This is a genomic window from Desulfitobacterium sp., assembly GCF_034927245.1.
GTDB lineage: Bacteria > Bacillota > Desulfitobacteriia > Desulfitobacteriales > Desulfitobacteriaceae > Desulfitobacterium_A.
Genome location: NZ_JAYFQK010000040.1, coordinates 1 through 57,671 on the forward strand (window position 1 = coordinate 1; position 57,671 = coordinate 57,671).

A 57,671-nucleotide genomic window follows, 5' to 3' on the forward strand; every position below is an offset into this window, starting at 1 on the left:
ACCTGCTTATTTTTTACGGAATTAAGTGTTGGAGCGTGGGGCAACATAACCTTTCATGGCATGTTTCTTGGGGGAAAATATATTTTTGCGTTCTCCTCAGCTCTTGTCCCACTTGACTTCTAGAACATCGCAATTACCTCTCCTAAAATATCACTAAAATTTCCTTTATAATAGTGCCAGTGTTCCCCTCCTTAGTTATTATGATGCGTGTCGGGTACCATCCTGAGATTTGGAAAGAATGGGAGTGATTCTAGGAGTAATTCATGATATAATAACACAATATGCAAAATAAAGGGTTAAAGGGACGATTTTAAAGAAATGATTAGCACAAGTGGATTAACATTAAGATTTGGAAAACGCGCTTTATTCGAGGATGTCAATGTAAAGTTTATCCCGGGAAACTGTTACGGTTTAATTGGAGCCAACGGTGCCGGAAAGTCTACATTCTTAAAGATTCTCGCCGGGGAAATTGACCCCTCGAAGGGGGAGGTTATTATCACTCCGGGTGAACGCCTTGCGGTTCTAAAACAAGACCATTTCGAGTTTGAAAAATGTAAAGTTATAGATACTGTTATAATGGGACATTCGCGTCTCTATCAAATCAGGGAGGAAAAGGATGCCCTTTATGCTAAACCTGATTTTTCCGAGGAAGACGGGATAAAAGCGGCGGAGCTTGAAGGTGATTTCGCAGATTTAAATGGTTGGCAAGCCGAGGCGGAGGCAGCAGAACTCTTAATGGGACTGGGAATACCTAAAGAACTTCACGAGAAGTTAATGGAGGAAATTGATCCTAGCCTCAAAGTTCGCGTTCTTCTCGCTCAGGCTCTTTTTGGTAATCCTAACATTTTACTGCTTGATGAACCTACCAATCACTTGGATTTACAATCGATTAAATGGTTGGAGAATTTCCTTCTGGAATTTGAAAGTACAGTTATCGTTGTGTCCCATGATCGTCACTTTTTAAATAAAGTCTGTACTCATATAGCCGATCTTGATTTTGGCAAAATCCAAATGTATGTGGGTAATTATGATTTTTGGTATGAATCCAGCCAACTTGCTTTAAAAATGATGAAGGATGCTAATAAGAAAAAAGAAGATAAAATTGCTGAATTGCAGAAGTTTATTCAGAGGTTTAGCTCCAATGCCTCAAAAGCGAAACAAGCGACCTCCCGAAAAAAACTGATTGAGAAATTAACGCTCGAGGATATAAAACCGTCTTCACGTAAATATCCATATGTCGGTTTCACCCCTGAACGTGAAGCAGGAAATCATCTTTTAACTGTAGAGAATTTAACAGCGACGGTTTCCGGTGAGAAAGTTTTCGAGAACCTATCTTTTAATATAAATAAAGGGGACAAAATTGCTTTGGTAGGGCCTAATAGTTTAGCGAAAACAACCTTATTTCGGATTCTGATGGGAGAATTGGAGCCGGATGAAGGCACATTTGCCTGGGGAGTAACGACGTCCCAAGCCTATCTGCCCAGTGATAATTCGGAGTATTTCGAGACAGATGATAATCTTGTGGATTGGCTTAGACAGTATTCTAAGGATCAAGACGAATCTTTTGTTCGCGGCTTTCTCGGCCGGATGCTCTTTTCAGGTGATGAAACTCAAAAACCGGCTAACGTATTATCCGGCGGCGAAAAAGTACGCTGTATGCTTTCTCACATGATGCTTAGCGGTGCCAATGTTCTTCTTCTTGATGAGCCGACCAATCACCTCGATCTTGAGTCCATCACCGCTTTGAATAATGGCCTAATTAATTTTAACGGTACGATGCTGTTCACTTCTCAAGACCATCAGTTTGTTGAAACTATCGCCAATCGGATCATGGAAATTACACCGAAAGGCCTAGTGGATCGTCAAATGTCCTATGATGATTATTTAGAAAATGAAAGTCTGCAAGAGCAAGTGAAAACAATGTACCAGTAAAAGATCGAATATTTATCCGAACGAGAAGAATTATATTATGATGCAGGTTACCCAAAAGTGATCTGCATTTTTTAATATAAAATTGTAAACGGGGGGAATTATCATCGTTTATTATATTAAAATATATTCGGATTACACCTGACCCTTTTGTTATATTGGCAACGGGATTGTCAAAGAATTAAAAAAAGAGTGCGACATTCGTGATGAATGGATAAGTTACGAGCTCCATCCTGAAATTCCTAAACCCGGCATCTCTCGCGTTCAATTATTTCCCGGAATAAAGGAGCAGGAGATGCAGGACAAGCAAGCGCAATTGAATAGGATGGGCGCTCCATATGGTCTTTGTTTTAAAGAAATGTCTTGGATTGCTAACACAAATTTAGCATTGCAAGCGAGTGAATATGCACGTGATTATGGGAAATTTCACGAATACCATGAACAACTTCTTTATGCGAATTATACATTAGGTAAAAAAATAGGGGAGCTCAATGTTCTTCTCGATATTGCGCAGGATATTGGGTTAGATTCAGAGGGGCTTAAAACGGCTCTTCAAGAGAACCGCTATCAAGTTCGCCTAATTGAGGCTGGACAAAAGGCTGAAAAAGATCAGATTATGGTTACCCCTACCTTTATAATCAATGATCGCTACAGGATCGTAGGAGCTCAATCGCTTAACAAATTTCGAAAAACTTTCCGGGAAATTAGTTTAGGACACGCGAGTAACCCATTTACACTCCTTTAAAGGGCCCTAATCACGGTTAGCAGGGGCAGCGAAGTTTTTGGAGCGGCTTAACCATGCGGTTAAACCGAGTAGTACCATGCTGATTCCTCCAATGCAAACACCAAGCCATCCCCGGGTAGTCCATAGATATACTCCCATAGTTGAGCCGAGTGCTCCACCCGCGAAATATGTAACCATATATACCGTATTTAAGCGGTTTTTAGCATTGGGGAGAAGGGAATAGATTTGAGTCTGATTGGCGATCTGAGCACTTTGAATCCCTAAGTCCAAAAGAATAACTCCCAGGATTAAACTCCAAAGGTGTTGTCCCAGCAGTCCTAAAATTACAAAGGAAAGGAGCGCGAGTCCTGCCCCGGTACCGGCAACAGATCGAGGACTTTTATTGTCGGAGATCCGACCTGCGAGGGGAGCAATAGAAGCCCCAAAAATTCCGACGAGCCCGAATAAACCGGCAATTTCACTTCCATAAAAGTAGGGAGGTTGTTTAAGGTAAAAGACTAAAGTTGTCCAGAACAAGCTGAAAGCACCAAAAAGCGTTCCCCCCATAAAGGACGTTTTTCTTAAAATAGGTTGTTCGATTATCAACGTTCCCAATGAACGCATCAATTGGGGGTAAGTGAACTGAGGATTTTGAGGTTCGCAAATAGGAAGAAAAGTCCTTAGCAGAAGCATTAAAATAAACATTATACCAGCCGCAATGAGATACATCATTCTCCAACCCAAAAAGTGTCCGATGATTCCACTCACTAAACGAGCCAGCAGAATTCCAAAGAACAGACCGCTCATGACAAGTCCGACCACGTGTCCCTGCTTCTCAGGTTTCGCTAATTGAGCAGCAAACGGAACAATCAACTGCGGAACAACCGTAGTCAGCCCCAGTGCAAAACAGGCAATTTCCAGGAATATTAGATTTGGAGCAAAGGACACTGACAATAAAGCAAGAATCACTGCCGCAAGCAAATGGGTGATCAATTTTCGGCGTTCTCGCAAATCACCGAGAGGAATAAAGAAAAACATGCCGATCGCATAGCCGGCCTGGGTAAGCATAGAGACATTTCCGATCCTGCTGGGTGATGCTTGAAAGGTTTGGGCCATATCGACAAGCAAAGGCTGATTATAGTATAGGTTGGCTACAGAAGCTCCCGCTCCGATGGCCATGATCAAGATCAAGCTTTTTGACAGTTCGAAAGAAGTATGATTTTCCTTATCCAAGGAATCCTGATAAAGAGGTTGATTCATTATTTTAGCTCCTATTTAATTAGTACTTTATATTTTAACTTTGTGTCCTTGAAAGTACAATATTACTTTACTCCAACTAAAATATAAACGTTTTATTAAATTATTTTTATTGTTATTTACATAGGTATTTAATAAACATATGATAGGATTAAATACCTTGCGAAAGAGAGGGGTGAGGATGATGGGACTGGGATTCGCATCAACCCTATTTATTGTAGGAATTATTTTTCTGTTCTTAGAAATCTTTATACCGGGTGGAATTTTAGGCGCTTTAGGGATAGTGATGTTGGCGATTGGAATTTTTCTTACTGCGGATTCTGTTTTGTATGCTGTTTTATATATTGCGGGGATGTTGCTTGTCATAGGTGTTTTAGTGATTATCAGTTTTCGCTTCCCGAGAACGCGCAAGTTTTGGCGGCGATTTTCCTTAAGTACCCGTCAAACCAAGGAAGAAGGTTATGTTGCTCCTGAACCCAATTATGAGCATTTCCTAGGAAAGAAAGGAGTGGCGTTAAGTCAGCTTCGTCCGGCCGGTGTAGCGGATATCGAAGGCGAACGCCTTGATGTTGTTACTGAAGGAAGTTTTATCGCGCAAGGCACATGGATTAAGGTCGTTGACGTTGAAGGAACGCGTATTGTTGTACGAGAGGGATAAGTAATTATTAAATAAAGCGGAGGTGAAGCCCGACAAACGGGCGCAGCATATGACAGGTACTATTATGTCACTGATTTTATTAGCTATAGTTCTCATAATTATTGGGATAATATTTACATTTATTCCAATCGGACTCTGGATTTCCGCTTTAGCGGCAGGCGTAAATGTGGGGATTATTACCCTGGTGGGAATGAGGCTGAGAAGAGTTATTCCTTCGCGTATAGTCAATCCGTTGATTAAAGCTCATAAAGCGGGGATCAACATCACGACGGCAAAGCTGGAAGCACATTATTTAGCAGGCGGAAATGTGGATAAAGTCGTAAATGCTTTAATCGCCGCCGAACGGGCTGCTATACCTTTACAGTTTGAAAGAGCCGCAGCGATCGACCTTGCAGGCCGGGATGTTTTACAAGCGGTTCAAATGTCGGTAAATCCTAAAGTGATTGAAACACCGATCGTTTCGGCTGTGGCCCAAAACGGGATTGAACTTAGAGTGAAAGCCCGAGTTACTGTACGTGCCAATATCGATCGTCTTGTCGGGGGTGCCGGCGAGGAGACGGTTATTGCGCGTGTCGGTGAAGGAATTGTTACAAGCATTGGTTCGTCTGACTCCCATAAAGCTGTTCTTGAAAATCCTGATATGGTTTCTCGTACGGTACTGGGAAAAGGTCTAGACTCCGGAACGGCCTTTGAAATACTCTCTATTGATATTGCTGATGTCGATGTGGGTAAAAACATTGGTGCCCAGCTGCAGACCGATCAAGCTGAAGCAGATAAACGAATTGCTCAAGCTAAAGCGGAAGAACGTCGTGCTATGGCCGTTGCCCGTGAACAAGAAATGAAGGCCACTGTTCAAGAAATGAGGGCAAAAGTCGTTGAGGCGGAAGCCGAAGTTCCTCTTGCCTTGGCTACGGCTCTAAAAGAAGGGAAAATGGGGGTTATGGACTATTATAATATGAAGAATATCATGGCTGATACATCGATGAGAGATACGATCGCGCGCACAGGTAAGACCGAGCCCGGTGATCCCAGCCCGAAAAAATAATAGGGGGGACACACCTATGGAAATTACTACACCTTGGTTGGCTATTGCCATAGCTATTATTTTAACCCTCTCTGCGGCAAGTGAGAAAGCAAAAGGCAAGCCGGGTTCGACTGGTTCAAAATCACGTTATCCATCATCTCCCTGGGCAAAGGGTTTTGAACCCCAGGGTTCAGAACTTTTCAAATGGCTTGCGAAGAAAATACCGGGAATTGAACCCTTTTTGACGAATAACGAAAATAATCATACGTATCCCTATGCTACTGATAAAACAATGTCTTACGAAGATACAGACGGAGTTGAAGCTACAGACGGAGTTGAAGGTACGGCTGGCATTGAAGGTACGGCTGGGGTTGAAGGTACAGCCGGTATTGAAGGAACTTCAGGAGATGAGAAAGCAATTGGTGTCGAAGAGATTGGAGGAACAATAGAATCACCGCTAAGCGCCGCAAAAAAACATTCCTCTGAAAGCAAATTAACAGCCGATATTCCGAATAATGAAGATTTGATTCGGGCCATAGTTTGGGCGGAAATACTTGATAAACCGAAGGCTTTAAAAGGCAGAAGATAAAGCGGAAAGATAAATTAAGGAAAGAAGATATTTTCCGTTCGTAAAAAGGAAGGAGCAAGAATACGCCTCAGAAGAGGATCTCTTGCTCTTTCTACTCTAACAACTATCCGGTTTTCTTTAATCTTAGCTAAACGAGTTCATTTTCCGAGTTCCCGGATTTAAGTTTAAATCCATTATTTGTCTTAAGAATTCGCTCGGATTTCAGCAGGTTGCCGATTGCCCGTTTGAATTCAGACTTACTCATCTTAAACATCTTCTCAATTGCTGCCGGATCAGCCTTTTCACTTAAAGGGAGGATTCCTTCGTTCTCCTGCATCGCTTTAAGCAGCAGCTGAGCATCAATACTCAGTTGCTGATATGCAAGTCTGCGTGTGGAGAGGTCTAGCTTTCCGTCTTCACGAACCCTGATAACTCTCCCCTGAATCCGATCTCCGATATGCAGTTCTTTATAATTCTCCGTGCTCGGAATGAGTCCTCTATATCGGTTATCGACTGCTACGAAGGCTCCTAGTTCAGGATGAATCTGATAAATTGTTCCTACGATCTCGTCATTTTTATGATAGGGAGCATGTGAGCTTAAATAATCGGAGATATCCGTCGTACAGCAGAGTCTGCCACTTTTATCAATGTAGACATAGATTAGATAGCTTTTCCCAACTTCAACAGGAAATTTTTGTTCGCTGAACGGTAAAAATAACCCCCGTTCCAGCCCAAAATCTAAAAAAGCTCCAAACTTAGTTTTGGCGGTCATCGTTAAATAAGCGAGCTCTCCAACCTGAGCAAGTGGAGTTCTTGTCGTAGCGATCAAACGGTTTTCTGAATCCCGGTAGATGAAAACATCAAGAAAGTCGCCGACCTTTGCTTCCACCGGACGCTGCTTTTCCGGCAATAATACATTATCTTTACGATCCCCGGTGCCCGCATCAAGATAAGCCCCGATGGAAACGAAATTTGAGATCTGTAGTCGATTAAACTTGCCAATCTGTATGATACGAATTCCCTCCCCGCTGTTACCGCAAAATTAGACTCTATTAAATAACCTTAATTATAGCACAAGGTTGATACTTCGGCTATTTTCACTTTTATTATGTACGCTTCACTCTTCTTTTAGAGTTTATACTTTGTTTAGATTCTGTTTAGAGAAAGTCAATCCCTTTGTTTTAGAATAGAGTTAAGGAAGCTTCCGAAAGTAAATAAAGGAGTTGAAGGGTAAAAAATGAAAATGAAAAAGAAAACCACAATGATCTTGAGTTTTGCTCTTGGCGGTATGATTTTTGCTACGACGGCTTTAGCTGATATTGCAAGCAAGGACGGATATGATCAATTCAAGGATACAATTAAATATACTGCCGAGCAGTGCAGTGAGACACTTGACACTTATACAGTAGATTCCTCGTTTGTTCTTAAGGATAACGGTAAAATACTTTCTTCCGAAAATCAGATTGCGAAGATTGATATCCGTCGCAATGCTCAGGAGAATACATCAACCCGGGAGGATATTGTAAATGGGAAATCGATGTATCTGACTTATTCGGATCCTACGATAATGATCAGGCAAAACTCTTCGGATCCCATTTTCTATGTGACTGAATATACAAAACCACGTAAAAATGATACAGTCAAAAATCCTTTTAAAGAAGATCGGGTAGAAGATGCTGAAAAAGTAATTGATGCTTTCGTGGGGAGCTTGAGAGATCAAGTCATTGTTAAAGAAAATACGGATGGAACGAAAAACTTCACAGGGACTATAAGTGAGGTCCAGATTCCAACCGTTGTTAATGCCATTGCCTCGTATGCATTGAAACAAGAAACTGCAAATAATTCGAGTCAAGTAATGATGCCTTTGGCTAAGGATATTTATATCAAAGAAGTTCATGGTATAGCCAATGTTAATACCGACGGACTTCTGGAAGATATCTTAGGTACGGCAACTATCGTGGGCTTGGATAAAGAAGGCAATAGTCATGAGATAACGCTTGAAGCCCTCATCAAGTTCTCAGATATTAACTCTACTGTCGTGACGAAACCGGATCTCACGGGTCAAAAAGTGAAAAAGCAAGTCATAACTGCAGATTCAGATGGTTTTCAATCGATTTCTAATCCTGAGAAGTTTATCGGTAGATTCAATAATGATATTATCATTGAGGATAAGGGTAAATACGTGAAAATTGGGGAACGAATTATTGAGATCACAGAAATTGACTCGAACCATGTTGCAGGGAAATATTACGAGAAATATAAGCCTGGTTTTGAAGACAAAGCTGTTCAAAAAGAAGAGTTTGATTTCGATGCTCCGTTTAACAACAAAGAAAATGGCGATCCCCATGGCGCAGAGGCAGAGATTACAAATAACGCAGGCGGCAAAACACAAATTCATCTTCATTTAGATGAGCAGCTGGGCAAGATTCATTTCAGTTTTGACAGAGGTTCCGGAAATTACTTTGATTCGTCGTTCAGCCCAGTTTTAGAATAATTATTGTTTCGCTCTAAGGTAGGGCAGTTTGCCCTACCTTTATCCTTGTTGGTTAGAACGTAATCGTCTCTATATTTAGGGTAGATTGGGGGTTACTTAATGAATAAAGAAAAAGTCATAGAAATTCAGAATCTAACAAAACGATACCCCAATGGTCGGGGAATCGAGGATATCAATCTTGACATCTATAAGGGCGATATTTTTGGCTTTCTCGGTCCTAATGGGGCGGGAAAAACGACCGCAATGAAAATCATGACCGGTCTTGTACGCCCCGATCAAGGAGATGTGAAGATTTTTGGAGCAAGTATCACCGAAGATTATGAGAAAGCCATGGCCTCTGTAGGTTGCATTATTGAGATAGCAGAGTCTTATCCCTATCTTACAGCCTATGAAAATCTCAGACAGGCCGCCCGCTACTCGCCACAGGTTGATCGCAAAAGGATTGAGGAAGTTTTAGAACTTACAGGGATACATAAATTCATAAATGAGAAGCCTCAGAAATTCTCCCTGGGTATGAAACAACGGTTAGGACTGGCCGGTGCAATTTTAAATCACCCTAAAATTGTTATCCTTGACGAACCTCTCAATGGACTCGATGTCGAAGGTATGATTGATATCCGCAATCTTATTAAGAGCATGGCTGAAAATGAGGGAACGACCTTTTTTATTTCCAGCCATCTCATCCATGATGTCGAGCTTACGTGTGACCGGATTGGGGTTATCTATAACGGAAGGATGCTTAATGTCGAGAGTACAGAGAATATCTTAAAGGATTACGCAACTCTGGAAAATTATTTTGTGAGTGAGGTCGAAAGAAATGGCCGTGTTCCGAATTACGCTGATTAATGAACTTGAAAAGCTTTATAGAAAGAAAAAAGTCTTTGTGGCTGTTATCCTATCCCTGGCTGTAGTTGTCATCGGCCAACTGGGTGTGCTAGGGGTTAGAACAGGCTTTGGCATTCGCGGTACAGGCAATGCGGAATTCTCTATCCTTGTCCTATCCGTTGTCGTCAATTCAATTCTGCCGCTTTTTATTGCCTTAGTCACAATCGACAGCTTCTCCGGTGAGTTTTCCCACAATACCATGAAAATTACCTTAACCCGGCCGGTGAGCCGCTTTAAAATTTTTTTGGCCAAGATTACGGCGATAACTTTATTCATCCTGACGATTCTTTTCTTACTCCTTATACTTTCTTTAATCACGGGTTTTATATTTAATGTTAACTCAGCCAGTGCTAAAGATATTTTTAAAATTATTTTGGCTTATGGGGTTAGTGTTCTGCCGCAATTCATCCTGGCTTTGGGAATTGTTCTCTTTGCCAATCTTTTTAAAAGTGGGGTTTCCGTCTTTTTTATCTCGGTGCTTGCCTATTTAGGATTCCAAGTTCTGGGTCTCTTTTTTACACAGTATGCGAATCTGCTGATAACGACTCAATTGAGTTGGTATACGCTTTGGCTTAGCGAAACCTTCCCTGTTCTGAAGATTCTCCGTCTTTTCTTACTGATGGTGGGATATGGTATAATGTTATTCACTGCGGGATTTTATTTCTTTGATAAGAAGGAATTTTAGGGTGAAATTATGAACCTAAAACGTCGTTTAATTACAGCCAATGCCGCCACAGTAATTATCCCCTTGATTGTTACTGTGGTGTTTGTAATGGCTTATTTGTTTGTTTCTCAACAGTTCTCCAATCGTCTCCCTTCCCTTGAGCAGTATCAAAAGAATTCCCAGATCAAAATTGAAATGCTTAATATTGAGCAAAGCATTTTAAAACAAACTCCTGAGACACTAGAGTCATCGGAATTTCAAAAGAATCTTCTAAAACGTTTAGACGCGTTCGACGGAGAAGTGATCATACTCAAGGATGAGCAGATTCTATTTACATCTCATAATATGAGTAAAATTGATATTGCCAAAAGCTTAGAGGCTGGAAATTCAAAGTGGGAAAAGTCCAATGTTAAAATTGGAGATGTCTTTTATCATGTCCAAGCCGTTCAGGTTCCTATGACCGGCGGTTCGACAGGAGATGTTTTGCTGCTTGCGCCCATAGATAACGCTTCAACTATTGATCTAACGTATTTACTTTCGTTGATCGCTTTCGTTTTTGTCTTGTCCTTTCTGCTTACTAATTTACTGGTATCATATCAAATATCTCGCAGAATCATGTCTCCCATTAATCATTTGCGAAAAGCGGCAAATGAGATCAGTATGGGTAATCTTAATGTTCCCATTGCCGAAGAAGGCGATTTGGAAATTCGGGAGCTCTGCCGTGATCTCGAATTGATGCGGGTGAAACTCAAAGATTCTATTCATACCCAGATTAAATATGAGGATAATCGAAAAACGCTGATTTCAAGCATATCCCACGATTTAAAGACCCCGGTTACTTCTATCAAAGGTTATGTCGAAGGAATTATGGATGGCGTAGCCAATACCCCCGAAAAACAAGAGCGCTATTTAAAAACGATTTATACGAAGGCTCAACTCATTGATAGAATGATTGATGATCTGCTGCTTAATGCAAAACTTGATCTTAACCAGCTCCCTTTTGATTTTGAACGAACAGATATTAAGGAATACCTTTTAGATTTTGTTCGCGAGAATGAGCCTGAATGTGCTAAAAACGGCATTCGGATCACAATGCATTCAGAGCTTCATCAGACCTATCCTATTCAATTAGACCGTGTCCGCTTTCGGAGAGTGCTGACGAACATATTGGATAATGCCAGAAAATATATGAAAACAGGCCGGCCCGAGCAAGAAGGGCTTATTCAGATTTTGCTTCGTGAAACCCATTCCAGTATAATTATTGAGCTTCAGGATAACGGGTCAGGGATTCAGAAAAAGGATGTACCCTATATTTTTGATCGTTTTTACCGCTCGGATTCTTCACGCAGTGAAATTAAGGGGAGCGGCTTAGGACTTGCTATCGCCAAACAAATCGTTGAAGGACATGGTGGAAGAATATGGGCTTTGAGTCATCCTCAGGAAGGGACCAGCATTTTAATTTCCCTCAGTAAATGATTAAAAGAGGTGGTTAGGCGTGAAAAGGATTTTGATCATAGAAGATGATCTTTGTATTGCCGAGCTTCAGAAAGATTATCTTGAAGTGGCAGGCTTTGAGGTGGTTATTTGCACCGACGGTAAGGAAGGATTGAACATATTAAAAGAAGAACACGCCTTTTGCCTTTTAATTTTAGACATTATGCTTCCCGGGCTTGATGGGTTAGAGATCCTTCGCCAAATTAAAGAGGATAAGGATATTCCGGTTCTTCTTGTTTCAGCCAAGAAGGAGGAAATAGATAAGATAAAAGGGTTAAGTAATGGTGCCGACGATTATATCACTAAACCGTTTAGCCCCGGAGAACTTGTTGCCCGGGTCAATGCCCATCTGGATAACTATGATCGGTTAAAAGAACGCTTCAGCAAAGGAGTAAACAAGCAAAATATATTATCGATCCGCGGTCTGAAAATCGAGAAAGAAGCGCGACGTGTTTTCGTTCAAGAAGAAGAAGTAAGTCTGGCTCAGAAGGAATTCGATATATTGCTTTATCTAGCTCAAAACCCCAATCACGTATTCAGCCGTGATAATCTCTTTGAACGAATATGGGGCCTAGAATCTTTTGGCGAATCTTCTACAGTTACGGTACACATTGCCCGAATCCGTGAGAAAATAGAAAGTGATCCTTCGAATCCGCAATATATCGAGACCGTATGGGGTGCGGGATATCGCTTTAGAGTATAAATGTGTTATAATAAATTTTAACCCATTTGCTTGGAACGATTCAAAGGAGTCTTTTTATGTTGCGTCTGGCAATGACAGATCGAGAAATGCGAAACATAGCAAGCTATCCGATGGCCTATCAACTTGGCGTTGCTTATTATCAAGCAGGCAAGGTAGGCCCTCTTGAATATAATCCGGCGGACAGAAGAGTGAGGGCTTTTGTTTCGGGGACTTCCCGTTATCTCACTCAGCTTCAGCTTACTCCGGAGGGCAGCCTTAGCAGTTATCAATGCAGCTGTCCTGCTTATAGTACCTATCCCGGTGCCTGCAAACACATAATTGCTGTCTTAAAAAGTACCCAAGAAAATCTGCCCCTGATTTTTGAGAAGAAGGCGAATAGCTCCTCAGCGCGGGAATTCCTAGAGTTTTTTGAAAATCATACTCCGGAGTCTTTTAAAGAAGTGCTTAATCTTGAGGTTGAACTTGAGCTTTACCTCGTTCCGGGGCATCGCATAGCCGCACAGTTCTCTTTAAAAATTGGACTGCAGCGGCTTTACGTGGTTAAAGACATCGGACTATTTTTGAGTTCCCTTCGGAGTAAAAAGACATTGGAATTCGGCAAGCAATTTACGCTGGAACCTCATCGTCAAACCTTTACTGCCGAAGATCATCCGCTAATCGAGTTTTTACTGGAAATGTATGACCAAAATTTAGCCTGGACTGATATGTTAAATATGTATTCCGGCGCTCCTTTTAGTGGGAAAAAATACATTCCTTTAAAAGGTGTTTATTTTAGAAAGTTTCTGGATGCACTAGGGGATAAATCCTTTAACATGTTCCTGGAATCCGCCCCGCTTACAAAAACACAAATTATTCGGCAGGAACTTCCCCTAGAACTTTCTTTAAATTCAGAGGCGGAAAATCTTGCTTTGACGTTGAAAGCGAATGAACTACCCCTTCAATTGCTTCCGGATGCCAGTTACTTCCTATTCCAACAAAAGATATATCAAGTAACACCCGCACAGCAGGAAATTCTTCCGGCTATGATTAAGGCACTCCGTAAAGAATATTCTTCAACTCTGATTCTTCCTTCTAACCGCAAAGAATTTTTCATCTCTGAGGCCCTACCTTCGTTGGAAAAAGTGGGAAAGGTTAAAATTGCGCCTCAACTCGCAGAGAAGTTTAGTCGTGAGACGCTCGTAACTCAGGTCTATTTTGAACGCGGAGCAAATGATGGATTAGCTGCCCGCGTTGAGTTCCGTTATGGGGAAAACTCTATCAATCCTTTTGCACCCACCGGAGAGAGTCATACGCTCAACAATTCTCAAGAGGTGATTCTCATCCGTGCTGTTGAAGAGGAACGCAAGGTATTAGTCTTGCTCGAACTTGCGGAATTCAGCGTTAATCAAGGGAAAATTCATCTCGAGGATGAGGAAAAAATCTTCACATTTATTACTGATTATCTTCCCCAACTTCAGGGTATCGCCGAGATTTATTATGCCGATGATTTTAAAATGACAATTCGTAATTCCGTTTCCCTTTCAGGCGGAGTTCGTTTAGATGAGAAAATGGATCTGCTTGAGATATCCTTCCATTACAATAATATTGATGAAGGCGAATTAGCCGACATCTTTCAAGCGTTACACCTCAAGAAAAAATACTATCGTCTTAAGGATGGTTCTTTTATTAATTTGCATCAGCCGGAATTAGAAACCGTTGCCCGCCTTGCTGAATATTTGGATCTTACGGCAGAAGATTTAGAGCAGAATGTTCTTCAACTTCCGAAATATAGAGCTCTCTATATTGATAATTATCTACGCCAGGCTAATCTGCCGGGAATTCAACGTAACAAGGCTTTTAAACAACTGGTTCAGAATATTCTTGAACCCGGTGATGGAGAGTATGAAATTCCGCAACACCTTAAAAGCGTGCTTAGAGAGTATCAAAAAACAGGGTTTCAATGGCTAAAAACCCTAGCTTCGTATGGCCTTGGTGGAATCTTAGCTGATGATATGGGACTGGGAAAAACTCTGCAAGTTTTGACTTTTATCCTTTCTGAAAAATCAGCCGCTGCACACCCCGCGCTTGTGGTTGCCCCAACTTCTTTAATTTATAACTGGCAGGAAGAAGCCCGAAAGTTTGCGCCTGAATTGAACGTCCTGGTTGTTGACGGTCCTCCCCATACAAGACAGGAGCTGCTTGCAGACCTGAAGGATTGGGATATGGTCGTAACCTCATATCCGCTCCTAAGACGGGATTCGGATATATATGCTCAAATTGAGTTTTCATATTGTTTTTTAGATGAAGCGCAGCATATTAAGAACCCGCAAACGATTAATGCAAAATCTGTTCAACAGCTCCAGGCTAAAGGGTATTTTGCTTTGACCGGGACTCCAATTGAAAATTCTCTTACCGAGCTTTGGTCTATTTTTCAATTCATCATGCCGGGATATCTTTTGAAACATCAAGATTTTCGCAAAAAATATGAGATTCCGATCATCAAAGGGGATGATCCCGAACCCCTTATCGAGCTCAGCCGGCATGTCACTCCCTTTATCCTTCGCCGTCTGAAAAAGGATGTTCTCTTAGAGCTTCCGGAAAAGATTGAAACTCGGATGAATGCTCAGATGACGGAAGAACAAACAAAGATTTACCTTGCCTTTCTTCAAGAAGCCAAGAAGAATATTGCGAAAGAAATTGCTTCTGTCGGTTTTGAAAGAAGTCATATTAAGATTCTTGCTGCGCTTACCCGGCTCCGGCAGATCTGCTGCCATCCCGCGATGTTCGTTGAGGATTACCACGGGGGAAGCGGCAAAATGCAATTGTTCGAAGAAGTTATTGAAAATGCGCTGGACAGCGGACATCGCATTTTGGTCTTTTCTCAATTTACGACCATGCTGGATATCATTCAGGAATATTTAACCTCAAAGAAAATTGAACATTTTTATTTGAATGGTTCGACCAAAGCAGCGGATCGGATGCGGATGGTTCAGTTATTTAATAACGGGGCAGGTCAGATCTTCCTTATTTCCTTAAAGGCAGGCGGTACCGGTCTCAACCTGACAGGTGCGGATATGGTGATTCATTATGATCCCTGGTGGAATCCGGCTGTCGAGGATCAGGCAACAGACCGGGCTCATCGAATCGGCCAAAAGAATGTTGTACAGGTCATTAAACTTGTCACCCAAGGAACAATTGAAGAGAAGGTTTTGGTCATGCAGGAGAAGAAAAAAGAACTTATTCAGTCCATTATACAGCCGGGAGAAACATTGCTTTCAAAGTTTACGGAGAAAGAGCTAATAGAACTTTTTGCTATAGAAAATATTGATGTTGAGGGGTAAGGATGAAAAAGAGAGATTTTATTCTGTTTTTAACGGCTAGCGCTCTTCTCGGAATCAGCCAAAGTATTGATAATTCTTTCATTAATAATTTCTTTAGCGATACCTTTCATTTGAGCGTTAGTCAAAGGACTTTACTTGAAATCCCCCGCGAGTTTCCGGGGTTTGCTGTTGTTTTTGTTTCCACGATTCTTCTGTTTTTAGGTGATATTCGGCTGGCAGTTTTAGCAAATGTCTTAGCCGCTTGTGGTATGTTTGGTTTAGGGTTCTTTTCTTCAGGTATGAATACGATGGTGATTTGGCTTCTTCTCTACAGCCTAGGGATGCATCTTTACCTCCCCTTATCAAATAGTATTGCTATGAGTCTTGCGGATGCAGGAAATATGGGCAAAAGACTCGGGCAAATTAACGCTGCCAACACGGCGGCCTTTCTGCTGGCTAATCTCTGCTTTGCTTTGATTTTTAAAGTTGTCAAAGTGAATTATCGCGTTGTCTTTTTTATTGCGGCTATTGCCTTTTTAGCAGCTTCCCTGCTGATGCTGAAGATGACTCATCGTTCCTCCCGGCGGCAGCATAAGGGCTTTAAACTCCTTGTACGCAAAGAATATACTCTTTTTTATGTACTGAATATCTTATATGGTGCCCGCAAGCAGATTTTTATTACTTTTGCCCCGTGGGTACTCATCAGAGTCTTTAACCAAGGTGTGAGCACATTTGCCTTGCTTGGTTTTATTATTGCCGGTATAGGAATCTTCTTTAAGCCGTTTGTCGGCTATCTTATTGATAAGCGTGGCGAACGGTTCGTGCTTGCGGGAGAAGCGTTCTTCCTCATTTTTATTTGTTTGGGTTATGCTTTTTCCAAGCGCTTTTTCGAAAGCGTTGGGCATGGTGAACTCGCGATCTACATGATCTGTGCCTGCTATATAATCGATCAAATGCTTATGGCAGCCGGTATGGCAAGAGCAACCTACATCAATAAAATTGCTCTAAAACCTGAAGATGTATCACCGACGCTGTCCATGGGTACAACCGTGGATCATGTACTTTCGATGATCGTTCCGTGGATAGGCGGTATTGTCTGGATGCGTTTTGGCTATGAATATGTATTCCTCGGAGGAGCTCTGATTGCCATGATTAATCTCTTGGCAACGAATAGAGTCCGCATTGAAAAATGTACGGCGGTAACCCAAGAAATTGTTTAGTAAACGGGATTTTCTAAACAAAAATGCCAAAGGAGTTTTTGGTTATGATGGAAAAGGCCTTAAAAATTTTACAGCAATATTTTGGCTACTCCCAATTTCGAACAGGGCAAAAGGAAGTCATCGCTAGTCTGCTTTCAGGGAAGGATACTGTAGCAATTATGCCGACCGGAGCAGGAAAGTCATTGGCTTATCAAATTCCGGCTCTTTTATTGGAAGGGGTAACCCTTGTCATTTCACCGTTGATATCTTTAATGAAGGATCAGGTTGATGCGCTCCAGGAATATGGAGTACCTGCCACATTTATCAACAGCTCGCTTTCTCCGCGTGAAACATTTTCGCGGATTGAACAAACAAAGCACAAACAATATAAGCTTCTCTACATTGCTCCTGAACGTTTGGAGTCGGAAAGTTTTCTCACTTTACTGGATAGGTTAGAGATTGCGTTTATTGCCATTGATGAAGCTCATTGTGTATCTCAATGGGGTCACGATTTTCGTCCCAGCTATAGGCAGATTAGTCAGTTTATTTTAAGTCTTCATGTTCGTCCGTTAGTCGGCGCATTTACGGCAACGGCAACTGAGGAGGTTAAAGAAGATATTATACATCTGTTAAAACTTCAAAGTCCTCAGGTTTTCGTAACAGGTTTCGACCGACCTAATCTAACCTTTTCCACTCTCCGGGGAGAAAATCGCAAAGCCTATCTTTTAGATTATGTAAAGGCCCATGCTGATGAATCCGGAATTATTTATGCGGCAACCCGTAAACAAGTCGATACGTTACACACCTTTTTGCGTAGTAAAAAGCTTCCCGTCGGGAAATACCATGCGGGGATGAGTGATAGTGACCGCCAAAAAAACCAGGAGAATTTTCTTTATGATAAAACCCCTATAATCGTTGCGACGAACGCTTTTGGTATGGGGATCGATAAATCAAATGTGCGCTATGTTATCCATTATAATATGCCTAAAAGTATGGAAGCCTATTATCAAGAAGCGGGCAGATCCGGACGTGACGGAGAGCCTGCCGAGTGTATTCTCCTCTTCTCGCCGCAGGATGTTGTGCTGCAACGGCATATGATTGAGCAAACAATCTTTCAGCCTGAACGAAAGGAAAATGAGTACAAGAAGCTTCAGGAGATGGTCGATTATTGCCATACGACGCGATGCTTACGAAAAACCATCCTTGAATATTTTGGAGAAGTTAATGTCCCTGAAGAATGCGGCAAATGCGGCAATTGCTTAGATGAACGCGAAACAATAGACATCACTATTGATGCGCAGAAGATTTTTTCCTGTATTGCCCGAATGCACGAACGTTTTGGGATGAACCTTATTGCTGAAGTCCTTAAAGGTTCGCGTAATAAAAAGGTTATTGAACTCCAGTTTGACAAACTCTCAACTCATGGGATCATGGAAGATAAGTCTATTCAGGAAATTAAAGATCGTATGAACTATTTAATGACTGAAAGCTATTTACGTTTATCTACGGGAGAGTACCCTATAGTCAAACTTGAACCGAAAAGTATCCCTGTTCTCAAAGGACAAGAGAAGGTTTACCAAAAACTGCCCCGCAAGGTTGAGAAATCAGGCAGTGATTCGCAAAGTCTGTTCGAACGACTGCGCCTTCTTCGCCGTAATGCAGCATCTCGGGAAAACCTTCCTCCTTATATGATCTTTTCCGACAGCACGCTGCGTGAAATGGCCGAAACCCGCCCGATAAATCAGGCCGGATTTATCCGCATCAGCGGAGTGGGGGAAAAAAAGCTTGAAAAATATGGAGCAGCTTTTATCGAAGAGATTAAAGCTTATTTGATAGAGGAAAAGGCAGATGTTCAACCTTCTGAGCCTGCTGCTTCTCCCGCAAAAATACCCAGCTATAAGCAAACTCTAGAACTCTTTAGACAAGGTAAAACACCGGAGGAAATTGCCGCTTTGCGAAAAATATCACTTTCCACGGTACAGGATCATCTGATTCGCTGCCAGGAGGAAGACTATACCGTTCCCTGGGAAACACTAATCCCTTCCGGACAGGAGAAGCTTATTCTTGAAGCTATTCAAAAGGTCGGTCGGGAAAGATTGCGGCCTATCAAAGATGCTTTACCCGAAGAAGTCGGCTGGATAGCGATTAAAGCTGTACTAGCTAAGTACAAATGCTAAAAAGTATTAATGCTTTATGAACATTCGTTTTGTTCTGTATATGCATTAAAAAATATTATGATTCCTTAAAAAGGATAATATGGAATTTGAAGAGAATCATCTTAATTAAGAATTTATTATAAGGAGGGAAGCATTCTGATTCTTGATTGAATTAAGTTTAGGACATTTTCGATAGAGTTCATTATATTTTTAGATGGTAAGACCTCAGGTAATTGATAATTTTATCTTTTTCACTGGCTTCTGTATAAACCAGAGGTTGGGCACCTTCATCGATCACTCCCGCCCATTTCATAAAAAGAGCTTGTTGATAGGCTTGGTTTAAGACAGGGTCAGTATAGCTCAGATAAATAACAAGATATTGTGGGCGAACAACATCGGTAAACGAAATTTCTTGAACATTAAGCTGAATCAATAAACGGGTTGCAGTTTCACGCGGAATATCATTAATTAGAGCATATTCATCGATGTGAATAGGTTTTAAGGTTAAGCTTTGATCGAAGACATACGTATTACTCACTAAGTTCGAAGCCGCATGTTTGCCTACATTTGTGAATTCAAACTCGAATGTTACTCCCTTTTGGAGTTCTATCTGAGGCGACTCTTTTAAACTGAAATAGGGGCGATCCGCTTGGCGTTGAGTCCGCCAGTTAGTAATTGTAATATATGCCGTAATAAGAGAAACGATTGCGAATATTACAGTAGAATAGGTAACGATTGTTGTTGACCAATCGCGTTCTTTTTTTGAAGGCATGATTATCCCTCGTTTTCAAGCGTTTCTAATATATTTATGAATATTTAAGGCTTAAAATTCCGTTCGTAAGACGTTTCACCTTAAGGAGGGGAAATTGATGTCATTTAATATTAGTGTAAATAACCAAGATAGGCGGGAAGTTTTGGTTAATTTAGAAGGAAAGCTATTTGTTGAGGATGCTGCCTTACTCAGAAAAGAACTAAATGACTTGATTGATGACGGACACAGCCAATTCACAATTGATATGCAGAAGGCTAATTATATTGATAGCTCAGGACTAGGCGTGTTGGTTGCAATCCATAAAAAGGCCGTTAATCTAGGTGGCGGGGTTGTAATCAAAGGATTACACGGTGCCATTAAAAATCTCTTTCAAATGACACGTCTGAATAAAGTGTTTGAAATCATATAAAAATAAAAATAAACTCCGCTGCTTAAGGATATCTCCTTGAGCGGCGGAGCTTATTTTTTTCAATCCATTATGAAGACATTAAATTACAAAATTACCTTGCTTAAAAATAGAAACGATTTGATCAAATTTATTTATACCCGAAATTTCTAAGTCAGCAGTTCCAATCATAAAATCCTCATGGAGTAAGGAGTCATTTACTCCCGCAGCCTCGAGTTCTTCAATGTTTAAAGAACCCGAATTTTTAAGGCAAACCGGGTATGCTTTGCCAATGGCTAAATGACAAGACGCATTTTCATCGAAGAGGGTATTATAAAATAATATTTTAGAGTTTGAGATAGGGGAATCGTAAGGCACAAGGGCTACCTCTCCCAAATAATGTGAGCCATCATCGGTTTCAATGATGCTTTTCAAGCTTTCATACCCTTTTTCTGCACTGAATTCAATGATACGACCTTCCTTAAAGGTTAAAGAAAAATTATCAATAAGGTGTCCATTATAATTTAAGGGCCTTGAACTAACGACTTTGCCGTTTACTCCCGTTTTTTTCGGTAAAGTAAAGATTTCTTCGGTTGGTATGTTTGCAATGAATTCGGTTTTGTCCGGTGTAAATTCAGAGCCGCCTAGCCAAAGATGGGCTTCGGGCAGTTCAATTGTTAAATCGGTTCCTAGGGAATTACGGTAATGCAGTGATTTAAAGCCTTGAGCATTTAAATAATTCATCCGTTGTTTTAGGTTAAATTTGTGATTTTTCCATGCTTCAATCGGGTCAGCTTGATCGACACGCACAGTTTTAAAAATCGCTTCCCAGAGTTTTTCTACTGCTTTTGCTTCTTCTAACTCAGGGAATACTTTTTTGGCCCAGGAAGCTGTTGGAACTGAAATGACACACCAGACATTCTGATTGCTCATCAAACTCTCGCGATATTCTTTTAAAGCAGTGCTGCTTGCCGTTTGAGCTTTCATCATACGTACAGGGTCAACATCTTTCATTAGTTCCGGGTCATTTGCCGCAATACTCAAGAAAGCTGCGCCCTGACGCAGATAGCTCATATACATTTCCTTTTGCCAATCCGGAAATTCATCAAATACGTCTTCGGGAGCATATGTAAAACGAATTTTGGAGAAAAGTTCATCCTTCCAGACAATTACAACATCTTTTGCTCCTAAACGATAAGCTGTCTCTGCAATTACGTGGGTAACCGGTGCGCATTCAACAGGTGAGTTAATCAATAATATCTGATTTTTTCTAAGATTGAGCCCGGTTCTTAGAATTAAATCCGCATATTTTTCAAGCATGTTGATATTCAATCAAAAAACCCCTTTCCTCAAGGACAAGCGATATATTCCGATGTAAAGTATACCATCGTTTATAAATAAACACCAATTTCATCCTTGCATTACTATAACTAAATAGTATTGGTATTAATTTCTTAATTAGCAGGAGATTCCATATTGAAAGTCGAATTTAAATTCTAAATTATATCTATATTTCGGAATTTAATATATAATTTAGACATCGGTTCGTCAAACAATGGAGCGTGATTATTATGGACGGATTTACGTCAATTACCTTGTCATCGTACGATTGGAAAAAATGCATTACGACTGATGTTTTGCGATTTTCTTATAATACTTCTCTAAGTGATACTGTTGAGATATTTCTTTCTCACCATCTTCTTCAAGCTCCCGTAGTTGATGAAGAGGGTACTTTGATCGGTATTATCGATAGCCAAAATGTTCTTAAAGGGTTAAATTCGTTAGAAGATTATGGTCTCGCTAGGACTACTCTGATAAGAGAATTTATTCAAAAGCCGGAAGTGGTTATCAATATCGATGATGATTTTGACCTGCATGTGAAAGATATTATAGAGAGGCAAATTTCCGCCTATGTCATTGATCAAGATGGAAAACTTAAGGGCGAGATAAGCAATACGCACGTCGTACAAACCCTGAATGTATTATATGAAGACCTTGAATATTTTGTAAGTAAAGTCATTAATTTGCCCTATAATGGAATAATAGCCATAAACTCGCAGGGGACGACTATTTTCTATAATCATTCTGCAGAACAAATTCTCGGTTTACCTGCGCGGGATATGATTGGTCAATCCATTACAAAGCTATTACCCGAATCTCTTACGTATAAAGCCCTAAAAACGGGCGAAGCACAGCATGGTGTTCCTCTAACGTATGGAGATATTAGCGTTCATGCTGATTTTATCCCTGTCTACGCCGCAGATAAGGTTTTGGGTGCGGTTGCCATTTTTAAGGACGTTACTGAACTTGAAGCAGTTACGGATCGCTTAAGCACAAATCAAAAACTCATGGCGACATTGGAAGCAATTGTAGAAAATACCTATGAAGGAATTATTGTTATCAATGATCAGGAAAGGATAGAGATTATCAACCGGTTCTTCTTAGACGAAATGGGGATGGAAGCAAAAGATATAGTCGGTAAGAAGATTAACGAGATTAGCCCAGAAAGTCAGTTGCCTAATACTCTTAAAACGGGCGAAGTTCAATTTGGGGAACATATGCAAATCGGTGAAAAAGACTTTATCATAATGCGGGCACCTGTTGAACGTGATGGCAAAATTATCGGGGCACTCGGTAAAACCCTCTTCAAAAACATGGAACTGGCTAAACTCTTTGCCAAAAAAGTTATGCGGCTTGAGGGAGATGTGGCTTTTTATAAACACGAATTGTGTCGCTTTCATTCACCTCAATATGCTTTTAGTGATATTATTGGGGACAGCCCGAGTATGCAAGCGGCTAAGACATTGGCTAAACGGGCAGCACGTACAAACTCAACCATCCTATTATTAGGAGAAAGCGGGACGGGAAAAGAAGTTTTTGCGCATGCTATTCATGAAACCAGTCATCGTAAGAAAGGACCTTTGATTCAAATCAATTGTGCGGCTGTACCGGAAAATTTATTGGAATCAGAATTGTTTGGTTATGCCGAAGGGGCATTTACCGGGGCACGCAAGGGTGGAAAACCCGGGAAATTTGAGCTTGCGGATAAAGGAACCATCTTTCTTGATGAAATAGGAGACATGCCACTGTCAATGCAAGCTAAACTACTAAGGGTTTTACAGGAACGAGAAGTTGAACGTGTTGGCGGAACACAACCTATAAAAATCGATGTAAGAGTCATCGCGGCAACGAACCGTGATCTTTACCAAATGGTTATTGACCATAAATTCCGTCTGGATCTGTACTATCGACTTAATGTCATAAATATTGAACTTCCGCCGTTGCGTGAAAGAGAGGAAGACTTTGAGCATCTTGCAAATTCAATATTGAAGAAACTAAATCATCGCCTTGGCTCCTTCATTGATGGGATTACGCCTGAAGCCTTTGACTATTTACGGTCTTATGACTGGCCCGGAAATATTCGTGAATTAGAGAATATTTTAGAGCGAGCGATCATCACTTGTGATGAATCATGGATTCAGGTATGGCATCTTTCCTTACCTCTCCACGGTAACGGAGATAGACAATCGGGAAGTGGCGGTTTAGATGGTAAATCTGAAGCGTTGAATTCTCAGAATAATCATTTCATGACGTTAGAAGAAGGTTTAAATGAAGCAGAGTGTAAAATGATTCAATTAGCACTTCAGAGGTCCCATGGAAACAAGATGCAAGCAGCGCGTTTTCTCGGAATTCATCGCTCGGCACTTTATAAAAAGATGTCGAAACACCAATTAACCCACATGTGATCCTAAATTACTAAATTTACATGTCTATAAATAGAGACAGTGTTTATTTATAGAGACAGTATCCTCTGGATACAACCAGACACAATGTTTATGAAGGGTTTTAAAATTATAAACCAAACAACTGTCTCTTATTATGGACACACTTCTTTCTGCCTTATACCAAATTTTTTACGATTTTGACATTAAACAATAAATTTTTTATTTTTATAGAATAATTTTAAAGCGATTTAGTTATTAAATCAATTTAACTAAATCCCGCATGAATGCTTACTTGTGAAATTCTTGCTAAATAACAAAGAAAATTTACGGTATAAATGATGCCTGCTAATTGTAATTATATGCCAGATAAGACATGGATACTTGCTAAAGTGGAAAAGTGTGGCACAACAATTGCAATAATTATCGGACAATTAAAACTCTTCATAATACTGTACAACATATTTATAAGGGGGATGGGAAGGAAATATACTTTTTCAATTAAGGAATAGGGTTTCGTAAGACATAAAAAGCGAATCCTTATCGGTCATATTTCAGATTATTGAAGGAGGAGTAACCATTGAAGACAATTATGGTAATAGGAGCCGGTCAAATGGGTTCCGGAATCGCTCAAGTTGCTGCACAAGCTGGGTTCGATGTTATTCTAAACGATATTAAAGAAGAATTTGTAAACAAAGGACTTCAAGGAATTGAGAAAAACTTATCCCGCAGTGTAGACAAGGGACGGCTAAATGCTGAAGATAAAGCTGCAATTTTAGGCCGCTTTCGTAAAAGTACTTCTTATCAAGATGCTGCAGAGGCTGATCTTGTTATAGAGGCAGCGGTCGAAAAAATGTCTATTAAAGCAGAAATTTTTAAAACACTCGACTCTATCTGTCCTGAACATACTATTCTTGCAACGAATACTTCATCTTTGCCTATCACTGAAGTTGCCGCTGTAACGAAGCGTCCTGATAAAGTAATCGGAATGCACTTCTTTAATCCCGTTCCCGTCATGAAGCTTGTTGAAGTTATCCGTGGCTTAGCTACAAGTGATGAAGTTTATGCGACTATCGAAGATCTAAGCCGTAAAATGGGAAAATCACCGGTCGAGGTTAATGATGCCCCCGGTTTTGTTGCAAACCGAATCTTAATCCCGATGATAAATGAAGCCGTTTGGATTTTGAATGAAGGTATTGCCAAACCCGAAGACATTGATGAAGTGATGAAGCTTGGCGCGAATCATCCAATGGGGCCTTTAGCATTAGCTGATTTGATTGGTTTAGATACTGTTCTTGCGATCTGTAATGTTTTACATGAAGGGCTTGGAGATAAATACCGTCCTTGTCCGTTACTTCGCAAATATGTTAATGCAGGTTGGTTGGGTCGAAAGACAGGACGCGGATTCTATACTTATTAATTTGCGCTCAAAGAAAATTTATTCATTTAATCCTAGGTATCCTAAAAATTATATATATAAAAAAATATTTGGAGGAATGGACAGATGAATTTCAATTTAACGGAAGACCATATTATGATGCGCAAAATGGTACGCGACTTTGCTGAAAACGAATGCGCGCCCGGTGCAGAAGAACGGGATGAAAAGGAAGAATTTCCAAGAGAGATTTGGAACAAACTTGCTGAGCTTGGTTTAGCAGGAATTACATTCCCGGAAGAATACGGCGGTGTTGGTGCCGACTATATTTCTTATGCGATCGCAGTTGAAGAACTTTCACGTGTTGATGCTTCGGTTGGAGTTACCGTTTCCGCTCACTCAAGCTTAGGCTCTAACCCGATCAATATGTTTGGTACACACGAGCAAAAACAAAAATTCTTGACCCCTCTTGCTCAGGGCGAAAAAATGGGTGCTTTCGGTTTAACCGAAGCTATGGCCGGTTCCGATGCTTCAGGTACTCGTACGACTGCAGTACGCGATGGCAACGAATACATTTTGAATGGTTCAAAAATCTTTATTACGAATGGTCATGAAGCAGATATCTACGTCGTTTTTGCACAAATGGATAAGAGTAAAGGAAATCACGGAATCGCCGCTTTCATTGTGGAAAAAGGTACTCCGGGTTTCAGCTTTGGCAAGAAAGAAAAGAAAATGGGTATTCGTTCTTCTGCTACTTATGAACTCGTTTTTGAAGATTGCCGCATTCCCGCTGAGAACCTCCTGGGTGAAGAAGGTCAAGGTTTTAAAATTGCTATGCAAACCTTAGATTATGGCCGGATTGGAATTGCGTCCCAAGCTTTGGGAATTGCGCAAGGTGCTTACGAGGCAGCAGTGAAATATACCAAAGAAAGAGTTCAGTTTGGTAAACCCATTTCCAATTTACAAAATACCCAATTTAAATTAGCGGATATGGCTACTCAAATCGAAGCTGCACGTTTACTTGTATACCAAGCTGCTTTTATTGCTTCGGAACATAAGATTTCTGTTTCGAAATCTGCAGCTATGGCTAAATTGTTTGCTTCGGAAACTGCTATGGCGGTTACGACTCAAGCTGTACAACTCCACGGCGGATACGGTTATACCCGCGATTATCCTGTTGAGCGCATGATGAGAGATGCTAAGATCACCGAGATCTACGAAGGTACAAGTGAAATTCAGCGTGTAGTTATTGCCAGCAAGATTCTTAAAGAATTCTAAGAACTTGAAGCGGCCTCAATAAACGTCTTAAGGCGTAATATATTACATTTTCGTTGGGAGGTAAGCCTATGAATATTGTGGTAATGATGAAACAAACATTTGATACAGAAGCTAAAATTGTTGTAAATGCGGAAGGGAAAATTGATTCTAACGGAGTTACTTTAGTTATCAATCCTTTAGATGAATATGCAATCGAAGAGGCCCTTCGCCTGAAAGAAAAATTCGGCGGGGATGTTACAATTGTTACTTTAGGTGGAGATCGGGCCCAAGAAGCTATACGTACTGCTTTAGCTATGGGTGCAGATAAAGCGATTCTTGTTAATGATCCTGAACTTGGCGAGATCGACGAGTGGGTTGCAGCTGAAGTTCTGGCGCAAGCTCTGAAAACCATTCCTTGTGACATTGTTTTGGCTGGTGTGATGGATACAGATAACGGTTCAGCTCAGGTTGCCGTTCGACTTGCGGAGAAATTAGAGCTCCCTTCGATCAGCAGTGTTACAAAACTTGAAATTAACGGTGATAAAGCGGAAGCAGTCCGTGTCATTGATGGAGGAACAGCGTCTCTCGAAGTTCAGCTGCCGGCGGTCTTTTCTGTCGTACAGGGAATTAATGAACCGCGTTATCCATCCGTTGCCGGTATTATGAAAGCTAAGAAGAAACCGCTTTCGACGATTAAATTGGCTGATTTAGGATTGAACATTTCTGATTTGGCACCGCAAAACAGGGTGACAAAATTTACTTTGCCCGTCCCGCGTAAAGGAGGGAAAAAACTTCCCGGCGAAGCAGCAGAAGCTGCCCATGAATTAGCGCGCTTACTGCGTGAGGAAGCAAAAGTCCTCTAATAAAGAGATGAACAAAGTAAAAGGAGCGAGTGATGTTTATGCCAAAAGGAATATGGATTTTTATAGAACATTCGAATGGAAAGATTCGTAAAGTTTCACTTGAGGTCTTGAGTCAAGGCCGCAAAATTGCGGATCAAACCGGTGAATCCCTTGTCGCGGTTATTGCGGGAGAAGGCATCGGCGGCTTTGCTAAGGAAGTTGCAGAGTATGGCGCTGATCAAGTGTATCTTCTTGATTCTCCTCAATTGGCTCAGTATACAACAGGTGCTTATACCTCGGCTTTGAACAAACTTATTCGCGAACAAGAACCACTAGCCTTTTTGATGGGGCACACCGGTCTGGGTAAAGACCTAGCACCACGTTTAGCACAACGATTAGGTGTCGGTCTTGCCTCAGATATCTTAGATATTGAAGTCGATCCTGAAAAATTCCTCGTTTTTAAACGCCCTGTGTATACGGGAAGTGCATTCAGTACTGTTGAGACAACAAGCCGTCCTGTTCTGGCAACCGTTCGTGCTAAATCATTCCTGGTGGCTGATCCGGATCCTTCGCGTCAAGCAGAAGTTATTGAGGCCCCTGTTAACATTGATCCGGCTGATCTGAAGGTGATTTTGAAAGAAGTTGCTATTGCAGCTTCTAGCCGCCCTGCTCTTACTGAAGCGGATATTGTTGTTTCAGGCGGCCGCGGAATGAAAGGACCGGAGAACTTTGCCATACTTGAAGAATTGGCAGATGTTGTTGGTGGAGCAGTAGGAGCCTCCAGAGCAGCATGCGATTCAGGCTGGATTGCCAACGGCTTCCAAGTAGGACAGACAGGAAGCATTGTTGCTCCCACAATCTATATTGCCTGCGGAATTAGCGGTGCGATTCAACACTTAGCGGGCATGAATGCTTCTAAAGTTATCATTGCAATCAACAAAGACCCCGAGGCTAACATTTTCAATGTAGCTGACTATGGAATCGTAGGGGATCTTTTTGAAGTGGTACCTCTCCTTACTCAGGAATTTAAGCAATTGGTTAATAGCTAATACCCAAAGTTTATAAATTAAAATGTCAGCTCGCACGGGGAATACGGCGACTCACCAAAAGTTTGATCTTGCCTTAGATTAAAGGGGAGTTTATCCTGTTGTTCTCCGCGCGAGACTCCATTTCAGTCTCTTTTTATATAGAACTTTAGGAGTTTTAAGAGTGGGTTAGGATATATATTTTTAGAGGAGGAGAAGGGCATATGCCTACACGTGAGCTTTATTGGAACATTGATGGACATTGGTTAATTTATCCCTTGTTCCTGATTGCTTTTGGGTTCATTGTCTACGGTTATTGGAAACGCATACGTCTCTGGAAGCTGGGACAGCCTGAGAATCGTTGGCGTGATGTTTGGGCAGGGATTAAAGATATCTTTGTTTACGGTATTTTTCATTATCGAATACTCAAAGATAAATACCCCGGTATTATGCATTTTCTTATTTTATGGGGTTTTATTTTTTTAGGATTTGCTACAACGATTGTAGCCTTGCAGGCTGATTTCGGTCTTAATTTTTTCCATGGCGTTCTTTATGTGTTTATAAAATTAACCGCAAATGCTTTTGGCTTATTGGCCGTTGTAGGTTTGATTATGGCGCTGTGGCGGCGTTATGTTGAAAAACCGGATCGCTTAGATAATAAAAAGGGAGCCGGTGACGGATTCGTTCTCGTGCTCATTTTGGCTATCCTTATTACAGGTTTTATTACCGAAGCTGTTCGTATCGTGGCTAATAATGATCCATGGGCTGCTTATGGTTTTGTGGGATATTGGATTTCCCCCTTGTTTAGTGGGATGAGTGCTGAAAGTCTCAGTGCTTTCCATCGTTTCCTCTGGTGGTTCCATCTTTTACTTGCCTTTACTTTCTTGGGCGCTATACCCTATACAAAACTTACCCATATTTTATTGGCACCTGCGAACCAATTTTTGAGAAAACGCGGACCTATCGGGGTTCCGGAAAAAATCGATTTTGAAGATGAAAGCCTCGAGACTTTTGGAAAAAGCAAACTGCGTGAATTTTCTTGGAAAACGCTCTTTAATTCAGATGCCTGCATTCGCTGCGGAAGATGTCAAGATAATTGTCCCGCCTACTTAAGCGGTAAACATTTAAACCCGAAGCAGGTTATCCAAGATATGCGTGACTATATGGAAGAAGTGGGCGAAGCGTATGGTAATTACGCTAAAGCTCATCCTGCTGTAGCCGTAGCGGGTGCGGAAGGTTCAGAGGAAGCTGCGGCTGCCGTCGAAGCTCCTTCCGAAGAGGAACTTGGGCTTCGTAATTTGATCGGCGATGTTATTCCGGAAGAAGATCTATGGGCATGTACGACTTGCCGTTCTTGTGAACAACAATGTCCGATTTTCGTTGAGCATGTCGATAAGACAATTGATATGCGCCGTAATTTAGTCCTAATGGAAAGCCGCTTCCCAGCGGAGGCTCAACTCGCTTTTAAAAATATGGAAAACAACGGCAACCCTTGGGGTATTGGTTGGACGAAACGAGCCGAGCATTTGACAAGCCTGGGAGTGCCGACATTGGAGGAAAATCCTGAACCTGAAATTCTTTATTGGCCGGGTTGCTCCGGAGCATATGATATGCGGAACCAAAAAGTTTCTTCGGCATTTGTAAAACTCTTGCAGAAAGCCAATGTTAACTTTTCGATTATCGGCAATGAGGAAAAGTGTTGCGGTGATTCGGCTCGCCGCCTAGGAAATGAGTATTTGTTCTTCTCCCTAGCCACGGAAAATATTGAGGTTATGAATAGTCATGGTATTAAGAAAATTGTTACTCAATGTCCGCACTGCTTTAATGTTTTGAAACAAGATTATCCCGAATTCGGCGGTAATTACGAAGTTATTCACCATACTCAATACTTATATGAGCTACTGAAGTCCGGACGACTGAAGTTAAATAAAGCGGAGAATAATCCAACGATTACCTACCATGATTCTTGTTACCTCGGTCGCTACCATCAAATCTATGAGGAACCCCGCGAACTGCTTAAAGCCGCAGGATTCACAACTTTGGAAATGTCTCGTAATCACGAGAAGAGCTTCTGTTGCGGTGCCGGCGGTGGTCGGATGTGGCTTGAGGAGAAAGAAGGAAAACGGATTAATGAGATGCGGACAGATGAAGCGCTGGCAACCCATGCTGATTTTGTAGGAACTGCATGTCCGTTCTGTTTAACGATGATTAATGACGGAATTGCTGCTCGTGAAGCAGAAGAGAAAGTTAAGGCCCAAGACATTGCGGAAATTCTTGCTTCAAGAATATAGGTAGTTAAGGACTTTGACATCAATGATTATAGAGAAGAGGAGTAAATATGAGAGAAGTTGTTATTGTAAGTGCAGTTAGAACACCTGTTGGCGCATTCGAAGGTAAGGTCGGACAACTGACAGGTACGGAGCTTGGAAGTATTGTTATCAAGGAAGCAATTAACAGAGCAAATATTAAACCGGAACAAGTTGATGAAGTAATTATGGGTAATGTCCTAAGTGCGGCAATGGGCCAAAATCCCGCACGCCAAGCTTCAATCAATGCCGGGTTGCCAATCGAGGTCCCCGCATGGACAGTGAGCAAAGTTTGCGGGTCCGGTTTAAAAGCTGTTGTTTGTGCAGCACAAGCAATTATTGCAGAAGATGCCGATATTATCGTTGCCGGCGGGATGGAAAGCATGACCGGTGCGGCTTTTGCATTACCGAAGGCTCGTAAAGGTTATCGTATGGGAAATGATGTTTTAGTAGATACCATGATCAACGACGGATTAACAGATGCCTTCCATCATATTCATATGGGTATGACCGCTGAAAATATCGCCGAGAAATTTGGAATTTCGCGTGAACAACAAGATGAACTGGCCGCCCGCAGTCAAAACCGTGCCGAGGCTGCAATCAAATCCGGCCGATTTGCGGACGAGATTGTCCCTGTGACCATACCTCAAAGAAAAGGAGAGCCTCTTGTTGTCAGTCAGGATGAATTTCCGAGATTCGGAACAACCCCGGAAACACTTGCAAAACTGAAACCGGCATTTAAGAAGGATGGAACAGTTACAGCCGGTAATGCCTCCGGAATTAATGATGGTGCAGCCGCTTTTGTTGTAATGTCGAAAGAGAAAGCTGAAGAATTGGGATTACCGATTATGGCTAAGATTACTTCCTGGGCTTCAGCTGGGGTTGATCCGTTAATCATGGGTACAGGTCCGATTCCGGCATCCCGCAAAGCATTGAAAAAAGCCGGTCTCAAGATTGAAGATATAGATCTTGTTGAAGCAAACGAAGCATTTGCAGCTCAAGCTCAAGAAGTCACGAATGAACTTCATCTTGATATCGAAAAGACGAATGTAAATGGTGGAGCAATCGCTCTTGGTCACCCCATCGGTGCCTCCGGTGCTCGTATTCTTGTGACACTGCTCTATGAGATGAGCAAGCGTGATGCCCAACGCGGACTGGCGACACTTTGTATTGGCGGCGGACAGGGAATCGCTATGATTGTTGAGAAATAGGCGATAACAGAAATAGGGGAGGCAAGGTTATGGATTTTGAAAATCTAATCCTCGAATATCATGACCATATTGCTTTATTAAAAATCAATCGTCCGAAAGCGTTGAATGCTTTAAATGGTGAAACGTTAAAAGAACTGTCACAGGCATTTGCCCTAATTGCCGACGATACGAATATACGTGTGGTTCTTTTGACAGGCAGCGGAGAAAAAGCTTTCGTTGCAGGCGCAGATATCGCTCAAATGAGCAGCATGAATTCCCAACAAGCGAGACGTTTTAGTCAGTTGGGTCATAACGTCATGAATCAAATTGAGAATTTGCCCCAACCCGTAATAGCTGCAGTTAACGGCTTTGCTCTGGGTGGAGGTACGGAACTGGCCATGTCTTGTGATTTACGCCTAGCCAGTGAAAAAGCAAAATTCGGTCAACCTGAAGTAACTCTGGGACTTCTAGCTGGATTTGGGGGAACGCAACGTTTAGCACGCTTAGTGGGAGGCGGCAGAGCAAGTGAAATTCTGTTTACGGGAGATATGATCGATGCGCAGGAAGCATATCGAATTGGTCTTGTAAACCGAGTCTATTCCCAGGATGAGCTGATGAATGAAGCAATGAAGCTCGCTCAAAAAATATCCTCACGTGCTCCTCTCGGTGTTCAACTCTCGAAGACGGCCATTCAAAGAGGACAGAATATGGATATTGTGACAGGTCAGGACTATGAAGCAGAAGTTTTTGGACAGCTTTTCAGCACTCAGGATCAAAAAGAAGGGTGCTCGGCTTTCCTCGAAAAACGGCAGGCTATTTTTCAGGGGCATTAATAGAATCCATCCAATAAAGGGATAGAGGAAGTTAGTTTAACTTTTTCTATCCCTTGTTTTATATAAAGTCAGATAATAAAATAAATCCTACAAGTTTTATCAAGTTCTGATATAATTACAACATAGTAATTGATATTAAGGAGGATTTCAATGGTTCCCCGCACAGAACTCGAGAGAAGATGGCTTGGTTTTAAAAAAGTACTCCAAAACCAAAAAATAGATGGTGCCTTACTTACCCAGCGAGCGGATACTTTATATTTCAGTGGAACCGCCCAGAATATCCATGTTTATATTCCGGCGGATGGCCAGCCTTTGGTTTTTGCGTACCGTGATATTCAGCGTGCTCAAGAGGAATGTCCTTGGAGGATTATTCCGCTAAAAGGAATATCAAAAATACCGGAATTACTTATAGGCTCTGGTTATATGTACCCGAAAGTTCTCGGCTTGGAATATGATGTTCTTCCTGTCGCAAACTATCAACGATATAGTAAAAGTTTAGTTGATTCCCGGTTTGTCGATATTTCCTATCAATTGCGGTTGTTCAGAGCGGTTAAGTCGGAATGGGAAATCGAGCAAATTGAAGAAACAGGTAAGATTTATACAGCACTTTGTGAGTATGTACCATCTGTATTGAAGGAGGGTATTACCGAGATTGAATTAGAAGCCTTACTTGAACTTAGAGCTCGAAAGCTTGGTCATGAGTCAATGATTCGTGTGCGCGGTTTTGGTTCTGAGTTCCATTTTGGGCAAGTTTTAAGCGGCCCTCGTGCCGCACTGCCCAGCTATTTTGATGGACCACTTGGCGGGCTAGGTGCTTCTTTTTCTCATCCTTTTGGCTCATCTTCTCTACCGATTCCTCTTAATATGCCTATTATTATCGATTTAGTACTCATGAAACATGGTTATCAAATTGATACGACTCGGGCTTTTGCACTTGGAGAGGTTTCAGACGTTTTTAAGGAAGCTTATGAATATTCGCTTGAGGCTGAAGAGAGGATCCGTCAGGCACTGGTGCCCGGTCGAGTAACCGGTGAAATATATGAAGAGATTTTAGCTTGGGTTCGTAAAGAAACACCCTATGCTGATAACTTTATGGGTTTTGGCGCAACACAAGTAAAATTTGTGGGTCATGGTATTGGGCTGGAGCTTGATGAACTTCCGACCATTAGCAAGGGTGCGAAAGAAGTACTTCAACGCGGGATGACGATTGCTATTGAACCAAAGTTTGTATTTCCAAACATAGGGGCTATAGGCGTTGAAGATACTGTCGTTGTGGAAGGGGAGAAAGGAGCACGGTTTTTATGCGGATATCCCCGCAACATTGTAAGCGTTTAAGCTAATTGATTTGTAAAATTTGATTTAATGAGGCGATTCTTTATGCCGAGCTTCATTGGCGCAAGAGTTCTGAAAACCGGAATAGGAGTTACAATTGCTCTAGTCATTTGTGAAGCTTTAAAAATAGTTCCTTCTACATTTGCAGCAATTACAGTAGTTGTAAATATGCTTCCATCGGTCAATAAAGCATTGACCGATGCATGGTCACAAATCCGGGTTCACCTCCTTGGGGTAATTCTCGCTACTTTTCTAGGTATATTACATTGGAACAACCCCTTTGGGATTGGTGTCGCAGTTATTCTTATCATCATGATCGCTAACCGTCTGGGGTGGGCGGGAACAGTTACTCCGGGTATAGTTTCAATTATTTTTATCCTTGATGCTCCCCCAGAGCAATTTTTAATGCATGCTGCAACGCGTTCGCTGAGTATTTTTATTGGTCTCGGGGTTGCGTTAGTAACGAATCGTGTTTTAGCCCCACCGCGGTATAAGAAGCTGCTCTTAGAGAAGCTACAAAATTTATTTCACGATTCATCTGCTTATTTTATCGAAAGTGTGCGCTCTTTTGTCCAAGCCACATATTTAAAAGAGTATGAAAAAACCAATATAGTGGATTTAGAAACACGAGTAGAAGAAATCCTTGGGCTGCATGAGCATGCCCGGGATGAATTTCTACCCGAAGAAAATACTTATCTTGTAGAAAAGCTGATTGAGATCTGCCAGGGTTTTGTGGAGCGTGGTCAAAACATTGAGGATATGACGTATCAAAGGGTTAAACGACGTCTCTCACCTGATTCTCCTTTAATGTTTCAAGAAATTAGTCCTGCCTTTCAGAATCTGCTTGATATTCTTCTATTGGGAGATAAGCGATTAGAAGCATTGACATATCAGATTTCCGATAATCTCTATAAACTGCATTCCTCGATGATTTCTAAATCAGATGACCTTGAATACTGGGCTAAATTTGATGAAGCTATGGCAACTTGGCAGGGTGAAGTGAGCGGCGTTTTCTATTTACGTGCGATGATGGAGGTTGCAGTCGTGGCAACCGAAATGCGCTGGGCGGCACGCCGTTTAAAAAGGATTTATAATCTTGGCTCGTTCAAAAAAGCGGAGCAAAAAACAGAATAAAACATGATAATTGGGGAAAATTAATTAGACTAAGAAAGGGGGATTTCTTGTGTCTAAACCAAAAGAAAGAGATAAAATTGTTGACGTTCAAAAGAAGAAAACGGTTGAACAATTTAATAAAATTCCTCCCTTTGATAGGCCATATAATGATACTATCGGAGCATCAGATTCTAAGGAACGCGTTTAATTTTTATTTAATAGAAATTGTTTAATGGGGCTGTTGTCAAGTAAAACAGCCCCATTTTCGTGCGCACATAATTATGGACTATTGCAAAAGACCCGCAAGCAAGAGTAAACCAAGAATTACCAATCATATCAGATAATCTTGTCTCATACGTTTTAGTAAATGTTCACCGGAAAGTGGGGGGGCACATGACTAAGGAAGACGAGATTCTGGAATTTTTAGAGGTGCGAATGTTTAAGCCAATCCTTAATTCTTCAACGACCTCAGAACGTTTCAAGGGGGCGACACGCGGTTTAAAAATCCGCCTTAAACAACGCGATGCGCAAGGAATGATTGAGTATTTCTGGAGAAATGTCGTTGATGCTACAGCTAAGCATGCAAATTATGGACGAATGTTACAAAATGAAAAGATAGCAGATTTCGAGAATGTTGTCGATGATTTTAGAGTTAGATTCAAAGAACTCTAGAGTATAATTTGGGTCTTATTTTGCTCCAACTTCTGACTCACAAGATCCGCCATAGTCTGATTGAGAACTTCATATTTTTCACTGATTTCCGGCGCATAAAGCCATTGGCTTGCAGGCGAGTTCCTGTTAAATTGATCTAAAAATTCTTGAAAACGTTCGCCACTATAAGCTTCTCTGAAGCCTTGCAAATTGAAATTAGCAATAAAATTGCAGTTAAGATTAAGATGGTAATACAAATCTTTACTGATCAATTCAGAATTTCCTTTATCAATAACTTTTTTGAAGTTCTTAAGTATTCTGGATTGCATCTCCTCTGACAAGTTAAACATTGAATCACTCCATCGCGTTTGTAATTTTCTCCGGATAGTTTAAACAAAATGAAACTTCCTTACTCACTTAAAAAGGTATAAGCACCTAGGCTAAATATTAAGCAAAGAACATGAATAAAATACCTGGATTTGTACAAAATATTGATATTATCGAAGGAGGTGCTATTATGCCCGGACAACTCAGTCAAAAGGAAAGAATGCTGCTTCAAGATCAATTGCAGCATGAAGAATTATGTGTTCAGAAATATACCAAGTATGCCGATGCGACGCAATGTCCTGAACTCAAACAGATTTTTCAAACGCATGCCTCTCATGAACAGCAGCACTATAACACTCTTAATCAGATTCTAAGCGGTCAGGTTCCCAACATAAACCAAGGGCAACAATCACAGCAATCTCAACAGAAAATGGGTGGTACGCAATCACAACCGGGGAAAAGTTACGATCAAAATGATGCAATTATGGCCAACGACATGCTCACGACAGAAAAATACATCTCCGGCACGTATGATACGACGATTTTCGAGTGCCGCGACAGTAATATTCGTCAGGCCTTAAACCATATTCAAAAAGAAGAACAACAGCATGGGGAAGACCTATTTAATTACATGCAAGCCAATGGTATGTATAATGTGCAATCTTAAATTGTGCATATTAATTGACAATACCAAGTATTATTAAGATTTTTACGCAAAAGCGACCGGAAATTTTCCCGGCCGCTTTTGTTTTATTTCCTTATTCTCAATTTTTCAACTCTCTGCTATAATAATCACTATGTAAAACAATGTTTCATAAGACACAACAATTATATTTGACTGGAGTTGGGAGACTTGTCAGAATTATGGAATCTATTTATTGCTTTTTTTCGCGCCAGCAATCTTGCTTTTGGCGGTGGTGCAGCAATCATTCCGCTTGTTCAAGCAGAAGTGATAACCCATTACCAATGGATGACACCTGCTCAGTTTTCTGATGGACTGGCTATTGCAACTTCTTTGCCCGGTCCAATTGCAACTCTCTTGGCCGGTTATGTCGGGTATCATGTTTCAGGTTGGCTAGGTGTATTTGCGGCTTTACTGGGGACGATCGGATTGACTACAGTTGCCGTAATCTTCTTAACCAATTTTTTGATGAAACATATGGATTCGCCTATTCTCAAGGGGGCCCTCAAAGGAGTGCGCCCAGTTATTGTGGTACTTATTGCTAAAACGGCTTTTGATATGGGAGCAAATGTCTCTTTTAATATCTATAGCTTGGTAATTGCTCTCTTTACCATATTTGCACTTTATAAATTAAAACTTCATCCCGGAATCATTATCATTCTATCCATGCTTTTTGGAATTATCGTATTTTAAGCGATTCAGATTCGTTGCATAGGAGGTCTTAAACATGTCAAAAGATGTCTGGAATCTTCTGATTGCCTTTACTCGAGCTTCAAATCTAGGCTTCGGAGGTGGTCCTGCTGTTATTCCCTTAATCCAAAAGGAAGTCGTTAATCGCTATCAATGGATGTCGGAAGAAGAATTTGCTGATGCCCTTGCTGTAAGCAACTCACTTCCCGGTCCGATTGCAACTAAAATGGCCAGTTATATTGGCTATCGTGTTGCGGGTTGGATTGGGGTCTTAGCCACTTTGACAGGAACCATACTTCCGACATTGCTTATTACAGTTTTGCTCGGAGATTTGCTTATCCGGTATTCAGATACACCTATTTTGAACGCTGCACTTACGGCTGTCAAACCGGTCGTTGTGATTCTCATAGCTCAATCGGCCTTTGATATTGGCAAGAAGGCATTTCCCAAGAATTCATACATCGCCTGGGGAATTGCAGCCGTTGCGCTTGCTCTGATGTTTTTAACATCAATACATCCGGGAATTCTGATTTTACTTGCGATGATCGTGGGATATTTTACATGGGGAAAAGAAAAACCTCGGGATTCAGCACAAAAATAAGAAAAGGTTAGATGACGACTCTGATTAGCGATAGCTTGCATTGAAGCTATCGCTTTTTGCGTATACTATTCATTACTGGATTATCTTTGATACCGTGTGGGGTGAGATAAGTTGATATGGATTTTAATTATTGTTTCGTTAGCAGTGCTTAGTTATTTGTGTGCACAATTTGTTATCTTAATGGAGCATGCAAAACAAAAAAAGATGGTGTCATGGTTGGCAATTTTAGCACTGTGGTCTTTTCTTGGCGGGTTGCTCTATTATATTTTGGGGTATTCTAAGCATCTAGAAAAATTATTCAGCAGAAAGCATCTCCCGCAAAGCCCCTTGAAGAAAATATCCCAAGAACAACAAGTCTTGCTTGAAAATCAAAACATTTATTTTCAAGATTCCGGTGAAGGAAATAAACGTCTAACTCGATTAATTTTGCAGAATGTGAGCGCTCCATTAACCCAAAACAATGATATTTTGGTTTTAACGAACGGAAAAAAGAAGTATGATGCTCTGTTTCTGGATTTAGCTAATGCCAAGGATCATATTCACGTTGAATATTATATTTTCCGTAATGACAATATCGGTACCCAGCTTCAAAATCTGTTAATAGATAAAGCCAGATCCGGTATAGAGGTCCGGTTAATTCTTGATGCACTGGGCAGTCATAGTTTGCCATCCTCATTTATCGAAAGGATGCGGAGTGAGGGAGTCCAAGTGGGCTTATTCCTCCCGTTAAAATTTCCTCAACTTCTAAGAACAATCAATTACCGAAATCACCGTAAATGCGTTGTTATCGACGGGAAAATTGGTTACTTAGGGGGTCTGAACATTGGAGATGAATATTTATCACGGGATCCTCAACTCGGGTTTTGGCGTGACACCCATTTGCGTCTTGAGGGAGAAAGTGTGCAAACCATGCAAGCTACCTTCTTAAACGACTGGTATTACCTGACTCATCAAGAACTCTATGACCGCCGCTTTTATCCTCAAAGCAAAGTTGAAGGTCAATGTCTCACACAAATTCTTGCCGGTGGTCCGGATTCTTGGCAAGAACCGATGAAAGAGATTTTCTTTACAATTCTAATGACGGCACAAAAGGAAATCCTGTTGACAACCCCTTATTTCATTCCCGACGAAAGTATGATCATGGCCCTAAAATCTGCCGCGCTTAGCGGTTTAAACGTAACATTATTAGTTCAGGGTAAGCCCGATCATCAACTGACCTATCTGGCTTCAGCTTCATATTTTGAAGAACTATTAAAAGCAGGTGTTCAAATCTACCGTTATCAGAAAGGAATTCTTCATAGTAAAGTATTAATCATAGACCAAAACGTAAGTGTCGTAGGATCTGCTAATTTTGATATTCGAAGTTTTCAAATTGATTTTGAACTCAGTGCCCTTATTTATAATTCAGAAATCGCCAAACGACTTTATTTAGATTTCCGGAATGATTTAAATAGCAGCCAAAAAATCGAATATGAAGAGTTTTCACACCGCAGTCTTTGGTTGAAAATGAAAGAAGCAAATGCGAGTGTAATATCACCTCTGCTTTAAACGTTGGGGCTGTTTTGCGACAGCCTCATTTTTTTAGGCAGGATTTTTTATTATACTTCCTGAATAATGATTGTATAGTTTTCTTCATTTTCAAAGCAATTAATTGTCTTAATAAACAGGCACGTTTAGGCAAAGAGGAGGACGGTAAGAAGTGGAGATAGACTCTTTTGATCACGTTTATGAAACCCTTTTCCCCTTAGTTTATCGTTTCGTCCGCTTAAGAATTCCGGCGTTTGATGTCGAAGATGTTACCGCTGAAATTTTAACCAAAATCTGGCGTGTTTTACCAAGTTTCCAAGGAAATGCTTCACTTCAAACCTGGGCTTTGCGTATTGCGCATCATCAAATTGCGGATTACTATCGGGTAAGCCGAGGAAAAGAAATACCGATGATTACGATAAGGCAGGATTCACTAAAAAACCAAGTGACAGAAGATCACAGTGAATATTTAACAACTCTCTTATGTATAAGTGAGACCCTCGCTAAAATGCCTGAACCTCAAGTCGCTGTCATACAACTTCGACTCATCGAGGGATTCAATAGCACTGAAGTGGCACAGATTTTAGGCATTACACAGCAGGCAGTTAACAGTCTCCTCTACCGGGGCAAGAAGAATTTTCGCAAATATTACGGAGATACTTCTAATAGCCTTGTGTCATTTCGCCCTAGTTGTAAATATTCCCACTGACGCCTATACTATAGTAATAAAATTCAAAGTAACTTAATCTATTCTCAGATTAGGGGGAACGATCATGAAGATATGGAATACCCTAAAAAAGGTTGGCCCTATTTTTGGAATTGTTTTCGGGGCAATCCTCTCTGCCTACAGCGTTCAAGGATTTATCGTTCATGCAGGTCTAGGGGGAGGGGGAATCGGCGGCATTGCTCTGATTTTGTTTTATACATTAGCTTTCCCCATAGGCCTTGTAACGTTTGTTCTGAATATTCCGCTCTTTGTTTTAGGCTGGCGGGAAGTAAGCCGACAATTTGTGGTGAAAACATTTATTGGCTTAGTTGTTTTTTCTTTAGCCCTAGACCTATTTAAAGGGATTCGCCCTTTACCTTTTGATGATATTTTCTTAGGCGCTCTTTATGGCGGAGTATTGGGGGGTATTGGCTCAGGCATTGTCTTTCGTTTAGGCGGAAGTTTGGGGGGAACAGATATAATAGCCAAGGTTATCCAGAAAAAGTTTGGATGGACAATGGGAACTACGATGCTTTTCTTTAATGCCTTTGTACTCTTAATTTCTTGGGCGTTTCTCGGACCTAAAATTATTTTATATACTTTGGTATCCATGTTTGCTTTTAGCCGCTCGGTCGATGTTGTTCAAGGCGGAATTCCTGCAAAAGCGGTCACTATTGTCTCTAATAATTCGGAAACTCTAGTGAGCCGTATTCATCATGAAGTAGGCAGAGGGGCAACCTTCTTGCAAGGGCGCGGAACTTTTTCGGCTGAAGAAAAAAATGTGATCATTTGTGTTGTCAGTATGCCTGAAATCGGTCATCTTAAGCGCGTAGTCCGTGAGGTAGATCCTCATGCATTTTTGATCATACAAAATGCGAGTGAAGTTATAGGGCAGGGATGGGCTGTTGAATAAAGAAGGGTGAATGTGAATGACTAAGGGTATCAAGCTTAACGTAGAGAATATTTCCCTTGTCTTGAGGGAGAAAGAGCGAAACTCGACACTATTAGACAATGTGAGTTTAGAAATTTGCCATGGCCGTGTGCGTGCTTTGTTAGGTCCCTCGGGAAGCGGTAAAAGTACGCTGCTTTATACGCTTAATCGTTTACGAGAAATCAGCGAAGGAAAGATCTTTCTTGATAATACGGAAACACGTATGCTTAACGTTCTCGAGCTGCGCCGGAGAGTTGGTTTGGTTATGCAAAAAGCCCTTTTTTTCGCAGGAACAGTCAGTGACAATATTCTTTATGGACCCCGTATTCAAGGTAAGGAGCTTCCGGATCCGGACCACTATCTTGAGTTAGTGGGGTTAAGCTCTGATTTTGCAGACCGCGATCCGAATACTTTATCCGGGGGGCAGCAACAACGTGTTTCGATTGCACGCGCTTTGGCAAACAACCCTGAAGTTCTATTGCTGGACGAGCCTACCTCGGCACTGGATGCGCAGGCCAGCGAGCATTTGGAAAATGTGGTTGCTAAGCTTTGCCGGGAACGCCAATTGACCGTAGTCTGGGTTACCCACGATCTTCAGCAAGCGCGCAGGATAGCACAGGATGTCACTCTGCTGTATCATGGTAAAGTGCTGGAGCAAGGGGAGGCTGCGGATTTTTTCCGACAGCCTTCAACTGAAGAGGGCAAAGCCTATTTGGAAGGGCGATTGGGGGGAGTAGATTGACTTATTTAGCATTAGGTCTTTCTTTAGGGTTTGTGGGATTAGCGGCAATTGTTTCCCGCTATCAGGAATTAGGACTGGAAAAGGATTTAGCTATCGGTGTTATTCGAGCCTTTATTCAATTAACAATCGTGGGTTATATTTTATCGTACGTATTTGCTGCTCAAAACAGCCTCTATATATTTTTAATGATTATGTTAATGATCATCGTTGCCGGCCGCAATGCGTCCAAACGTGGTAAGGGGATTTCGCAAGCCCAAAGGATCGTTCTCATGGGAATTGCTTTTAGTGAAGGGATTTCCCTTCTGCTCCTTCTGGGTTTAAGAATTATTCCCGCGACAGCACAATATATCATTCCCTTGAGCGGTATGATCATCGGTAACAGCATGGTGGCTGCAGGAGTAACCCTGAATCGTCTGAATTCTGAGTTTAGGCTTCGCAGGGGAGAAGTTGAACTTGCCCTTTCGCTTGGGGCTACATCAAAACAAGCGGCACTGCCGGTAATTCAATCCGCGGTTAAGGCCGGGATGATTCCGACGGTGGATTCCATGAAAACGGTAGGTTTGGTGCAACTTCCCGGAATGATGACCGGACAGATTTTAGCGGGTGCTGACCCGGTTCAAGCAGTACGTTATCAAATTATGGTTATGTTTTTGATCTCCGGAGCCTCGGCAATTACCAGTTTAATCGTTGTACTATTAGGTTACAGGTGCTTTTTCACTTCTCATGCTCAGCTTGTGCTGGGGGATTCATAATCTTTTAATAGGGCAATGGCATAGATATATAGTGCATGCGGAATAGTTATGCTTGCTTCATGAATATGTATAAGCATAGCTAGAAAGGAAGGAGAACCCATTTGCTGCAAGTTTAAACTTAAGAAGAGGGGTGTTCCTATTTGCAAAAGGTCTATGTCGTTGATTCCAGTGTTTTGCTTCATGATCCCAATGCGATATACGAATTTGAAGATAATGAAATCGTGATTCCTTTTGTTGTGCTGGAAGAACTTGAACGAAAAAAAAGGGCGGCTGATAATGTTGGTATGGCTGCTCGTGAAATTATCCGTCAGCTTGATGGCTTAAGACAAGCCGGCCCCCTCGCCGGTGGTGTAAGACTAAAAAGCGGAGGCGTTTTAAGAATTGAGCTTAATCATTCTTCGCCGGAAGTGCTTCCCCTTTTTTATGATCCGAGCCTAGCTGATAATCGAATTCTGACGGTTTCGCTCAATCTTACGCGAGAAGAGAAAAGGCCGGTTATTCTCGTAACAAAAGATATTGCGATGCGCGTTAAGGCGGATGCGGTTGGTATTAAAACCCAGGATTACTACAATGATAAAGTTGCTCTTCCTCCGATTGGGGATGAAATTATCACCGTTCCTTTAGGGGATGGAGACGTGGATTCCCTGTATCATTTAGGTAAAATATTTGCCCCTGTTCCACTGCCTCCGAATGCCTGCGTTAAAGGAATTCTTGCGGATCAGAGCATATTGCCGCTGATGGGTTCCTCAAACGGTCATGGCTTACATTATCATTCCCTGGGCAAACTCTCTACTTGGGATATTATACCCAAGAATATTGAGCAATCATGGGCAATGTACCTTTTAAACAATCCCTCGGTCAGTCTTGTCAACTTGATCGGTCCGGCCGGAACCGGTAAAACCTTGCTTGCCTTGGCGAGCGGTCTTCAGCAAACACTTCATTCGGAAATATACTCGCGCCTTCTTTGCGCGCGTCCGATTGTGCCTTTTGGCAAAGATATTGGTTTTCTGCCGGGCGAAAAAGAAGATAAAGTCAGACCTTATATGCAGCCGATATATGATAATTTAGAGCTTTTGCTTCGGCCTAAAAAAGACAAAAGTGAAAAAAACTCAGATTCTATGGTAGACAGTGCAATCGACTTATTAAAGAAAAAACATCAGTTGGAGATAGAAATTCTAACCTATATTCGCGGCCGAAGTATTCCTAATCAATTTATGATTATCGACGAGGCACAAAATCTGTCAGTCCATGAAATCAAAACAATTATTACACGTGCAGGTGAAGGAACGAAAATCGTCCTTTGCGGGGATCCGGACCAGATTGACCATCCTTATCTGGATAAAGAAAGTAATGGGATAGCGCATTTAACTCATCGTTTAAAGGGTAAGCCTTTTTATGGTCAAGTTAGGCTGACCAAAGGGGAGAGGAGTGAGCTAGCAAGTTTTGCGGCTGAACTTCTCTGATTGATCAAACATTTTTTTGTCGATCTTCCCTTTTATAATGAAAAGCGTATGCAGCATACTCTCATGATATAATGGAACAGAAGAGGGAAGGAGAGTACCTTGTGAGTATACGATTTATTTTTGGTCGGGCAGGTACCGGCAAAAGCACCTATTGTTTGGAACGAATCATTACTGAGATTCAAAGGGATCCATTTGGAAACCCGCTTGTTTTGCTTGTGCCGGAACAGGCGACTCACCAAATGGAAATGCGTTTGGCACAAACCCCGGAATTGGGAGGAATTCTACGCGCTCAAGTATTAAGCTTTCGTCGCTTGGGCTGGCGCATTTTCTCAGAAACGGGCGGAGGTCAAAGAAAGATTATCGGGGAAATGGGTAAGCGCATGTTGCTGAGGCGCTTGCTTTTACAATATAAACCTCAACTTCAGATTTTTGCACGTTCGGCAACTCGACCGGGGATGGCGGATTTGCTTGCTCAACTGATTCGTGAATTTAAGATTTACCGTGTAACACCTGAGGACCTGTTGAGTATTCAAGATTCCAATTCAGTTCTCAAGCGAAAACTAAAGGAAATTGCGTTATTATATGACCAATTTAATCAAACTTTAGGCAATGATATCCTTGATCCCGATGATGAATTAGAGATTGTTGCGGCAAAGGTTCCTTCTTCGCCCAGCCTTCAGAAGTCAACCGTATGGATTGACGGATTTAAAGGCTTTACTCCCCAGGAACTCTATGTTATCGAATATTTACTCAAGACGGTACAGGATGTTATTCTTACTCTGCCGCTCGATCCGGCGATTCTTCAACGACAAGAGGAAGCTTATCATGAAGAGGGGATATTCAGGGCAGGTGAGGAGCTTTTCTCAGGGCCATGGCGAACCTATCAAAGCCTTATTCGGATTGCGAGGGAGACGGCTGTTCCAATCTTAGACCCTGTTTTTTTAGAGAAGCCTTATCGATTCCGCAATCCGGAACTGTGTTTTTTGGAAAAGCATTATTTTATGTATCCGACGCTCTCATATTCAGACTCATATTCAGACAAAGAGGAAGATCAAATAGATCAAAAGAAGCAGGGTATTCGTTTATTCTCCGCAGTCAATCGACGCGAGGAGGTCCATGGCGTTGCCCGTGAATTGCGGCGACTTGCCCGTGAAGAAGGATTGCGATGGTCAAATATGGCCGTAGTAACACGGGATCTATCCGCTTACCAGGAAACGATTCAGCATGTCTTTAAGGCCTATGATCTGCCCTTCTTTTTAGATAGTAAAAGACCAATCCTTCATCATCCCCTCCTTGAACTTCTTATGTCTGTACTTGAAGTTGTGCAAAAGGATTGGGCTTACGAACCTCTCTTCCGAGCTCTCAAAACCGGTTTTTTCCCCATATCGCAAGATTCTATCGATTCCTTAGAAAACTATTGTTTAGCGTATGGAATCAGGGGAGAGGCGTGGACTTCCGGGAAGCAATGGCACTATCAGTCCCGTTGGCGGGCAGGGGATCAGGCAGCCCAATTACAGCTGGAAAAAGATCAAGAAATGCAAATAAACGACACCCGTCAAAAGGTGTTAAATTCTCTTCAGGCTTTTGTGGAAGCCGCTTCTTCTGTTATCGCTCTTTCTCCGGAGGATTTAAAACGGATTAGCGTTCGAACTGTGACAGAGGCACTATATAATCTTCTTGTTCAGCTAAATGTACCCGCTACCTTAGAACTTTGGGCAGAGGAGGCCCGTGATGCAGGTAATCTTGCCGAAGCACGTCTACAGGAACAAATTTGGGATGCGGTTATCGAAGTCTTTGATGAAATGATAACAGGTCTGGGAGAAGAATTGCTGGAACTTCAGGAATATGCCATAATTCTTGCTTCAGGTCTGGAAAACCTTAAGCTGGGTTTAATTCCGCCCGGCTTGGATCAGATTTTAGTCGGTTCCTTAGACCGTTCCCGTAATCCCGAACTGCGCATTCTGTTTCTTTTAGGTGCCAATGAGGGTATACTTCCTGCGCGACCTGTATGTGATGGAGTTCTGGACAGTGAAGAGCGAGAACAACTCGAAGCGCTGGGAATTACGCTGGCTCCCAAAGGAAGAGCACAACTTTATGAAGAACAGTTTTTTGTATATACCGGGTTAACACAGGCCAGAGATCGGCTCTATGTCAGTTATCCATTAACCGATGAAGAGGGAAAGGCCCTGACTGTTTCACCCGTGGTTACCCGGCTGCGGACTTTATTTCCGGACCTTCATGAACAGTATCTGGGTAACTCAGAGGATGACTTAGAACAGATCAGCCATCCCCAGCCTCTTTTGCCGTTATATGCGGCTCAGCTTTTGCATGTGAGGCAGCATCAGGTCATATTACCTATGTGGCAGGCAGTTCGGAAATGGTACCAAAATGCTTCTGAATACCAATGGCAGGTTAAGCTTCTTGAAGCAGGAGTTTCTGCTGAAAACCATGAAGGAAAAGTTCCAAAACGCTTGGCCCGCCGACTCTATGGCAAACGTCTTTTAGCGAGTGTTTCCAGACTTGAAGAGTTTGCGCGTTGCCCCTTTGCCCATTATTCAAAATATGGGTTGAAACTTAAGGAACGCACGATCTATCAACTGGCCAGCCCTGATATGGGACAGTTCTTCCATGCTGTTCTGCGCGATTTTGCGGAAAAGGTTCGCTCTGAGAATTTGGATTGGGGGACGATGACAAAGGAAGAATCGTGGGATCTTGTCAGTGAACTGGCGGAAGTCATTGCCCCTCGTCTCCAAAATGAGATTCTTCTCAGCAATGCCCGTTACCGTTATCTAAAACATAAATTGAAAAGAACAGTCCATCATGCGGTTCGTGTTCTTGGAGAGCATGCCCGGCAGGGGAGCTTTGTCCCCATTCAGCTCGAAGTTCCTTTTGGTCCGGGAAAAGCTCTTCCGGGGATTGAGGTTTCCCTTCAGAACGAAAATTCTCTTTTACTGCAGGGACAAATTGACCGAGTTGATGCTGCTGTTCTTGAAGGAAAAGTTTATTTGCGGATTATGGACTATAAATCACGTCAACCCCATGTGAGCTTGGACCATATCTTTTATGGACTGGATTTGCAGCTTTTGGCTTACCTTGATGCAGCCTTACAGGGAGCCGAGATTTTACTTGATACGACTTCCTCCGAACACGCGTTTTTTGAGGATTCCCAAGAATCTCAAGAATTCGCAGATCTGAAGGTTAGCCCTGCCGGTTTTCTTTATTTCCCCGTTGTGGAGCCTCAGCTGAATTCGAATACCCTTCTCAGCGCGGAGGAAGTTGAGGCAAAACGGATTACAGCGGTTAAGGTCAAAGGATTTCTTTTGGCTGACCGTCAGGTCCTGGAGGCTATGGATAAAACACTGAGTACCGGACAATCTGATTTACTCGGAATCAAATTAACAAAAACGATGGAATTTCGTAAAAATGCGAATATCTTGACACAGGATCAATTTTCATTGCTCCGAGAACATTTGCATGCTTACCTTCGTAAATCCGGTGAAGAAATTATGTCGGGCAATATTGCAATCTCACCTTATCGCCAAGGTAAAGAAAATGCATGTCAATACTGCGAGTTTAAACCGGTTTGTCATTTTGACTCTTATTTACCGGAAAATCAGTATCGTGATTTACCCGTTTTAAAAGATCTTGAGGTCTGGAACTTCATTGATTCCAATTCAAAAAAGGCGGGTTCAGAACAAGATAAGTTCTTCCCGGAATTGAATTGGCTGGGTGATGATGAGACTGAAGCGGAAGGTGAGAAAGATGAGTAAAACGAAGTGGACAATAGAGCAGCAGGCGGCGATTGACCTGCAAGGGCAGCTTCTTGTGGCTGCTGCTGCCGGTTCCGGTAAAACCGCTGTTTTAGTGGAACGTCTTATTAAACGCATTATTGATCCTAAAGCCGATGTAGATGTGGATCGTTTTCTTGTGCTTACCTTCACGAAGGCGGCCGCGAATGAAATGCGTGAACGAATCGGTAAAGCTTTGGAGGATGCATTATTTAATGGGACGGATACGGCGGAGGTAGAACACCTTCTTCATCAGCGAGCACTCCTTAATCGTTCGAGTATTACAACTATCCATTCGTTTTGCATGGAACTCCTTCGTCAGAACTTTTATCGTCTTGAGCTTGACCCAGCTTTCAGAGTCGCCGACGAAGCAGAAGCTGATCTCTTACGTCAAGATGTCCTAGAGAATCTTTTTGAAGCGTTATATGAGGAAGAGAATCATGATTTCTTAGCTATTGTTGAAGCTTTTGGCTCAGATCGCAATGATCAACCTTTGATGGATAATGTCCAAAAGCTCTATGAATTCAGTACAAGCCAGGTTGATCCCTATAATTGGCTAAATAATCTTTCTCAAGCCTATTATTGGCAAAGTATAGAGGACTTAGCTCAGAGCCCCTGGGGGAAGTCTGTTCGCCAAGGTGTTAAGGATAAAGTCGAAGAAAGTATAGGATCATTAGAACGGGCTTATCAACTTAGTTTACAGCCGGGTGGACCCGCGCACTATGCGAGCTGCCTTAATGAAGATATTGATCGTTTAAGGCATCTAAGCAAAATTGTACATCAAGGGAGTTGGGAGGAGATTGAAGGATTATTTTTAGAATCCGCGAAATTCCCCAAGCTTCCTTCCGGCCCGCGCAAGAAAAAGGAGGGTTCTACCGAGCTTGCCCATTCGGAGGAGGAGCAGAATAACCTTCGCGAGGAAGCAAAAAAAGCGCGTGATGAAGCAAAAAAGAAACTTGAAAAACTAAGAAAGGATCTTTTTCAATTTCCCCTTGAAGAACAGCTTCCAAGACTCCAAGAAATGGGGAGACTCGTTAAAACCTTAGCCACAGTGGTTCAGCAATTTTCCAGTGAATATGCAATTGCCAAACGACAACGCAATATCGTAGATTTTTCTGATCTTGAACATTTTGCATTAAAGTTGTTAGTTGATGAACAAGACGGTCATCCTTCCACCGTAGCTCTGGCTTTGCAAGAACGCTTTATAGAAGTCATGGTCGATGAATATCAGGATATTAATCCGGTCCAGGAAAAAATTCTTCAGCTCGTTTCCCGTCAGGAGGGGATATCCAATCTGTTTATGGTGGGTGATGTCAAACAGAGCATATATCGTTTTCGGATGGCCGATCCAAATCTTTTTCTGGCAAAATATTTAGAGCTGCCGCATTGGAATCCCGAACAGGAAGTTTCTTCTGATCAAGGGTTAGTGATCGATCTGAATCGCAATTTTCGAAGTCGCAAGGAAGTTATTGACGGAGTTAATTTTCTTTTTCGTCAGATTATGACCTCAGGGGCAGGGGAAATTCCCTATGATGATCAAGCCGCTTTATGCTATGGTGCGAATTTTTTGAGTGGACAACCTGAGCTAAAAACTGCCGAAGGGCCAATTGAAGTCCACTTGTTTGACCCTAAGACGCTGAAACTTACTTCTGTCCCATCTCATGATAATATAGGCCAAGGTGATAGGGAAGATGAGGAAGAAAATGAAAATCAGGGTTTTGAGCAAGAAGGAACAACACTCGAAGATCTTGAAACAGCGCGTCTTGAGGCTCGCTTAGTTGCTAATCGTATTCAAGAGATTGTACAAGGACATGAATTTGATATTTATGACAAAAATCTTCAATCTTTTCGTGCTGCCCAATACTCCGATATTGTTATTTTAATGCGTTCGTTTTCAGCGATAGCACCGTTCTATGTTGAGGAATTTCAAGCGTTGGGTATTCCGGTGTATGCCGAAACAAACAGCGGCTATTTTGGAGCGAGCGAAGTAGAAACAGTACTAGCCCTTTTAAAAATTATTGATAATCCGCGTCTGGATATTCCGTTGGCTGCTGTTCTTCGGTCTCCCTTTGTAGGTATGAATGGAACGGAATTGGGCAAGATGCGTTCTTTGCTGCCCCAAGGCGATTTCTATGAGGCATTTGTTCTGAGCTACTGGGCTGCTAAAGAATGGGTTAGCGACGAACAGGTATTGAATGAAGAACGAGATCCAGTATCTTATCCTAGTCTTGAGATACCTGAGGCCCTTAAAAAGTATGAGGCTACATGGCCGCAGCTTCTAACCCTGGCTTATAAAGTACTAAAAGAATCACCGACACTTAAGGATAAGGTTCTCTACTTTTATCCCAAGCTTCAAACCTATCGTCAGTCAGCTCGTCAGATCTCCTTAGCCGATTTGTTATGGTATCTTTATGAGGATACAGGCTATCTAGCCTATGTTGGAACATTACCCGGGGGTTCCCAGCGTCAAGCTAATCTTCGTGCGCTCTATGATCGGGCATGTCGCTTCGAAAAGACGAATTATCGGGGTCTCTTTCGTTTTCTCCGTTTTCTGGAACGTTTTCAAGGTCAGGGCAAAGATTTAGGGGGTGCCCGAGCGCTTGGAGAAAACGAAGATGTAGTGCGCCTTATTACTGTTCATGCCAGTAAAGGACTGGAATTTCCCGTTGTTTTCGTCGCAGGCTTGGGAAAGAAATTTAACACCCATAGTCTAAGTGGAAATCTACTATTGCATTCAAAACTTGGCGTAGGAATTCCGTTAATTGACATCGAGAATCGAGTCCGTTACCCGTCTTTTATTCAAACGGGAATTAAAGAGCGTATTTGGCAGGAATCACTGGCGGAAGAGCTTCGCATTCTTTATGTCGGCTTAACCCGTGCCAAAGAGAGGTTATTCCTGTATGGAGGAATCGACAAGTTAGAAGGAGCTATTAAACAGTGGCAAGGTTTAGCTGCATGTACCGAACCGGCATTCCCAGATGGTCAATTGCGCAGTGTCCGATCCTTTATGGATTGGATAGGTCCCGCTCTGGCAAGGCATCCACAGAATTTATTCGATGAATCTCTTAAGCCTGAACTTTCCGATAGTTCTTCACAGTGGTTAGTTCAGATCCATGATACGCTTGAAGCCCCATTGAACCTTAGGGAGGGCGAAGATGAATGCTGTTTCGAAAATCAAGATGAGTCTGTACCGGAACATTCCCTTGAAGAGTGGTATCATTGGACAGATGAACGATTAAGTTGGCAATATCCTTATCCGCAAGCCGTTCATCAGGTGGCCAAAACGAGTGTCAGTGAGCTTAAACGTCGTTTTTCCTGGCATCAAGAGGAATTAGCAGATACACCTGTGAAACCGCGTTTGGCTGGGGACTATACACGTCCTAAATTTCTGCAAACGATTCATAAATTAACTCCAGCGGAACGGGGAACTGCGCTGCATGCGGTCATGGAGCATTTACCTCTAGGGGAGTGGGCCAAAGGGTGGTATATCGCTTCCAAGGAGGAGCAGAAAAAGCAAGTTGAGAACCTCTTTGAATCGTTGGTTCTGCGCGAAATTATTACGGCTGAACAATTAGAAACGCTTTCAGCAGAACAATTCATGTGCTTTCTCAACTCAGCGCTGGGAAAACGTCTTCTTGCGGCAAAGGAAGTGCGCCGCGAAGTCCCTTTTACGCTAACTCTCTTGCCAACCGGTGTTTTGATTCAAGGAGTAATCGATGGACTTATACTTTCACCCGATCGGAAAAGTGCCGAAATCCTCGATTATAAAACAGATCAAGTCAAATATTTGGAGTCTCCGGAGAAAACACTGATCGAGCGTTATGCTATGCAGCTTTCATTATATTCTTTAGCCGTGGAAAGACTTCTTCAGATCCACGTTGCGAGAGCAACGATTTACTCCGTTGATCTGGGTTGTGAAATAGAGATACCAAAGGAGGACTTACGAGCTAAACAAGCTCAGTTAAAAGGGTGCTAATGAAAAAAGCCCCCACAGATTTATCGTAATAAATCCGTGGGGGAGAGGTGAGCATATTAATAGGTACCCGCTAATATCATGCGATCATTATTCATATGAACGCCGCTTGCTTTTTCAAACATTTCCAGTAAGCGGTTCATGCTCATATTGGCTCGTTCGGCGCCCTTGAGATCAAGAATGATCTTTCCATCATGCATCATGATAGTACGATTACCTACCGCTAAGGCCTGTTCAAGATTATGGGTAATCATTAGAGTGGTTAAATGTGACTTTTTAGTGACAGAACAGGTTAAATCAACTACCTTTTCGGCTGTTTTGGGGTCGAGCGCGGCAGTGTGTTCATCAAGAAGCAGAAGCTGGGGTTTTTTCAAGGTTGCCATTAACAAAGTTAAGGCTTGGCGTTGACCGCCGGATAGAAGTCGTACTTTCGTTGTTAAACGTCCTTCTAAGCCTAAACCCAGTTTCTCAAGTTCCTCGCGGAAGAATTGCCGTTCTTTACTTCTCAGAGCCCAGCGTAAACGGCGGGGTTCACCGCGTTTTAAAGCCATAATTAGGTTTTCCTCGATCGTCATTGAAGAAGCCGTTCCCGACATTGGGTCTTGGAAGACTCGGCTGATCAATTCAGCTCTTTTAAACGAAGGTAATTTCGTAACGTCTTTGTCATTGAGAATGATTTGACCCTGATCCGGTAAAAAAGTACCGGCGATAGCATTCATCAGGGTGGATTTTCCTGCCCCATTAGAGCCGATTACAGTAACAAAATCACCCGGATCTAAGTGCAGCTGTACACGGTCCAATGCTTTTTTCTCATTTATGGTTCCGGGGTTAAAGACTTTAGTCAGATTATTTACTGTTAGCATAATGGGTCTCCTTTCCGCGTCCGGCACTGCTCAATGCCGAAATTTTCACCTTGAAATTCGGTGCGGCTAATGCAATGATGACGATAAGCGCTGTAATCATTTTTAAATCGGTCGGAGCAAGGCCAAGTTGTAAGGCAATAGCGATGATGAACCGATAAATAATTCCGCCGCAAATAACGGCGAAAAGTGCGCGACCAAGATTAGGAGTACCAAAGATAACTTCTCCGATAATCAGGGAGGCCAAGCCTGCCACGATCATCCCAATTCCCATTCCGGCATCGGCAAACTGCTGATTTTGAGCAATAAAACTTCCGGAAAGGGCAACGAGACCGTTAGAAAGAGCCAGTCCCAATAATTTCATACCGTCTGTGTTAACACCTAAGCTGCGAATCATTAATTCATTATCACCGGTAGCTCGCATTGCCAAGCCTAGCTCTGTTTTTAAAAATAAATAGAGAAGACTTCCAAGAATGATTATAGTGAGTAAAGAAAGAAGAAGCACACCGATCGTTTGCATACCGGGCAGATTTTTAATATCAGTGAAAATCGTTCGAGCTTTGAGCAGGGAGACATTGGCTCGTCCCATTATTCGAAGATTGACGGAGTAAAGCGCTGTCATCGTTAAAATACCTGTCAGAAGCGGAGAAATTTTAAAATGGGTATGAAGAAAGCCAGTAAAAAATCCGGCTACACATCCCGCAGCAAAAGCTGTGGCAGTCGCTAACCACGGGTTTGTACCCCCAATAATTAAGATTGCCGCAGTTGCTCCGCCTAATGTGAAGCTGCCTTCAACCGTAAGATCTGCATAGTCCAGAATCCGGAACGTTAGATAAACTCCCAGAACCATGATGGCATACATCAAACCCTGTTCGAATGTACCCATTATAATTTTCGGGGAAAACATGTTGACACACCTCAATTTCTTCTTTTGGAAGAACTCGCTATACGGATGAATTAACCCGTATAGCGCTTCGTATCTTTATAGAGATACGTTTATCTTCTAATTTTATATTGGATACCCTATTTCATAATCGCTTTTTGTTGTAAATCATCAGGTAATTTAATACCAAGAAGATTTAGGGTTTCTTTGTTGAAAACAATATCAAAATCCTTTTGGCTTTCAATCGGCATAGTTGCAGGTTTCTCACCTTTTAGAATTTTCAGTGCCATTTCGCCGGTTTGAGCCCCAAGTTTTTTGTAATTGATGCCAATGGTTCCTAATCCGCCTTTATCAACGACACTGCTTTCTCCGGCAATGAGAGGAATCTTATTTTGATTTGCGACTTGAATTACAGAATCCGCGGCTGATACGACAGTATTATCCGTAGGAAGATAGATCGCATCTACTTTATTAACAAGAGATTGAGCTGCTTGTAATACATCAGAAATATTGGCAACTGATGCTTTAACAAGTTCTAGTCCCGCGTCCTTGGCAACACCCTCAGCAATTTTAACCTGCACCTGTGAGTTTTCTTCACCCGCATTATAGAGAACTCCGACTTTCTTAGCGTTAGGAACGACAGCTTTCAGAAGATCAAACTGTTCCTTGATCGGATTCATATCGGTGGTTCCGGTTAAATTCTTGCCGGGTTTCTCCAGGCTATCGGCTAGACCCGCTGCGACGGGGTCAGTAACAGCTGTAATGAGAATAGGGGTATTATCGCTGGCACGAGCCATGGATTGGGCTGCGGGAGTTGCGATAGCAAGCACGAGATCGAGATTTTCACTTGCAAATTTCTGGGTAATATTAGCCAAAATGGACTGATCATTTTGAGCACTTTGATATTCAACGGTTAAATTTTTGCCTTCTTCATAGCCGTTAGCTTTTAACGTTTCTAGAAATCCTTCTCTGGCAGCGTCTAAGGCCGGATGTTCCATAATCTGAACAATACCAACTTTAACGGCTTTTCCAGAAGCGCTACTGGTTTGTGTGTTTTGTTGCGTTTGGGATGAACCGCAGCCGGATAATCCCAAGGCCAGCATAATTGAAAGCCCCGCAGCTATAAATTTTTTCATTCTTGAAATACCTCCTCAACTCGGCAATACCTTAAAAAGGGTATAAAAAATACACCTCCGCAGGAAGTGCACCTCTCTAGTCCCACTCCTACTGTACTACCATTCTACAAAATATTTATTTTAGTTAATGTTATATTTTTAGGTTAGGATTGTCAATATCTCATAAAGAAAAATTTTCTGCTTTCTTTTTTGTACATACTCATATTCCCTTTAAACCCATATATTGTTAACAAAAAGAGCTTCTCAATATTTTGAAATAGAAGAATATGAGGTTATCGGATACAAAGGAGGAAAAATATTATGAATATACCAATGCAACAGATGACAGGTGCTCAGGGCATGATGGGAACTCCGGGAATGGGGATGGCACCCGGTTCTATGGGAACCGCTCCCGGAATGTATGCCACAGCTTATCCTCAGGCCGGTTTCGTTAATCTTGATCCGGATTGCGCACCGGGCATGGTGACGCTTGATGTAGGTAACCCTTGTTGCCCGCCTCCCCATTGTGGAATGGAAATGTGTCACCGTATGCCTGAACCGCTTCCGACTCCGTCCCCCGAAGTTTATGTTGTTCAAAAGGGTGACAGCGTTTATAAGATTGCCAAACGTTACGGAACAACCATGAGATCAATCATTCTGGCTAATAATCTCAGAAATCCTGATCTTATCTTTCCGGGACAAATCTTATATATCCCTGGCGTCTAATTCAGTGAAGTGACTCTTCCCAGGGTAACATCTAACCAATCTAATAATCTAATCGGGGCTGTTGCAAAACAGCCCCTTTAGGTACGCCTATAATTATGGAGTATAGCAAACGAATTATTTTACTCTTGGCTCACCTTTGATAGAGTAAATTAGCTTTAGTGCTTCTTTTATAACGGAATCTTCCCCATCCATAACTAGGGTGATCGCTCCTTCTGAACCATTGATACCACCGGCTGCAATGCATTTGACCTGAACCGGAAATAGGGCCTCTAGTGCGGTTATTTCTGTAACCACGGTTGCACCAAGCATTGGGATCAGCCCTATTGTATCTCCCATAGCCTCATCCGGACGATGTCCGGCCATAAATTCGACTGCTTCACGAACATCGGGAACGAGCTTCTCAAGCCCTATCGGTACAATGAGCTCTATTCCGCGGACATACAAGGAACCGGCTGCTGCACCAATAGTTCCGCCCGACAGATTAGAGGCCGCAACTGCCGCTAAACCCGTATGATCTACTGCATTTCCTCCTTTTATGAAAATATCTCCGGATTCTAATTTAGATAAATAATCTTTCCAATGAATCTCAGGCCCTAGGGGTTTGCCCTTGGAAATAATAAAAGGATAAATCCGGGTTAGCTCATCACTGACTCCGGTTTTACCTTCCGTGATGTTACCAACGGTGTAAGTGCTTTTTGATTCAATTGTTATTCCTAAAATTTCCTCTGCTAGGAAGGCATTTGTTGTTCCTCCGGCCAGAATAATGGTGTGTTCTGCTAAAGCTTTTTTCACTATCGGCAGAGCTTTAACCCCTTTGGCAATTAGGCGTTTTGATTCACCGGAAGTCAGTGTGAATTGTGCTCTCATCGAATTATCCTCCTTGTCACTTAGACCTTATTGCTTATCCATATTTTAAGACCATTTGCACCGAACGTCAAAATACCACTTTTATGAATTACCTATTATATACAAAAGATGACCTTGGGTGGTAGAAATTGGTAACACCATAGACCTATTGAACATAATTTAAACTAGGTAAAGCAAAATAACTAATCACAGGAGGGAACTATTATGGCACTTGGTGGAGCAGTCGTTGACGGATGCGGACCTAATTTCTTACCCGGCATTGCAATAGTTGTTGTGATTATCCTTCTGCTTATTGCGATGGGAATCGTCTTTTAATTTCGCATAAGTCAAATTTAGAACGGAGAGGGAGGATATTATGTACGGACATGGATGCGGAGTACCGTTTGGCGGTTTTGTAGGAGTAGGAATCATTGCCATTGCTATTCTAATTCTAATTGCGCTTGGTGTAATCTTCTAAACAATTTGTTTAAAGGAATTTGATAGGAGGGCGTCCTGAAATGCGGGGCGCTCTCTTGATTTTTGCCAAGAAAATAAGAACCTAATCTGATTAAAGATTTAAGAAGTGTTGTAGCTTCACTGGTTCAAGCTGACGATCAGTTAATCCCGGAAAAATTGTTTAAATACCTGGCTCATAGCCAGGTGATCCTTAACTCCGCCGAGTTCTCGAATGGAGTGCATCCCTAGCAGGGGATTTCCTGCATCTACGGAGCGTATATCGAGGTGGGTGGTCGAAATCGGCCCGATTGTGGATCCTCCTCGCTCATCTGAGCGATTGACAAACATTTGGGTGGGAACTTTGGCGCGCTTACAAATTTCATGGAAAATAGCAGTACTTTCTGCATCTGAGGTATAGCTTAGATTAGCACTCAATTTAATAACAGGCCCTTCATTCAATACCGGCCTATTCACAGGATCATGTTTTTCAGCCGCATTAGGGTGAAGGGCATGAGCCATATCTGCGGAGATCATAAAAGATTGTGCAAGGGCCTGATAATACTCTTCCCGATTCTTACCAAGAGCGAGCATAATCCGTTCTAGGACAGAGGCGAGCAGTGGCGATGCTGCACCTTGTTTCGAAGTACTTCCGACTTCCTCATTATCAAAACAAGCCAGGATTGAAGTTGCTTCATTGGACATTGTTTGAGTAAGTGCCCAAGTCCCCGCATGAACCATAGCTAAAT

The 57,671-nt window shown here is 41.9% G+C and carries 48 protein-coding genes (1 of these 48 running past the window's edge); 38 read left to right on the forward strand and 10 right to left on the reverse strand.

Translation table 11 applies throughout. The annotated features are described in order from the left end of the window. Window positions 1-318 precede the first annotated feature (318 nt). Both VB077_RS10570 and VB077_RS10575 read left to right on the forward strand, forming a co-directional pair. Window positions 319-1,932, forward strand: a complete 1,614-nt coding sequence (locus VB077_RS10570) for an ABC-F family ATP-binding cassette domain-containing protein (protein WP_323415203.1) — start codon at window positions 319-321, stop codon at window positions 1,930-1,932. Between the two features lie 154 nt (window positions 1,933-2,086). Next, complete coding sequence (locus VB077_RS10575; protein ID WP_323415261.1) at window positions 2,087-2,674, forward strand: DsbA family oxidoreductase; 588 nt, start codon at window positions 2,087-2,089, stop codon at window positions 2,672-2,674. 6 nt (window positions 2,675-2,680) lie between these two features. Here VB077_RS10575 and VB077_RS10580 read toward each other — a convergent pair whose 3' ends face one another. Next, entirely contained in the window at window positions 2,681-3,913 is a 1,233-nt protein-coding gene (locus tag VB077_RS10580) for an MFS transporter (protein WP_323415204.1), read from the reverse strand. Window positions 3,914-4,094: 181 nt separating this feature from the next. Between VB077_RS10580 and VB077_RS10585 the strand changes: the two genes are divergently transcribed. The 3 genes from VB077_RS10585 to VB077_RS10595 are packed head-to-tail and all read left to right on the forward strand — an operon-like array spanning window position 4,095 to window position 6,181. Further along, a complete protein-coding gene (locus tag VB077_RS10585; protein WP_323415262.1) occupies window positions 4,095-4,568 on the forward strand; it encodes an NfeD family protein in 474 nt (157 codons plus the stop codon). A 49-nt stretch (window positions 4,569-4,617) separates the two neighbouring features. Next, window positions 4,618-5,613 carry a flotillin-like protein FloA gene (floA, locus tag VB077_RS10590; protein ID WP_323415205.1) on the forward strand — a complete coding sequence of 332 codons (996 nt, stop codon included), beginning with the start codon at window positions 4,618-4,620 and terminating at the stop codon, window positions 5,611-5,613. 16 nt (window positions 5,614-5,629) lie between these two features. Next, on the forward strand, window positions 5,630-6,181 hold the full coding sequence (locus tag VB077_RS10595; protein ID WP_323415206.1) for a hypothetical protein: 552 nt from the start codon (window positions 5,630-5,632) through the stop codon (window positions 6,179-6,181). Between the two features lie 127 nt (window positions 6,182-6,308). Here VB077_RS10595 and VB077_RS10600 read toward each other — a convergent pair whose 3' ends face one another. After that, window positions 6,309-7,172: a S1 RNA-binding domain-containing protein gene (locus tag VB077_RS10600; protein WP_323415263.1), complete on the reverse strand. Its 864-nt coding sequence runs from the start codon at window positions 7,170-7,172 to the stop codon at window positions 6,309-6,311. A gap of 225 nt (window positions 7,173-7,397) precedes the next feature. On the opposite strand from VB077_RS10600, the gene VB077_RS10605 reads away from it, so the two are divergent. The 8 genes from VB077_RS10605 to recQ all read left to right on the forward strand — a co-directional run bounded on the left by VB077_RS10605 (window position 7,398) and on the right by recQ (window position 19,075). Beyond that, window positions 7,398-8,654: a hypothetical protein gene (locus VB077_RS10605; protein WP_323415207.1), complete on the forward strand. Its 1,257-nt coding sequence runs from the start codon at window positions 7,398-7,400 to the stop codon at window positions 8,652-8,654. A 99-nt stretch (window positions 8,655-8,753) separates the two neighbouring features. After that, a complete protein-coding gene (locus tag VB077_RS10610; RefSeq protein ID WP_323415208.1) occupies window positions 8,754-9,500 on the forward strand; it encodes an ABC transporter ATP-binding protein in 747 nt (248 codons plus the stop codon). Continuing rightward, entirely contained in the window at window positions 9,472-10,224 is a 753-nt protein-coding gene (locus VB077_RS10615; RefSeq protein WP_323415209.1) for an ABC transporter permease, read from the forward strand. Before VB077_RS10610 ends, VB077_RS10615 begins: the two co-directional genes overlap by 29 nt. 9 nt (window positions 10,225-10,233) lie before the next feature. After that, on the forward strand, window positions 10,234-11,679 hold the full coding sequence (locus VB077_RS10620; protein WP_323415210.1) for a HAMP domain-containing sensor histidine kinase: 1,446 nt from the start codon (window positions 10,234-10,236) through the stop codon (window positions 11,677-11,679). Window positions 11,680-11,698: 19 nt separating this feature from the next. Then, a complete protein-coding gene (locus VB077_RS10625) occupies window positions 11,699-12,400 on the forward strand; it encodes a response regulator transcription factor (protein WP_323415211.1) in 702 nt (233 codons plus the stop codon). Between the two features lie 56 nt (window positions 12,401-12,456). Then, window positions 12,457-15,720, forward strand: coding sequence for a DEAD/DEAH box helicase (locus VB077_RS10630; protein ID WP_323415212.1), 3,264 nt, complete (start codon window positions 12,457-12,459; stop codon window positions 15,718-15,720). A gap of 2 nt (window positions 15,721-15,722) precedes the next feature. Further along, window positions 15,723-16,919 (forward strand): MFS transporter, encoded by a 1,197-nt coding sequence (locus VB077_RS10635; protein WP_323415213.1) that lies wholly within the window; start codon window positions 15,723-15,725, stop codon window positions 16,917-16,919. Between the two features lie 44 nt (window positions 16,920-16,963). Next, on the forward strand, window positions 16,964-19,075 hold the full coding sequence (gene recQ / locus VB077_RS10640; protein ID WP_323415214.1) for a DNA helicase RecQ: 2,112 nt from the start codon (window positions 16,964-16,966) through the stop codon (window positions 19,073-19,075). A gap of 181 nt (window positions 19,076-19,256) precedes the next feature. Here recQ and VB077_RS10645 read toward each other — a convergent pair whose 3' ends face one another. Further along, on the reverse strand, window positions 19,257-19,826 hold the full coding sequence (locus tag VB077_RS10645) for a hypothetical protein (RefSeq protein WP_323415215.1): 570 nt from the start codon (window positions 19,824-19,826) through the stop codon (window positions 19,257-19,259). 97 nt (window positions 19,827-19,923) lie between these two features. On the opposite strand from VB077_RS10645, the gene VB077_RS10650 reads away from it, so the two are divergent. Then, complete coding sequence (locus VB077_RS10650) at window positions 19,924-20,235, forward strand: STAS domain-containing protein (RefSeq protein WP_323415216.1); 312 nt, start codon at window positions 19,924-19,926, stop codon at window positions 20,233-20,235. 78 nt (window positions 20,236-20,313) lie between these two features. On the opposite strand, the gene VB077_RS10655 is transcribed toward VB077_RS10650, so the two are convergent. Continuing rightward, a complete protein-coding gene (locus tag VB077_RS10655) occupies window positions 20,314-21,543 on the reverse strand; it encodes an aminopeptidase (protein ID WP_323415217.1) in 1,230 nt (409 codons plus the stop codon). 239 nt (window positions 21,544-21,782) lie between these two features. Here VB077_RS10655 and VB077_RS10660 point away from each other — a divergent pair, with 239 nt between their 5' ends. The 12 genes from VB077_RS10660 (at window position 21,783) to VB077_RS10715 (ending at window position 35,878) form a co-directional block, all read left to right on the forward strand. Continuing rightward, entirely contained in the window at window positions 21,783-23,957 is a 2,175-nt protein-coding gene (locus VB077_RS10660) for a sigma 54-interacting transcriptional regulator (RefSeq protein ID WP_323415218.1), read from the forward strand. Window positions 23,958-24,513: 556 nt separating this feature from the next. After that, a complete protein-coding gene (locus VB077_RS10665; RefSeq protein ID WP_323415219.1) occupies window positions 24,514-25,353 on the forward strand; it encodes a 3-hydroxybutyryl-CoA dehydrogenase in 840 nt (279 codons plus the stop codon). 84 nt (window positions 25,354-25,437) lie between these two features. Beyond that, window positions 25,438-26,586, forward strand: a complete 1,149-nt coding sequence (locus tag VB077_RS10670) for an acyl-CoA dehydrogenase (RefSeq protein WP_323415220.1) — start codon at window positions 25,438-25,440, stop codon at window positions 26,584-26,586. A gap of 68 nt (window positions 26,587-26,654) precedes the next feature. After that, a complete protein-coding gene (locus tag VB077_RS10675; protein WP_323415221.1) occupies window positions 26,655-27,428 on the forward strand; it encodes an electron transfer flavoprotein subunit beta/FixA family protein in 774 nt (257 codons plus the stop codon). Window positions 27,429-27,466: 38 nt separating this feature from the next. Further along, window positions 27,467-28,456, forward strand: coding sequence for an electron transfer flavoprotein subunit alpha/FixB family protein (locus VB077_RS10680; protein ID WP_323415222.1), 990 nt, complete (start codon window positions 27,467-27,469; stop codon window positions 28,454-28,456). Between the two features lie 200 nt (window positions 28,457-28,656). Further along, window positions 28,657-30,723 (forward strand): heterodisulfide reductase-related iron-sulfur binding cluster, encoded by a 2,067-nt coding sequence (locus tag VB077_RS10685; RefSeq protein ID WP_323415223.1) that lies wholly within the window; start codon window positions 28,657-28,659, stop codon window positions 30,721-30,723. 47 nt (window positions 30,724-30,770) lie between these two features. Continuing rightward, the gene (locus tag VB077_RS10690) at window positions 30,771-31,949 is read left to right on the forward strand and encodes an acetyl-CoA C-acetyltransferase (protein ID WP_323415224.1); all 1,179 of its coding nucleotides are present in this window, start codon (window positions 30,771-30,773) and stop codon (window positions 31,947-31,949) included. A gap of 29 nt (window positions 31,950-31,978) precedes the next feature. Continuing rightward, window positions 31,979-32,761 carry an enoyl-CoA hydratase-related protein gene (locus VB077_RS10695; protein WP_323415225.1) on the forward strand — a complete coding sequence of 261 codons (783 nt, stop codon included), beginning with the start codon at window positions 31,979-31,981 and terminating at the stop codon, window positions 32,759-32,761. Window positions 32,762-32,911: 150 nt separating this feature from the next. Further along, complete coding sequence (locus VB077_RS10700) at window positions 32,912-34,096, forward strand: Xaa-Pro peptidase family protein (RefSeq protein WP_323415226.1); 1,185 nt, start codon at window positions 32,912-32,914, stop codon at window positions 34,094-34,096. Window positions 34,097-34,138: 42 nt separating this feature from the next. Then, complete coding sequence (locus VB077_RS10705; protein WP_323415227.1) at window positions 34,139-35,227, forward strand: FUSC family protein; 1,089 nt, start codon at window positions 34,139-34,141, stop codon at window positions 35,225-35,227. Window positions 35,228-35,276: 49 nt separating this feature from the next. Continuing rightward, window positions 35,277-35,414, forward strand: coding sequence for a hypothetical protein (locus VB077_RS10710; protein ID WP_323415228.1), 138 nt, complete (start codon window positions 35,277-35,279; stop codon window positions 35,412-35,414). 185 nt (window positions 35,415-35,599) lie between these two features. Beyond that, window positions 35,600-35,878 carry a hypothetical protein gene (locus VB077_RS10715; RefSeq protein WP_323415229.1) on the forward strand — a complete coding sequence of 93 codons (279 nt, stop codon included), beginning with the start codon at window positions 35,600-35,602 and terminating at the stop codon, window positions 35,876-35,878. Here the strand turns inward: VB077_RS10715 and VB077_RS10720 are convergent. Beyond that, on the reverse strand, window positions 35,875-36,207 hold the full coding sequence (locus VB077_RS10720) for a hypothetical protein (protein WP_323415230.1): 333 nt from the start codon (window positions 36,205-36,207) through the stop codon (window positions 35,875-35,877). The genes VB077_RS10715 and VB077_RS10720 overlap by 4 nt on opposite strands. Window positions 36,208-36,374: 167 nt before the next feature. On the opposite strand from VB077_RS10720, the gene VB077_RS10725 reads away from it, so the two are divergent. From VB077_RS10725 to VB077_RS10775, 11 genes are all read left to right on the forward strand, one after another. Next, window positions 36,375-36,851 carry a DUF892 family protein gene (locus VB077_RS10725; protein WP_323415231.1) on the forward strand — a complete coding sequence of 159 codons (477 nt, stop codon included), beginning with the start codon at window positions 36,375-36,377 and terminating at the stop codon, window positions 36,849-36,851. 186 nt (window positions 36,852-37,037) lie between these two features. Continuing rightward, a complete protein-coding gene (locus VB077_RS10730; RefSeq protein WP_323415232.1) occupies window positions 37,038-37,559 on the forward strand; it encodes a chromate transporter in 522 nt (173 codons plus the stop codon). Window positions 37,560-37,593: 34 nt separating this feature from the next. Then, the gene (locus VB077_RS10735) at window positions 37,594-38,157 is read left to right on the forward strand and encodes a chromate transporter (protein ID WP_323415233.1); all 564 of its coding nucleotides are present in this window, start codon (window positions 37,594-37,596) and stop codon (window positions 38,155-38,157) included. Between the two features lie 111 nt (window positions 38,158-38,268). Continuing rightward, window positions 38,269-39,705: a cardiolipin synthase gene (cls, locus tag VB077_RS10740; RefSeq protein ID WP_323415234.1), complete on the forward strand. Its 1,437-nt coding sequence runs from the start codon at window positions 38,269-38,271 to the stop codon at window positions 39,703-39,705. Window positions 39,706-39,856: 151 nt separating this feature from the next. Further along, on the forward strand, window positions 39,857-40,393 hold the full coding sequence (locus VB077_RS10745; protein ID WP_323415235.1) for a sigma-70 family RNA polymerase sigma factor: 537 nt from the start codon (window positions 39,857-39,859) through the stop codon (window positions 40,391-40,393). Window positions 40,394-40,457: 64 nt separating this feature from the next. Beyond that, window positions 40,458-41,303 (forward strand): YitT family protein, encoded by an 846-nt coding sequence (locus VB077_RS10750; protein ID WP_323415236.1) that lies wholly within the window; start codon window positions 40,458-40,460, stop codon window positions 41,301-41,303. A 16-nt stretch (window positions 41,304-41,319) separates the two neighbouring features. Then, the gene (locus tag VB077_RS10755) at window positions 41,320-42,063 is read left to right on the forward strand and encodes a phosphate ABC transporter ATP-binding protein (protein ID WP_323415237.1); all 744 of its coding nucleotides are present in this window, start codon (window positions 41,320-41,322) and stop codon (window positions 42,061-42,063) included. Next, a complete protein-coding gene (locus VB077_RS10760) occupies window positions 42,060-42,815 on the forward strand; it encodes an ABC transporter permease (RefSeq protein ID WP_323415238.1) in 756 nt (251 codons plus the stop codon). The genes VB077_RS10755 and VB077_RS10760 overlap by 4 nt, the downstream gene beginning before the upstream one ends. Before the next feature lie 140 nt (window positions 42,816-42,955). Beyond that, window positions 42,956-44,278 carry a PhoH family protein gene (locus VB077_RS10765; protein ID WP_323415239.1) on the forward strand — a complete coding sequence of 441 codons (1,323 nt, stop codon included), beginning with the start codon at window positions 42,956-42,958 and terminating at the stop codon, window positions 44,276-44,278. Window positions 44,279-44,385: 107 nt separating this feature from the next. Continuing rightward, a complete protein-coding gene (gene addB / locus VB077_RS10770) occupies window positions 44,386-48,048 on the forward strand; it encodes a helicase-exonuclease AddAB subunit AddB (protein ID WP_323415264.1) in 3,663 nt (1,220 codons plus the stop codon). After that, window positions 48,041-52,042 carry a UvrD-helicase domain-containing protein gene (locus tag VB077_RS10775; RefSeq protein WP_323415240.1) on the forward strand — a complete coding sequence of 1,334 codons (4,002 nt, stop codon included), beginning with the start codon at window positions 48,041-48,043 and terminating at the stop codon, window positions 52,040-52,042. Before addB ends, VB077_RS10775 begins: the two co-directional genes overlap by 8 nt. Window positions 52,043-52,098: 56 nt before the next feature. Here the strand turns inward: VB077_RS10775 and VB077_RS10780 are convergent, their stop codons facing one another. From VB077_RS10780 to VB077_RS10790, 3 genes are all read right to left on the reverse strand, one after another. Beyond that, window positions 52,099-52,902, reverse strand: a complete 804-nt coding sequence (locus tag VB077_RS10780; protein WP_323415241.1) for an ABC transporter ATP-binding protein — start codon at window positions 52,900-52,902, stop codon at window positions 52,099-52,101. Then, window positions 52,886-53,806, reverse strand: coding sequence for an ABC transporter permease (locus tag VB077_RS10785; protein WP_323415242.1), 921 nt, complete (start codon window positions 53,804-53,806; stop codon window positions 52,886-52,888). The genes VB077_RS10780 and VB077_RS10785 overlap by 17 nt, the downstream gene beginning before the upstream one ends. 116 nt (window positions 53,807-53,922) lie before the next feature. Further along, window positions 53,923-54,918: an ABC transporter substrate binding protein gene (locus VB077_RS10790; RefSeq protein WP_323415243.1), complete on the reverse strand. Its 996-nt coding sequence runs from the start codon at window positions 54,916-54,918 to the stop codon at window positions 53,923-53,925. A gap of 300 nt (window positions 54,919-55,218) precedes the next feature. Between VB077_RS10790 and VB077_RS10795 the strand changes: the two genes are divergently transcribed. After that, window positions 55,219-55,623 carry a LysM domain-containing protein gene (locus VB077_RS10795; RefSeq protein WP_323415244.1) on the forward strand — a complete coding sequence of 135 codons (405 nt, stop codon included), beginning with the start codon at window positions 55,219-55,221 and terminating at the stop codon, window positions 55,621-55,623. Between the two features lie 114 nt (window positions 55,624-55,737). Here the strand turns inward: VB077_RS10795 and VB077_RS10800 are convergent, their stop codons facing one another. Beyond that, on the reverse strand, window positions 55,738-56,490 hold the full coding sequence (locus VB077_RS10800; RefSeq protein ID WP_323415245.1) for a hypothetical protein: 753 nt from the start codon (window positions 56,488-56,490) through the stop codon (window positions 55,738-55,740). A gap of 597 nt (window positions 56,491-57,087) precedes the next feature. Beyond that, window positions 57,088-57,671: the final stretch of a M18 family aminopeptidase gene (locus VB077_RS10805; protein ID WP_323415246.1), read on the reverse strand. Its footprint extends 736 nt past the window's final position; the window shows 584 of its 1,320 coding nt (coding positions 737-1,320); the start codon falls outside the window, past its right edge; it ends in the stop codon at window positions 57,088-57,090.

What these genes read in the sequence shown, in the direction of transcription:
- VB077_RS10660 (WP_323415218.1), top strand. Translation starts at nt 21,783, where the DNA reads ATGGACGGATTTACGTCAATTACCTTGTCATCGTACGATTGGAAAAAA.
- VB077_RS10620 (WP_323415210.1), top strand. Translation starts at nt 10,234, where the DNA reads ATGAACCTAAAACGTCGTTTAATTACAGCCAATGCCGCCACAGTAATT.
- VB077_RS10685 (WP_323415223.1), top strand. Translation starts at nt 28,657, where the DNA reads ATGCCTACACGTGAGCTTTATTGGAACATTGATGGACATTGGTTAATT.
- VB077_RS10580 (WP_323415204.1), bottom strand. Translation starts at nt 3,913, where the DNA reads ATGAATCAACCTCTTTATCAGGATTCCTTGGATAAGGAAAATCATACT.
- VB077_RS10570 (WP_323415203.1), top strand. Translation starts at nt 319, where the DNA reads ATGATTAGCACAAGTGGATTAACATTAAGATTTGGAAAACGCGCTTTA.
- VB077_RS10650 (WP_323415216.1), top strand. Translation starts at nt 19,924, where the DNA reads ATGTCATTTAATATTAGTGTAAATAACCAAGATAGGCGGGAAGTTTTG.
- VB077_RS10755 (WP_323415237.1), top strand. Translation starts at nt 41,320, where the DNA reads ATGACTAAGGGTATCAAGCTTAACGTAGAGAATATTTCCCTTGTCTTG.
- VB077_RS10675 (WP_323415221.1), top strand. Translation starts at nt 26,655, where the DNA reads ATGAATATTGTGGTAATGATGAAACAAACATTTGATACAGAAGCTAAA.
- VB077_RS10615 (WP_323415209.1), top strand. Translation starts at nt 9,472, where the DNA reads ATGGCCGTGTTCCGAATTACGCTGATTAATGAACTTGAAAAGCTTTAT.
- VB077_RS10680 (WP_323415222.1), top strand. Translation starts at nt 27,467, where the DNA reads ATGCCAAAAGGAATATGGATTTTTATAGAACATTCGAATGGAAAGATT.
- VB077_RS10690 (WP_323415224.1), top strand. Translation starts at nt 30,771, where the DNA reads ATGAGAGAAGTTGTTATTGTAAGTGCAGTTAGAACACCTGTTGGCGCA.
- VB077_RS10785 (WP_323415242.1), bottom strand. Translation starts at nt 53,806, where the DNA reads ATGTTTTCCCCGAAAATTATAATGGGTACATTCGAACAGGGTTTGATG.
- floA (WP_323415205.1), top strand. Translation starts at nt 4,618, where the DNA reads ATGACAGGTACTATTATGTCACTGATTTTATTAGCTATAGTTCTCATA.
- VB077_RS10795 (WP_323415244.1), top strand. Translation starts at nt 55,219, where the DNA reads ATGAATATACCAATGCAACAGATGACAGGTGCTCAGGGCATGATGGGA.
- VB077_RS10720 (WP_323415230.1), bottom strand. Translation starts at nt 36,207, where the DNA reads ATGTTTAACTTGTCAGAGGAGATGCAATCCAGAATACTTAAGAACTTC.
- VB077_RS10705 (WP_323415227.1), top strand. Translation starts at nt 34,139, where the DNA reads ATGCCGAGCTTCATTGGCGCAAGAGTTCTGAAAACCGGAATAGGAGTT.
- VB077_RS10750 (WP_323415236.1), top strand. Translation starts at nt 40,458, where the DNA reads ATGAAGATATGGAATACCCTAAAAAAGGTTGGCCCTATTTTTGGAATT.
- VB077_RS10800 (WP_323415245.1), bottom strand. Translation starts at nt 56,490, where the DNA reads ATGAGAGCACAATTCACACTGACTTCCGGTGAATCAAAACGCCTAATT.
- VB077_RS10735 (WP_323415233.1), top strand. Translation starts at nt 37,594, where the DNA reads ATGTCAAAAGATGTCTGGAATCTTCTGATTGCCTTTACTCGAGCTTCA.
- VB077_RS10635 (WP_323415213.1), top strand. Translation starts at nt 15,723, where the DNA reads ATGAAAAAGAGAGATTTTATTCTGTTTTTAACGGCTAGCGCTCTTCTC.
- VB077_RS10780 (WP_323415241.1), bottom strand. Translation starts at nt 52,902, where the DNA reads ATGCTAACAGTAAATAATCTGACTAAAGTCTTTAACCCCGGAACCATA.
- VB077_RS10775 (WP_323415240.1), top strand. Translation starts at nt 48,041, where the DNA reads ATGAGTAAAACGAAGTGGACAATAGAGCAGCAGGCGGCGATTGACCTG.
- VB077_RS10790 (WP_323415243.1), bottom strand. Translation starts at nt 54,918, where the DNA reads ATGAAAAAATTTATAGCTGCGGGGCTTTCAATTATGCTGGCCTTGGGA.
- VB077_RS10700 (WP_323415226.1), top strand. Translation starts at nt 32,912, where the DNA reads ATGGTTCCCCGCACAGAACTCGAGAGAAGATGGCTTGGTTTTAAAAAA.
- VB077_RS10645 (WP_323415215.1), bottom strand. Translation starts at nt 19,826, where the DNA reads ATGCCTTCAAAAAAAGAACGCGATTGGTCAACAACAATCGTTACCTAT.
- VB077_RS10585 (WP_323415262.1), top strand. Translation starts at nt 4,095, where the DNA reads ATGGGACTGGGATTCGCATCAACCCTATTTATTGTAGGAATTATTTTT.
- VB077_RS10630 (WP_323415212.1), top strand. Translation starts at nt 12,457, where the DNA reads ATGTTGCGTCTGGCAATGACAGATCGAGAAATGCGAAACATAGCAAGC.
- recQ (WP_323415214.1), top strand. Translation starts at nt 16,964, where the DNA reads ATGATGGAAAAGGCCTTAAAAATTTTACAGCAATATTTTGGCTACTCC.
- VB077_RS10725 (WP_323415231.1), top strand. Translation starts at nt 36,375, where the DNA reads ATGCCCGGACAACTCAGTCAAAAGGAAAGAATGCTGCTTCAAGATCAA.
- VB077_RS10610 (WP_323415208.1), top strand. Translation starts at nt 8,754, where the DNA reads ATGAATAAAGAAAAAGTCATAGAAATTCAGAATCTAACAAAACGATAC.
- VB077_RS10670 (WP_323415220.1), top strand. Translation starts at nt 25,438, where the DNA reads ATGAATTTCAATTTAACGGAAGACCATATTATGATGCGCAAAATGGTA.
- VB077_RS10605 (WP_323415207.1), top strand. Translation starts at nt 7,398, where the DNA reads ATGAAAATGAAAAAGAAAACCACAATGATCTTGAGTTTTGCTCTTGGC.
- VB077_RS10595 (WP_323415206.1), top strand. Translation starts at nt 5,630, where the DNA reads ATGGAAATTACTACACCTTGGTTGGCTATTGCCATAGCTATTATTTTA.
- VB077_RS10715 (WP_323415229.1), top strand. Translation starts at nt 35,600, where the DNA reads ATGACTAAGGAAGACGAGATTCTGGAATTTTTAGAGGTGCGAATGTTT.
- VB077_RS10695 (WP_323415225.1), top strand. Translation starts at nt 31,979, where the DNA reads ATGGATTTTGAAAATCTAATCCTCGAATATCATGACCATATTGCTTTA.